A 57671-nucleotide genomic window follows, 5' to 3' on the forward strand; every position below is an offset into this window, starting at 1 on the left:
ATTGTTAAAGAATTAAGCATTAGACGCATTCGCTAGTGCTTGTTGCTTCTGGGCTTGCCCGAAGCAGGATGTGCATTTTACCCATCCCAGATTTGTTGTCAACCGATTAATTTAAAAAACTTCAAATTAATTTGTTGTCGTTTGTCATTGTTAATTCCTAACTCTGACAAACTGCAAATCTAACTTCTACTGGATGCTCGCCGTTTAGCGCATTCCCCTGTGGAAGTGGAGGCGCATTTTAGGGATTTCTGAGCTGAGGTCAACACGTTTTTTAAGTTTTTTTGAAAAAACCGCTCAAGCGGTCAACAAATAGACAAAAGCGTTGTTTTACCGCGCCAAAATGTAACTTTATGTAACCCTTCACAACACTTACGTACAAAAATTGAACGCAGGTGGCTAGCCATACCAGTTAATGATCTTTATAATGGCAGCTATAAGTAAGGAGTTATTCTATATAAAGTTAGAAAACACTATATAGACACTACGGAAGGCATTAAACGTTTTATATTGAAGGATTCATATGACCAGTGCTTTAATAAATATATCTGCGCTTTTAGCGCTAACTATAAGTGTCACAGCGTTTGCTCAAGATGTGACGGTCTATCGCTGGGTAGATGAAAATGGTGTGATCCACTATGGGCAACACGAACCTATCAAAGAAGATTATGAAGAAGTAAAGGTGGCAACATCATACTCGCCGGTTAAATCACCAATGAAAGAAGTGAAAAAAGAAGGCGAAGAACAAACGCCTGACTTAGCGCAAGCATCAAGCATTAATTGTAAAAATGCCCAAGCAAACCTACGTACATTGACTGAATTCGATAAAGTTGAGATGACCGATGCTGATGGTCGCTCCCGATTGCTTACCGATAAAGAACGATTAGATCGTATCGCATTGAGCGAAAAAGAAGTGGAGATTTACTGCCAGTAAACCTCCACCTTTGTTATAACGACAATTGTTAACTTAGCCCTATTCGATGGTCAGATTTCCCGCTTCATCCACATCGAGCACAATGCTACTTTCTGGTACGAACTTACCTGTTAATATTTCCTGAGCTAATGGGTTTTCAATCTGATGTTGAATTGCTCGTTTTAATGGTCTCGCACCAAACACCGGATCAAACCCAGCTTCAGCTACCTTTGCAATAACCTTTTCGCTAATTTGTAAATCGAGTTGTTTGTCTTGCAAACGTTTCGTCAATTGGCGAATTTGAATCTTGGCGATTTGCTGTATTTGCTCGGCATTAAGTGGGTGAAATACCACTGACTCATCGATACGGTTAATAAATTCCGGTTTAAAATGTTGCGCGACCACCGCCATAACCGTCTGACGCAGCTGCTCGTATTGTGCTTCGCTCGCCATTTCCTGAATAATATCGGAGCCCATGTTCGAGGTCATGACGATTACCGTATTTCGAAAATCAACGGTGCGTCCTTGACCATCGGTTAAACGACCATCGTCTAACACCTGCAATAATATGTTGAAGACATCAGGATGTGCTTTTTCAATTTCATCCAAAAGTATCACCGAATAAGGTTTACGACGCACGGCCTCAGTAATATAGCCGCCTTCTTCATAACCAACATAGCCTGGAGGTGCACCGATTAATCTGGCAACCGAGTGTTTCTCCATAAACTCTGACATATCAACACGAATTAACGCATCTTCACTATCAAACAAAAAGTTCGCCAAGGCTTTGGTTAGCTCTGTTTTTCCCACCCCTGTTGGCCCCAAAAACATAAAAGAGCCAATCGGTTGATTAGGATCAGCAAGACCAGCGCGAGAACGACGGATGGCATTAGAGACAGCTTGCAAAGCTTCTTGTTGACCAATAACCCGTTTTTGTAGGTCTTGCTCCATATGCAATAACTTGTCGCGCTCTCCTTCAAGCATCTTAGCTACAGGGATACCAGTGGCCTTGGATAAAACTTCGGCTATTTCAATATCGGTTACACGATTTTTGAGTAAAGTAAGTTCGCTTTGTTCGGTATCAACCGCGCCTTGCAGTTGCCTTTCCAATTCGGGGATTCGACCGTACTGCAACTCTGACATACGGTTTAGATCGCCAGAGCGTTGTGCCATTTCCAAATCAAGACGTGCTTGCTCTAAATCCGCTTTAATGGTTTGCGCACCATAAAGAGAGGCTTTTTCATTTTTCCAAACTTGTTCGAGTTGATCATAATTGCTTTGCAAACTGGCGATTTCGTCTTCCATTAGTTGTAAGCGCTTTTTAGATGCGGCATCGGTTTCCTTTTCGACCGCTTTTTGCTCAAGTTTGAGTTGGATAAGACGGCGCTCCAAACGATCAAGATCTTCTGGTTTGGAGTCCATTTGCATGCGAATACTCGATGCGGCTTCATCAATGAGATCGATGGCTTTGTCCGGCAACTGACGATCACTGATGTAGCGATGCGATAAACTGGCCGCCGACACTATCGCCGGATCGGTAATATCCACACTATGGTGTAATTCATAACGCTCTTTTAGGCCACGCAATATCGCTATGGTATCTTCTACGCTTGGCTCTTCTACTAAGACCTTTTGAAAACGTCGTTCTAACGCTGCGTCTTTTTCAACATATTGACGATATTCATCTAACGTTGTTGCGCCAACACAATGCAATTCACCACGGGCTAACGCCGGTTTTAACATATTACCCGCATCCATGGCACCATCGGCTTTACCAGCGCCGACCATAGTATGTAGCTCATCGATAAATAAGATGATTTGACCTTCTTCTTTGGCCAGTTCATTAAGCACCGCTTTTAAGCGCTCTTCAAATTCGCCCCGAAACTTCGCGCCGGCAATCAACGCGCCCATGTCTAACGATAAGACATGTTTGTTTTTCAACCCTTCCGGCACTTCGCCATTGACAATGCGTTGTGCCAGCCCTTCAACGATGGCGGTTTTACCAACACCTGGCTGACCAATTAACACCGGGTTGTTTTTGGTGCGGCGTTGCAGCACTTGCATGGTACGACGAATTTCTTCATCACGACCAATGACCGGATCTAATTTGCCTTGTTCGGCACACTCGGTCAGATTAACGGTATATTTTTCCAGCGCCTGTCTCGTATCTTCAGCATTCGGATCATTAACGGCTTGACCACCACGGGTTTGCTCAATTGCCGCTTTGATTTGCGCTGGCTTAATATTAACTTGCTTGAGGTAGCTGCCTAATGGTCCTTTATCTTCAATAGCCGCTAATAAAAAGATTTCCGATGAAATGTATTTATCACCCTGCTTCTGCGCTAATTTATCGCACAGATTTAATAATGACGCGAGTTGGTTAGAAACCTGAATTTCACCGCCGACACCGTCGACTTGTACCAATTGCGCCAACATATCATTCAATTTGCCACGTAACGCACTGACATCAACACCAGATTGTTTGAGAATAGGCAAGACGCTGCTGCCGCTTTGATTTAACAGCGCCAACATTAAATGTGCAGGTTCAATAAATTGATGATCTTTACCTAACGCTAAACTTTGTGCGTCAGCTACAGCCTGTTGAAATTTTTGGGTAAGCTTATCTATTCGCATAAATCACTCCTAACAATAACCATAATTTTGCTAAGGTCATGTTACTTAGATAAGAATTAAAACGAAAGATTTCAAGGGTTGGTGGCTAATTTTATTTTTTCGCTTGCTTAACGCATGGCGATAAAGCTGGCCATTCGTCCAGTTTGCTGGTCTCTTCGATAAGAAAAATATTTGTCCGCAAGGGTATATGTACAATCACTATTGCGGCTAATTTGGCTAACACCAAGACGATTTAATTGCTGCTCGGCGATGGCATGCAAGTCGGCTAAATATTTGTTGTGAGAAGTTGCGGTGAAACACTCAGTAAAGTCGGCGGATTGTTGTGCAAATATGCTCAATACATCAGCGCCAACTTCAAAACAACGAGGTCCAATACATGGCCCTAGCCAAGCATAGATTTCATCGTTATCACAGCTAAAGCAAGCCAAAGTATTGGCAATAATGTTAGCAGACAAAGGACGCCAACCACCATGAATTGCCGCAATTTCAGTGCCTTGTTTGTTAATCAATAAAATTGGCAAACAATCGGCGGTCATTATTGCCAATGCGATATTAGCATTGTTAGTAAAGGCGGCGTCAGCGGTTAATGGTTCTATTGATACGGTGTCAACACGAGCGACATCGGCACCATGAACTTGGTTTAACCACTGTATTTGTTTACCGGGCAGTAATGGCACAATCGTTTGCCGATTTTCGGCAACGCGGTTTGCATCATCACCGACATGATAGGCCAAATTCAAACTCGCAAACGGTGCAGTTGAACAACCACCATCACGTTGCGTGGTAAAGGCATAACTTAATGACTTTCCCTGCCAATTAAGGTTAATTGCCACCAAAAAACGCTCCTAGTACTCTTCCTGATGATGCAACTGCGCATCAAGCTTTAACGCATCACATACCGAAATCATGTCGTCAGGTACAGGCGCATGCCAAGTCATTAACTCGCCATTAATCGGGTGATATAGAGATAACATGGTTGCATGCAACGCTTGGCGCTTAAAGCCACGTAACAAATCAAGTAAGTCTTGTGATGCGCCTTTTGGTGGACGCGGTCGTCCACCATACACCGGATCACCAACCAATGGATGAGCTATATGTGACATATGCACACGAATTTGATGGGTGCGTCCTGTTTCCAAGCGCAAACGCAGTCGAGTGTGATTACGATACTTTTCCATCACTCGATAATGCGTTACCGATGGACGACCTGACATCGTCACTGCCATATGGGTTCGTTTTGTCGGGTGACGGCCAATAGGTTCATCAACCAAACCACCAGCAGTCATAACGCCATTAGCGATTGCTTCGTATTCACGAGTAATTTCTCGAGCCTGCAATGCATCAACCAAGGCTGTCTGAGCAGCAATGGTTTTAGCGACAACCATTAAGCCGGTCGTATCTTTATCTAATCGATGAACAATACCAGCACGAGGCAATAACTCTAATTTAGAGCAATGATGCAGTAATGCATTTAACACCGTACCATCAGGGTTACCGGCACCTGGATGCACCACCAAACCTGCTGGTTTGTTGATTACTAGGATATCGTCATCTTCATAAACAATATTTAATTCAATATTTTGTGCTTCATAATGAACTTCAGCTTCAATTTGTGCACTAAGATGTATAGATTCACCGCCCAACATTTTTTCGCGGGCTTTGGTGATTACGTCGCCATTTACCTTAACGTTTCCAGCCAGTACCCATTCTTTTAGTCGTGAACGAGAGTACTCCGGAAATAGCACAGCTAAGGTTTGATCAAGGCGTTTACCCAAACAAGAATCAGGCACAATTTGTTGATGTTCTATAATTTCTGTCATTAATGTCTCTTTAAGTTTGTGAAAATCACAAAAGCTAGGTTAGAATGCCAACATTAGAAAATTAAAGCTATTTTACCCGTATCGGGCATCGCTTTCATAATTATTTTTAAGGTTTTAATCCCAATTACTATGAACAAGTTTACATTAAAAATTGCTGCCTTAGCGCTGTTTCTAGGATTAGCCGGTTGTTCTTCTTCACCTGACGATGTTGAAAAGGTGCCAGATAAATCAGCTCAAGCTTTGTATCAAGACGCTCGTAGCGCCTTAGATAACGGCCTTTACCAAAAAGCTATTCCGATTTTATCGGCTATCGATTCACGTTACCCATTTGGCGCAATTTCGCATCAAGTACAACTGGATCTTCTCTATGCGTATTACAAATCAGGTGATTCTGCCCAAGGCACCGCCTTAGCAGAACGCTTTTTACGCTTAAACCCAAATCACAAAAACGTTGATTACGTCCACTATATTCGTGGTTTGATTAACCAGTCGTTGGAAGAAAACCTATTTCAGGAAATGGCGGGCATTGACCGTTCTGACCGAGATCCACAACACGCACGTGCAGCATTCAATGATTTTAGAACCATTTTAACTCAATATCCTGAAAGTAAATACGCCAAAGATGCACATCAGCGCATGTTAGCGATTAAAAGTCGTTTAGCTGACTATGAGTTATCCGCTGCAAGATTTTTTATGAAACGAAAAGCTTACGCCGCGGCAGCAAATCGTGGTCGTTATATCGTTGAGTATTTTGGCCCTGGTCCACAGGTAGAGTTTGCTCTAGAGATCATGATTGAAGCATACGGTAAACTTGGCCTTACTGACTTACAAACCAACGCACGCCAGGTAATGACATTGAATTACCCTAACAATCCGAATGTAAAAGGCTTGTAAGCGTTGCTCTGAATTTTAATTATTGAAACAAAAAGCCCGCATTAGCGGGCTTTTTTATGTTGATTGATTTAAGCAATTGCCTAAGACATCTGATATGTGACGTGCTTATTTTTTATATTCGATGGTATTGTTGGCATTTATCTCATCAAACCAAAGGTTATGATGCTGTTTCGCCCAATTCTCATCAACATAGCCTGTGGTCATTGCCGACAGTGTGCCAGGTGCGAGTACGGTTGCCATAAAAATATGCACTACCGCAAAGGCTGCAATAACCAGTGCCGAACTGGCATGAACGATGAGCGCTAAAACACTGAGTGTACGACTCACATCCAATTGGGTTGGGAACATTAATACAATACCCGAAGCAACCAACAACACCCCCGCTAATGCCAAACACCAGAACCATATTTTTTCGCCAGCGTTCACAAAGCCCGAATCAGGGTGCTTACCTTTCATTGGCCCAAAGTTTATATAACCACCGCCAGCCTTAAACCAGCTGATATCGTACATTTTTGGCCATTGGTCTTTTAACCAGCTAACGCAAATTAATAGCCAACCAATAACGAAAGGGTAAACCAAAACATCGTGAGATGCCTTAGCGTAATAAATCATCGAAGCCCAAGTACTATTGCCGACATTCGGTTCAATATAATAACGTCCAGCCAATAAGGTCATGCCCGAAAAAATCAATAAAATACAGGGTAAGGCACACAGCCAATGAATAAAGACATCATAGGTTGACCAGCGCTTAATCGATTTGCCGCTCATGCCCCCTTGCACCTTTGAGGCACCATTGATAACCGAAAATAAGGTAAACACAACGATCATGCCAAAAAACGCGACAATAAAACCCGGCGCCAACATGTCGCTGCGCATATTGATTAGTTGTAAATCATAAGGGTTAATCGCTTGTGGATGAAACGTACTTTGCGACAAAGTGAAGCCGGTGGTCGTGCTGCCCAATGCAGACCAATCTTGTACTTCTGTTACCCCAGTACTTTCTAATACCGCACGTATTTCTGGGGAAATTGGCGGGTAGATGGTCTCTAACGCCGTTGAAGTTTGTCCTGACTGTCCTTGGCTAGAGGATTGCTCAGCCGCCAACAACACATAGTTTTCAGGCTGTTGTTGATTACTTTGTGCGTAACCGATATTACCAAAAAGTGAGAGAATACATAACGTCTGTATCAACATCTTACCGACAATGTTGCCTATGTTGTTCATACATCCTCCAATGGGGTGGAATGTGGTTAACCCACATTTTTAGCATTTCGAAAATTTACTCTTTGCTCAAATATGTCGCTTATGATCTTCGCATCGCCAGCTAATAATGCTTTGGTTGCGCAAAATTCAGCACATAATGGCAATTTACCTTCGGCGATACGATTGGCGCCGTATTTCTCTTTCTCGGCCTGACTGTGATCTTCTTCTGGGCCGCCCGCGCAAAATGTGCATTTATCCATTTTGCCGCGGTTGCCAAAATCACCGTCTTGTTCAAACTGAGGAGCACCGTAAGGGCAAGCATACAAGCAATAGCCACAACCAATGCAGCCATCTTTGTCATGTAAGACGATACCGTCATCGGTTTTGTAGATAACTTTAGCCGGGCAGACTTGCATGCACGGCGCATCATCACAATGCATACAGGAAATACTAATCGACGCTTCACCAGGGCCGCCTTCGTTGAGTGTGACCACTCGCCGACGCTGAATACCCCATTGCAATGCCGTATCGTTTTCATTTTTACACGCCGTGACGCAACCGTTACATTCAATGCAACGTTCGGTATCACATAAGAATTTCATTTTCGCCATGTTGTATAGCCTCTTATTTACCTGCTGTTACGCTTTTTCTATTTGGCATAACGAGCATTTGGTTTCTTGCATTTGAGTTACCGGATCATAACCATAAGTTAATGCCGTGTTGGCTGACTCACCGAGCACATAAGGAGCTGTTCCGTCAGGATATTTATCAATAAGATTTTCACCACTCATGATGCCGGCAAAGTGAAATGGCATCCACGCTAAGCCTTCACGAACACGAGGTGTAACCATGGCTTTGATTTTAATGCGGCCACCTTCGGCTCCTTCTAACCAGACATCATCCCAATTATTTATATTGCGAGCGGCAGCATCTGTTGGGTGAATTTCAACAAACATCTCTTGTTGTAGCTCCGCTAACCAAGCATTGGTTCGTGTCTCTTCGCCGCCTCCTTCGTATTCAACCAAGCGACCAGAGCTGAGTTGAAGTGGGTATTTATCGGTAAAGTCCTGCTCTTGAATGGAACGATACAAGGTCGGTAAGCGATGAACACGCATGTCTTCATAGGTTGGATATTTCGCTACCAAATCGCGACGCGGAGCGTAAAGAGGTTCGCGATGAATCGGCACAGGATCAGGGAATGTCCAGACCTTACAACGTGCTTTCGCATTACCATAAGGTGAGCAGCCATGCTCAAGGGCGACACGTATGATGCCGCCGGACAAATCGGTTTTCCAATTACGGCCTTCGGCCTGCTGCTGTTCCTGTTCGGTTAAATCATCCCACCACCCCAATTGTTTGAGCATATCCGCACTAAACTCGGGGTAGCCATCCTTAATCTCTGACCCTTTTGAATAAGTGCCATCGGCTAACAAACTCTTGCCTTGATACTCGACGCCAAAGCGAGCTCTGAAATTTGAACCGCCGTCTTTAACATGTAAATTGGTGTTATAAAGAATGGTTGAGCCTGGATGGCCAATGTCTGGCGTGCCCCAACATGGCCAAGGTAAGCCGTAGACCTCACCTTTTGCTTCACCGCTGCTGGCGACTAAATCGTCATAACTGAACTCCCCCCAATGCATGGTGTGGTATTTTAACCGTTCAGGACTTTGCCCCGACATGCCAATGGTCCACATACCTTTGTTGTATTCTCGGGTTATGTCTTCTATTAGAATGCCGGTATCGGTCTTGGCAATGTTTTTGGTGAACTGTTTGTCAAAACCCAAGTGTTTTGATAATAAATACATGATTTCAGTATCAGGTTTCGATTCAAAAATTGGTTCAATGACTTTTTCCCGCCATTGAATACTGCGACTAGTATTGGTCACACTGCCGTATGATTCATAGCAGGTACAGGCTGGCAATATATAGACCCCGTCTTTACGATTGTGTAATACCGAGGCCATGGTTGGATACGGGTCTACGACCACAATAGTTTCCAGCTTATCGAGTGCCTCTCTGACTTCATTTTGACGGGTTTCGGTATTAACTGACTGTCCCCAAAAGAACGCCAATCGAATGTTATCGGCTTGGGCGATGTTTTTCTTTTCTTCAAGCACACCGTCGTGCCATCGAGAGCAAGGGATCCCTGGGCTGGTCATAGGTTGTCGACCTAGATATTCGCCTTGATCAAAGTTACCTTTGACCCACTCATAGTCTAACCCCCATACGCGACTCCAATGCTGCCACGATCCGGTTGTTAAACCGTAATAACCAGGTAACGTATCAAATAATACGCCCAAATCTGTGGCGCCTTGCACGTTGTCGTGACCACGCAAAATATTGGCACCACCGCCGCTGACACCTAAATTTCCTAATGCCAATTGCAAGATACAATACACTCGAGTATTGGAATTACCGATATGATGCTGCGTGCCGCCCATACACCAAGTGATGCCACCAGGGCGATTTTCAGAAATGGTCTTAGCCGCCTCAAATAACGTTTTTTTATCAACGCCGGTTATATCACTGACCGTATCAGGATCGTAATTTTTAACTTCCTCGCGTATATCTTCCATCGCGAATACACGGGTTTTAATAAATTCATCGTCTTGCCAGTTGTTATCAAAAATATGCCAAAGTAATCCATAAATAAATGGGATATCCGTACCGGGTCTTAATGGGCAATAAAGGTCTGCATGCACTGCGGTGCGGGTAAAGCGCGGATCGGCGACGACGATTTTAGCGCCCCTTTCTTTGGCAATTAAAATATGCTTCATCGCGATAGGATGTGCTTCGGCCGGGTTTGAACCGATAAGCAAAATCGATTTAGCGTTATGCATATCATTTAAAGAATTGGTTTGCGCACCATAGCCCCAAGTATTGGCGACACCGGCAACGGTGGTTGAATGACAAATTCGAGCCGAATGATCGACATTATTGGTCCCCCACATTGCCGCTAGTTTGCGATAAAGGTAGGCACTTTCGTTAGAGAATTTGGCGCTACCCATAAAGTAAATCGAGTCAGGTCCGGATTGCTTGCGAATCAACTTCATTTTGTCGGTAACTTCCGACAAAGCCTGCTCCCATGATAATTTTTGCCATTTACCATCGACTAATTTTAGAGGGTATCTGACTCGTCGCTTGCCTTGACCATGCTCTCGTTCAGCGGCGCCTTTTGCGCAGTGACTGCCTTTTGATATAGGGTGATCAAACGCCGGTTCCTGTCCGGTCCATACGCCATTTTGCACTTCAGCGTAAATACCGCACCCCACCGCGCAAGCGCTACAGATGCTGCGTTTCACTTGTGTAGGAACATCGTGACTTACATATTCGCTCGCTTGACTTTTGCGCATCATTGACGGTGCAAACGCAGCAGCGGTCGCCACACCTGTTGCGGTAATACCGGCTGACTTGAGAAATTGACGTCTACCCATCCCCTCATCATGGTTTTGTGGGTCAACCTTGGTCGCTACCTTTCTGGTTAATTTCATCGGTGACACTCCGAATTAGTGGTCTAGTAACGACCGATAGAATTGTCGTATATGTTCCGTTTCGTGGTATCCGCTTTGTGACGTGTTGTTAAATTTAGGCTGGGGTTCGACAACGGTTGCCGATAATTTTGGTGCGACCACGCTGGTGGCACCGGCGATACCTAAGAGTTTAAGTAAACTGCGACGTTGGGCACGTTCTGACTTTTTCATTCGACCTTCTTAACCTTTACTGTTATGACTTGTATGACAAGCCTACAAATTAAGAAACCTGTAAAATACCGCCAAAATCGTCACTGTATTGGCGTTAGAGGTTTAGTTTATCGACACCTGTATCCTCAGGTGCTCCAACAAGGTTTGCTCTTGTTGCAAAAACACATACGCCAGCTCACCAACACTGGCATAAAATGGACTTAAACGATTTTCGCTCAGCTTGTTACACAGCGGCTCAAACCATGGAGCGATATGTTGTTCAAAGAAGACAATCTGCTGATGCTCCGCTTTGTCCTGTATAAGTATAGCCATGACTTCACAAAGCGCTGAAATATGATCTTCTGGTTCTTTTACCTGTTCTTCACGACTGATACCAAGTTGTTGTAAATGAGCCCGTAGCCTCAATAAGGTATTCGACATCAGTTTGTTTTCACGATACCAACTGCCATAAGGGTTGATCTCCCCTTGTGACAAGCCAATAAACAACTCGAAGAACTGATGTTGCAGTTGCTCTATGTCGGCCATATTGGCTTGCTGCTTCAATCGAGCAAAACAGTTTATTAAAGCAGTGTTGCTCGCTTGCTGTGTTTCTATGTGCAAGTTACCGAGCAATTGCAGCATGCCTGTTTGTGGCTCATTGCGCATTAAGGCTGCGAGCAATTGATACACATCGATTCGAAATTGGCGCTCATTAAGGTATATGGTTGAGTTATCAGGCATGGTATTTATCTTAATTGTTTGTTGGGGTCATCAATGACATCTTTAACCATGTCCCTGACACGGCAGTCACCGCACATTTTCAAACGTTGCGATTGCCCTTTAAAGGCATCATGTTCAGACAACATGGTTAACATGCGCTTGACCATAGACTCGGTAGCAAACGGCTTGTCACAACTAATACAATGAAATGCAGGCTCTTGCTGCAATAATTGCGCTTGCGTGCGCTGCTGATGCTGCAAATTAATTTGCCCCTGTAAGTTAATCACTTTTTCAGGGCAGGATTTCTGGCATAAACCGCACTGCACACAGTTTTGCTCAACAATGCTCAATGATGGTGTGTCATTACCAGCAACCAATGCGGAAGTTGGACAGGCAGATACGCAGGCCATACACAAGGTACAATCGTTATCGACGGTGATGGTGCCAAAACTGCTGTGTTTTACCTCAATGACGCGCTCTAATTGCAAGGTTTGATGATTGATGTGATCCAGTGCCGCAAAAAACAATTGGCGTTTATTATCTGCGACAAAATCAGCGATAGCTAATGCATTAATGACCTTGTCTTGATAGACGTATGTTGCCAAGTTGGCGATGTCATCATTGCACAAAGCGTTAGAGTCGATAAGCTCGATACAGTTGTTTAATGACAGATTTAGCAAAAGCTCGTTTACCAAGTTGACCTGCTGTTGTAGAACTTCGGTTACCGAAACCATTTCGGCTTCGTTATTGACGATTAGCACACGCGCCGCCCCCCAAGCAATGGCAGCAAGACAATGCTCAGTCCCAACGACACCAATCTCTTCAACCGCAATCGGCAATATATGGCTTGGTAATTGTTTTGTCAGCGTTGACGATTGATGTTGCTGGGCATGAAATAGCAACACAGGTTTGATCTTGGTGTGTTGAATGTAGTCAGCAATGACATTCTGGATATAGTTTTGCAATGGGATAGGAGGTGGCAATTCATATTCTATCGCTGAGGTAGGACAGACACTTGCACAACTGCCACTGCCATGACATAGGTATGGGTCAATTTCGATACGAAAATTAACGCTACTGATTGCCTCCGCCGGACACACCTCAAGGCAACGTTGACACCCTATCAAGTCATTATTGGAGTGAGCGCACAGTTGTGGGTTTATTTTGGCATAACGTGGCTTTTCGAAATCACCGATAAAATCTGGTAGATCCTGAACCACTTGCTGCAATGTCGACTGTTGTGCTCCGACATAAAAATAACCAACAGGCAATAGATCTTGTTGCAAAATAGGTTGCTGACTTAAGTCAATTATCAAATCAAAATGCGGTTGCCTAATGGCCACACGAGCAAGCTCGATATCCTGTTGCTGTTGATTTACGCTGACTTGAAACTGACCCAGAAATCCTTTGATGCTATTGAGTTTGCCGTAATAGACCTGACAGTGTTGGCTAACGTCCATGGCCTGTTGCAAGTGCGCTTGATCTTGATTGGTGATGGCTTCGGTAGCTAAAATGGTAACTTTGTCTTGACTACTCAACAATGCGCTTGCCAAACGCGCGCTATCTTCAGGACCAATCAGTAAAATAAATCCTTGGGTTTGGTAAGATACGGTCGCCGGGATTAAATTTTGATAGGGCTGATGCCGTTGAAACACATTTTCTCTTATTTTTTGAAAATCCAATGTCATCTCTACTCCAAGCATGACCTATGTAAATAAACCCCAAGTCCGCTTTAGTTGTAAGTTATTGAAATCTAAGTATAGACAGCTTATGGCAATTCTCTATGGCAATATATTTCTGACAATTCTTTAAGGCAGAGCAATCATTCGCTTAACCTTGTTCGTTGTTATCACTGGGTTTGCCAACATTGGTTAATTTAGATTCATGCGCAGAATTAGCAGTAGCCTCTGATTGTGACTCTGGCGTATCGATAATTGCCAAATGCTGATTCTTTGAGTCATCACTGAGTTGAGCATCGCTTAGCGCCTGGTGCTGCTGTTGAATTTGTTGTTTAGCGAGATGTTGTTGCTGTTGTTCTTGCTTTAGTGCTTGTTGTTGCTTTTGGCTTGGCTCAGGCTCTTCTTCGACCACATAACGATAGACTTGATCCAATAGCTTTTGCTTTTCATTGGACGACAACAGTGGTTGATTTGAAAAGTCTTGGTCGCACTGCTCTAAGCCATCAAGTTGCTGAAACTGCGGTTGTTGCCAAAGTACTTTTAACGCATCAGCTTGTTGTTTGGGATCTATGTCACCTCCCATAAAACAGGCAAAACTGCCACCTTGTTTGATGGATTTTGGATCGGGTAATGGTGTTCGCGCAGACGGTTGTTCAGCAAGCGGTTTATGCTCACTATCAATGCCTTTATCAATATCTGTATCAACGTCAAGCGACGAGTCAGCAAAGCTCGCTTGACCTGCCTTTGCAGCCGGCTTGCTGTTTTTCTTGTCGTTTAGATTGCTGTTTTGACAATTGTTTTCACTAGGTTGGCCAATGTGTTGTTTTTTTTGCAGCCAACGTCGCCAGCGCTGTCGCATCGACGTCATCGACGTCTCCTTACACTGCCATTGCTTTGTTCTTTTTTGCGATTAACGTGTTTGCGTCGATGGGCACAAATTTCAACTTCACCATGCAAGGTAATAAAGGCTTCAATCCAACATGCTATGGCATCAGGCATATCTAATGATAGTACCGGCGTATCGGACTCAAGGCAGGCGGTCGCTATGCTCTGCTCTGCGGTCACCGACATTGGCAACCATTGACCATCCGCTAATTCGTCACAAACGATAAACAATTTCGGTTGGTCGAGATCTAAGTTAAGACGATAACTGGCACGCTCATCTTGAAACAACTCAAGGAAAACTAATTTTGCGCCCTCAGGTTTGGCCTTATCGGCACTGATAAAGGCTTCGATTTGCCAATGAATATTGGCCCAACCTTGAAAAGTCGAGGTTTGCTTTTGCAATGATACATACAACGGCCAAACGTTATTTGTTCTGTGCATTCTATGCCCTTTTTCTAATCCAACAGTGTCGCTGAATCATATGCCTTAGATGTGAGTAGGTTGTTCTGATTATAGTAAATCAGCGATAAACATGATGTTGACTTTATCCCCCTGTTTTACACTTTCGGTTTCAGGTGGTAATACTATGATGCAATTAGCCTGAACCATGGAGGTTAATATGCCAGACCCTTGAGGCCCGGTTAAGGCAACATGCAACTGCCCATCATCACTGAGGCTATAACAGCCTCGTAAATATTCATGACGTCCCAAACGACTGCGCATCGAGCAACTCGCGATAGCCGCAAACAAAGGCTGTTGCCAGTTTTGCTCGCCAGTCATTTTGCGAATCGCCGGCTGTACAAACACCATAAAACAAATCATCGCCGCGACGGGGTTACCCGGTAATCCAAAAAATAATGCGTCATGCAATTTACCGAACGCTAACGGCCGGCCTGGGCGCATCTGCACTCGCCAAAAATCAACATTGCCAACGGCATTAATACTGTCTTTAACAAAGTCGGCATCACCAACAGATACGCCGCCGGAGCTGATAATGATATCGGCTTGTTGACTGGCTTTGACAAGGGTGTCTTGCAGACTCTGTTGGTTATCTTCGATGATACCAAAGTCGATAATGTTACAATTCAACTGTTGCGCCAACGCCATTACGGAATAGCGATTTGCATCATAGATACCGGCCTTTTGCAATTTCTGACCCGGTTGCGATACTTCATTACCGGTAGAAAACAGCGCAATGGTTGGTGCTGATGTCACTTTTAAATTAGCGAAACCCAATGATGCTAACAACCCCAAACGGGCAGCATTCAAACGCTCACCTTCGGCAACTGCCAGCTCACCTTTGGTAATATCTTCGCCAAACTGGCGGATATTTTGACCAAGTTTTCCCATGTCGCTGAATGAGACTTGGACGGTATCCCCGCTGATATCCTCTGTCGCCAGCTCTTTGGCAATAACGCTATTGGCGCCTTCTGGCAGCGGTGCGCCGGTCATAATGCGCACGGCTTGGCCTGGCTGCAATAGGTCTGAAAAAAGCTGACCTGCAAACACCTCACCAACAATGTCATACACGCTTAGTTGTTGGCTATTTTTACTCTGGTGCAATGTTGGCGCATGAATGGCGTATCCATCCATTGCTGAATTAGTATGTTGTGGCACATTGATGGTTGAATAGATATTTTCCGCTAAGACGTAACCTAAGCATCGCTCTAACGCTAACGTTTCAATGTTTTGCAATCGCTTGGTTTGTGCTTCTATCGCTGTTACCGCTTGTTCTACCGATAAAGTACCTGCCGGTAATGCACCACAACTGCTCTTTTCTGCGGCAGTTGATGTGAGCTTGGTATGGGACAGAATAAAGCGGCCGATCTGTTCAATATCATCAAGGGATAACTGAGTTATATTGGTTGCTAGTTGATTGCTATCTAAAGCGCTTTGCTGACAACTCGCAATAGCGACCACATTGTCATCATTAGGATATATCAAAGGGGCGCCAACCGATTGCCGGTACAATTCGATTTTATCAAATGCGACGTGTTTAAAACCTTCCACCAAAATCAAATCGACGCTATCGCAGTCAATTCGAGCAAGCAGGCTTGGCAAATCAGGTGATTCCGTCTGCAGGTTTTCATACATATGGGCATAACGTACCTCAGAGGCAATTAACAATTGCTGAGCACCAGCTTGGCGCAACAAAAAACTGTCTTTACCCGGCTTATCAACATCAAAATTATGATGAGCGTGTTTGATCACCGCCACGCGAATGCCCTGTTTTTTCAACCAGGGTATCAGTGCGGTAAGTAGGGTTGTTTTTCCTGTTCCACTGTACGCACAAATACCCAGTACCGGTACCGCCATTGTATGAATCAACTCACGGCTCATGTTTTACTCTTTAATATTTTATTGTTGTCTAGATTAGAGATTTGATCGGCACTAACGCCTCGCGGTTTTGCACAAATCGTTAATTGTTTATTCGCGAGCAGCCAATGTTGTTTGCACAAGGCGGTTAAACTATTGCTTTGATGGCTTACAATCATCAGCCCCGTCCCTTGTTGCTGCAATTGCTCGACCATGGCCAAGACCAATTGTTGCGATACCAAGTCCATATTTGCTGTCGGTTCATCGAGCATTAACAAGGCGGGTTGCACTAAATATACACGCGCTAATGCCAGTCGTTGCTTCTCTCCACCAGAAAGTTCAGCAGCATCTGCTGCAAGTAAGTGACCTAATTGCGCCATCTCAATTGCCATTGCTAATCGCGCTTTTGCCGACGCTGAAAACCGCCAAAATAATGGCGTTGCCATTTTTAAATTCCCCAGCACAGTACCACTATAAACGTACGGTGACTGATGTAAATACGTGGCCGTGCCAATCAGCTTTTGACGACCTGTAAAACGTGTATTGCCTGCTCTTCGACACTGTAGGTTGCCAAATTCTGGTTTAAGTAAGCCTGCTAACACTTTCATCAAACTGGTTTTACCGGCACCATTGGCGCCTTGCAGTAAAATGCTATCGCCTTGTCTAAAGCTAAGCGCTTTAATATTAAAAATAATATGTTGTTTAAAGCTGACAATAAGGTTTTGACCATCAATGCGTGCCACATTGTCCTCAGGTGATGAGCTTGGTTCAATATGAATGGTAGGCGAATCAGTCATATCAATAACTCCTCACCAAGGCTTTACCGCGCAAAGATGCCAGCGACAAGTTCAACAAAAAGCTTAAGATCAATAACACCATGCCTAAGGCTATGGCTTGTGCGAACTCGCCCTTACTGGTTTCAAGAGCGATAGCGGTTGGAATATTCCGTGTTGCGTTAAGAATGTTGCCACCGACCATCATAGAGCACCCTACTTCGGTGATGATTCGACTGAATGCAGTGATGACTGTTAGCAGTAACGGCACTTTTAGCTCTCGACAGCATAGCAACATGGTCGACAGCACATTACGCCCCAAAGTCCGAGAGGTTTCCCATACGCGTTTGTCAATGTGGGTAAATGCCGCTTGTGATAGAGAAATTAAAATAGGTATGCAAATTAACATTTGCCCTATGATCATCGCTTTTTGTGTAAACAGCCAATGCAAATCTCCAAAAGGGCCTTGTCGCGTTAATAAAATATAGACCAACAAACCAATAACCACAGTTGGTATTGATTGCATAGTGTGAATCAAAGACGTAATTAACCAGCGTCCTTTAAAACGACTGAACGCCAAAATAAAACCAGCGATAACCGATGGAATAAGGGTTAATAATAACGCCATCAAAGACACACTGAATGAGACAAAGATAATCGACCACAGAGTTTTATCGAACGATAACAGTAACGTAAACGCTTGGGTAAACAATGTCAGCCAACCTTCATTCATTCGCTGTAATTTGCCTTAAATAATTGCTGACCTTTAACCGTATAGTTATTGATTAACTGTTGGCCGGCTTCACCAATTAGCCAATCGCTAAGACGCTTGGCGCCTTGGTGGTTTAACTCGGGGTACTTTTGTTGATTAAGGAGAATGATTTGATACGGATTGGCAAGACTTATCCCACCTTGATAAATAATCGACAAGCTCAATTTATCGCGATAGGTGATAAAGGTACCGCGGTCACTCAGGGCATAAGCCTGCATTGAGTCGGCCATCATTAAGGTTTTGCCCATCCCTTGACCAACGGCTTTGTAGTTTTCAAATTGATTTGAGACACCGGAGCGTTGCCATATTTGTAACTCTTTTTGCTCTGTTCCAGAGTCATCACCTCGAGAAATAAATAGGGCATTTTGCTTAGCAATCCATTGAAAAGCCTGCTCTGGGCTGGCGACATTAGCAATACCCGCAGGATCATCAACGGGGCCGACAATAATAAAATCATTCTCCATGAAGCGCCGAGCCGAAATGCCATACCCTTGGGCAAGAAATTTCTTTTCGGCTTCTGGCGCATGGGTCATCACCACATCGACGTCACCAGCGCGCGCCAAACGCAAGGCATTACCTGAGCCGGTGGCGATGACATGAACCTTGTAACCACTTTGCTGTTCAAAAATAGGCAATATATACGACAGTAAACCGGAGTTTTCAGTACTGGTGGTGGTGGCCATTTTAATAATTTGTTGTGCCGTCACAGGCGTTGCAAGTAAGCAACCAAGCCATACAAGTGCCAAAACTTTAGTCAAAGCCATGCCCCTTTTCTGTTATTTTCCAACCACCTAATGATGATTTTGGGTAAGAAGTTAATGGCTTAAGTATGATAGGCAGCGATTAAATTGCAAAAACCATGACGTTTTTCTGTGTCGCAACAAAATAACCAAGGTGAAAGGGATGCAAAGATGCTGTTAGTTGCGAAAACAGCAGCGGTTAAAGCACCTAGCCAATAACTGAATAACGATGCTGGCGATGTGTTTTTGATGTGACTAAATATGACTGAGGTTTAATGTGGCTGAGGTTTGCTATGAACGACAATATTACACGCCTTTGAGGCGCCATCCACCATGATAGACATTAAAGCCTTTGCCCGAAACAAAACCGATCAAGGTGATATTAAAGCGTTGAGCCACGGATATCGCCAGAGATGATGGTGCACCAACAGCGACAATCACCGGGAAACTCGCCATAAGGGCTTTTTGCACCAATTCAAAACTGATACGCCCGCTTAATACCACCACACGTTTACTTGATTGTTGCGTGTCGGGCAGATACAAGGACGCGCCAATCAATTTATCCATGGCGTTATGGCGGCCGACATCTTCTTTTAGCAATACCAATTCGCCATCTTCACTAAATAAGCCAACGGCATGAACCCCGCCTGTTTTTTGAAACTGCACTTGTTGTTTGCGCATGCTATCGCTTAATGCCAATACGGTATTAATATCAAGCCACGCAGGATCGGCATCTAATTTAGGTGGGCTTTTCAGCTCCAATGATTGCAACGAGGTTTTGCCGCAGATACCGCAACTTGATTGCATGGTTAGGTGGCGTTGATACTGCCCCCAATCCGGTACGATACCAGCAGCGAGTTCAACATCAATTTGGTTGGCGCTTTGCTGTTCGCCATTATCTTGATGTGTGGCACTGACGATATGCTCGGCGCGGCGAATAATCCCTTCACTGTTTAACAAGCCTATTGCCAATTGCGGATCATTACCTGGGGTGCGCATGGTAATGGTAAATTCCTTCTCTTGGCTTTCATTGTCACTATCTTGCCAAATTAGGTTTATTTGCAAAGGTTCTTCGACGCTGACAATGTCTCTATTGGCGGTTTTGCTGGCTTGTTGCTCGCCAATACTAATGCGAAACTTATTGACTTCACTGACACCGTTATGGGTATCGACCACGAAATCAGGCTCGGTTGGGGTGGTAATATCCTCAGCTGAGTGTTTGTTATTCATTGTCTTACTCCAAAACCAATATCAACACCTTAATCATAGCCAACAGAAGCCATAAGCAGATGCTCTACCATTCTGATATTAATACAAAAATTACTAAAAGACAGGTTCGGCAAAGGAAATTAGTCTATTGCATGGAAAGATTTATTGTTGGCGATCAAAAAAGGCCCCTTAGTGGATCCTTTTTTTAAATTATAAAACATCACAGAAATTCTATATTGCCGCTTCGTCTTCTTCGCCAGTACGAATACGGATAACACGTTCAACTTCAGTGATAAAAATTTTACCGTCGCCAATCTTACCCGTTTGTGCGGTTTCAACGATGGTGTTGACACAACGTTCAACGTCAGCATCGCTAACCACAATTTCCAATTTCACCTTAGGTAAAAAATCGACCATATACTCGGCACCACGATACAACTCAGTGTGGCCCTTTTGACGACCAAATCCTTTCACTTCTGAGACGGTCATACCGGTAATATTAACCTCTGCCAACGCCTCACGAACATCATCCATTTTAAACGGTTTGATTATCGCTTCGATTTTTTTCATTGCCATACACCTATTCGTTGTTAATAACGTTGTTTTTATCTGAGTGAGTAAGTTAATTTTACCCGCAAAAGGCAAACTAGCGCCAGTTATTTTCAATAAAGCGCGCATAAATGAAAAAATTTAAACTGTATTCATTCGCAAATTTAAAAGCGTGTTGTTAAACTAGCTTTTTTTCTTCGGGATTGAGGTTGCGTATGAACCGCCAGGCAATTATCAACGAAATGAAAGTGTTGCCAACAATTGATGCGAAAATGGAAATTACTCGTCGCGTCAATTTCATTAAAGAACAATTAGTCGCATCAGGATTAAACCATCTTATTTTGGGGATTAGTGGCGGCGTAGACTCATCGACCTGTGGTCGCCTTGCACAACTTGCCATAAATGAACTTAATGCGGAGCATGGTGGTGGCTACAAGTTTATCGCTGTGCGCCTGCCTTATGACGTGCAAGCCGATGAAGATGATGCGCAAATGGCGTTGAAATTCATTGAACCTAGCGTGCAAGTTTCTACCAATATCATGGCTGGCGCAGACGGTATTCATCAAGAAGCCGTTAGCGTGCTAGAGCAAGAAGGGTTGCTGCAAGCAGATAACCATCGCCTCGATTTTTCTAAAGGTAATGTTAAAGCCCGCTCTCGCATGGTGATGCAATATCACTTAGCTGGTATTTTAGGTGGCTTAGTGATTGGCACCGATCACAGTGCGGAAAACATCACTGGCTTTTACACCAAATGGGGTGACGGGGCTTGTGATATGGTACCTCTGTTTGGCTTAAGCAAGCGCCAAGTTCGTCAACTTGCTAGTGCACTTGGGGCGCCAGAAAAATTAATCACCAAAGCGCCTACGGCGGATTTGGAAGAATTAGAGCCTGGTAAACCAGATGAAACCGCATTAGGTCTTAGCTATGATCAAATTGACGATTTCTTAGAGGGCAAAGATGTGGCAGACAATGTTGAACAAACACTGATCAACATCTACTTAAAAACCCAACATAAACGTCAGCCGATCCCAACCATTTACGATTAAGGTTGCCTAACTCGCTAAACACTCTATTGAGCCATAAAAAAACGCCCTGCTGGGCGTTTTTTATTATCCGATTTGGATAAGCTTATGGTTTAGCGTGTTACTCAGTATCTTGCGCAGCTTGTTGCTTAACTTTGGCAAAATCACCGGCAGTAAATACGTTGTAATCTAACTTACCAATATATTTAATAAAGGCTTGCTGCACGTCTTCTTTGCTTAACGCGTTAACTTGCGCGATCTGCTCATCATAAAACGCAAGATCAACCTTTGCTTTACTCGCGTTGTTAATCACACCAGCGATGGCTGCATCACTTGCCCAAGAACGTGTACGGTTACTGATAAACCCTTTCACAGCGCGTTCAAGCTCTTCATCGGTGAATCCATCGGCAACCACTTTTTGAACTTCTTCATTAAAGGCGGCGATTACCGCTTCCATGTTTTCTGGTGCTGAAATAGCCACAGCATAGAAGATACCGGTTTGGTCCAACATGTTAGCTTGCAGACCTGCACCAACAGAATAGCTATAACCTTCTTTAACACGAATGCGAGCACCAATACGTGAGGTGAATGGGTCACCACCAAAAATGCTATTAGCGATACTCAAGGCAATGTAATCCTCATCTTTAACATTCATCTGAACCGGGTTGATGATGTAAAGCTGAGCATTGGCTTTATCTGGCGTTTCTGTTTTAACTTCAGCACCTTCAATATCTTTTAAGTCTGTCGCCATATGTTCGTATGGTGTGTCATTGGTGTACGGCGCTAATACTTGATGCAGCTCGGCAGAGATCTGCTCGGCATCGACGTCGCCAACCACTGTGATATGACCGTTATTGATATTAAAATGTGACTTATACAGGGCTTTTAATTGAGCTGAATTCACTTCTTTGAATTTAGCGATTTGCTCATCTAATTCCATATAGGCTTTCGGATGGCCTTTCGGGTAGTTATATAAGGTTTTACGGAAGCTGTTCGAGGCGATAGCCTGCGGATCGTTACGTTGCGCTTCGATACCGGCGATGCTTGAACGACGAATAACCTCAAGTTCTTTATCAGGGAACGTCGGCGCCGCTAATAGTTCACCTAAAAAGGTGACGGTTTGTTGTAAATTGGTTTTATCGGTTTTGATATTGATGTTGGTTGAACCAGCACCGGTACCGATAGAGATAGAGCTTTTTAACTCATCCAGTTTGGTGGCTATTTGCTCTTTGCTGTAATTGCTATTGCCTAATTTAATCAGCGCGCCAACAAAGCCGATGGCTTGACTTTGGTTAGCCAAGGTTTGCGCTGTACCAGATGGCAAGTGCATGGTAATGATAACTTCTTCACCACGTAACTGCTTCGGATACACGTTAACCTTGGTACCTTCTTGCCATTCCATGGTTTGTAAGCGTTGCTTAATATTTGTCACGGTGTTGTCAAACACTTCACCGGCAGCAACAACCGCTTTGCCTTTATAATCTTTTAGCACGTTATCCATATTTGGCGCGACAGGTATTTCAGCACGCACTGGCTTTTCGGTTGGAATAAAACGCCCCGTGGTACGGTTTGAGGTGACAAAGTATTTCTCTGCCGCAGCTTGTACTTGCTCGACCGTGACTTTTTCGACTTGATCTCGGAAATAGAATGTTTGGCGATAATCACCTTTGGCGATATATTCAGACAACTCCATACCAACACCAGTCACATCACGCATCGATTGTTCAGCTTGTTTGGCTAGCTTTAATTTGGCCAGTTTCACTTCATCCGCACTAATCGGATTGCTTTCGATGTCTTCAACAAGGCTGATCAGTTGCTGTTCCATTTCCTTGGTATCTTTGCCTTTTTCGCCTTGGGCGAATAAGAAATATTGCGAACTGTCTTTAAGCATGAAGCTCATATTAAACGCTTGCGTAGCAACACCAGGTTCTACCAACTTCTTCTGCAAACGGCCACGAGTATAATCGCCAAAGATTTCTTGTAATACGCGCAATGGAGCTGCATCAGGGTGCAAGCCACTTGGCGTATGATAAGCCAAACCAACGTAAGGGATATCCCCCACACGACGCAGGTTTACTTCACGTTCACCATCTTGTGTCGGCTCTACCGTATACAATGGTTGAATTGGTGTTTTTGGCTTCTTAATGGCACCAAATTTTTCTTCTATATGTTTAATGGTTGCTTCTTTGTCAAAGCGACCTGCGATGGTTAACACCGCATTATCTGGACGATAGTGTTTTTTATAGAATTCACGCAAACGCTGAAATGGAAAGTTTTCTACATCTGAACGAGCACCTATGGTTGAGTTACCGTAGTTGTGCCATAAGAACGCCGTTGATGACATACGCGCCAATAACATACGAATAGAATCGTTTTCGTTACGCTCCATTTCATTGCGAACAACGGTCATTTCACTTTTCAATTGCTCTTCGGTAAACGTGGCATTGACCATACGGTCTGCTTCCATACCGATTGCCCATTGCAATGTATCAACATTGGCATCGAAAACTTCGAAATAGTTGGTGCGATCCAACCAGGTCGTTGCGTTCGTAGACATACCACGCTTTTTAAATTCCGTATCAATCTTCGGGTAGTTTTCAGAACCTTTAAATAGCATGTGCTCAAGTAAGTGCGCCATGCCAGTTTCACCATAATATTCGTGTACCGAACCGACTCGATAGGTCACATTGACCAAGGTTTTTGGTTGTGATGCATCGGCAAAAAGCAGTACTTTCAGGCCATTTTCTAGAGCGTATTCTTCTATACCTTCAACGGTACGAACATACGTCAATTTTTTTGGTTGAGCCGCTTGAGCCTGTTGAGCATAGGCTTCAGATTGAGTTGTATCAGTTAATGTACAACCTGACAGGCCCAGTGCCAACGACACTGACAGACCAAGAATAGTAGGCTTTAAAGATTTCATTGATTAACCTTTTCGTTTTCTTCGATACGACAGTTCTGGTCTAAAACAAGATAACTTTAGAGTGAAAACTGCTGTGATACCGGTGAGTCCAAATGCACGTTATCGATAACCGCGCTTGGATCATTGTTATTTTTAAGTGTCGCGAACATTAACGCAGTTAAAGGTTTGCTGACAACGTATTAATTGTTAAAAACTATTAAATTCAGCGCAAATAGTTTTTGATAATAGATAAAAACCCATCATAACTATAATTAGCCACTGATTTCTATACAAAACATTTTTACTCAGAGATTATTTAGGCGACTCAATGATAGTCTAAATATGAGTTTTTTGCGTATCAATAAATTGCTACAATTTATCTCTCGATTAGGAAATAACAGATAATTATGACGCTACTGGAAAAAATACGTTGCCTCTTTACCTTTGGCCAAGGTGTGGCATTGCCATTACCGGCAATACCTGAAGATAAGAACCCATTGGAACTGTTTTCACAATGGTTTGAAGACGCCAACAAATCGGGGATTTTACTGCCTGAATCAATGTCAGTATCAAGCTGTGATAGTGAAGGACAACCCTCTTCTCGGATGGTTTTATTAAAATCGTTCGATCAGGACGGCTTTGTTTTTTATACCAACTATGGCAGTAGAAAGTCGCAAGAACTGCAACAAAATCAAAAAGTAGCTTTGTTATTTCATTGGGGCGTATTGCAGCGTCAAGTGCGTATTGAAGGGGTTGTTGAAAAAACCTCACAACAACAATCACAACAATATTTTCATAGTCGTGGACGCGGCAGCCAGATTGGTGCCTGGGCGTCAAAACAAAGCCAACGCCTGCAACACGCCGATGAATTGACGCAACGTGAAGCGCGTTATGAAGAAAAATTTAAAGGCCAACAAGTGCCGTTACCAGAATTTTGGGGCGGTTACAGAGTCAAACCCCACGCCATTGAGTTTTGGCAAGGCCGGGCCAACCGCTTACACGATAGATTATGCTTTGAACAAAGCGAAAACGGCTGGCAAACATTCCAATTGCATCCGTAATACTGGGTAACGGTAGCCGTTAAGATATTGGCGAGCTTTGTTCGCATTGCTCGCGATATTTTGTGTACAGCGTTTGAAATTCCATTTCTTCTTCTGATGTCACGGTGCCATCGATAATTTTGGTGGCCAAATCATTCAATCGTGTTTTATTTAACTCAGACATAATTTAAAAAAATGTTGTTATCTCAATATTGCTTATAGCAAACCATGACCTTAGAACAAACAACTAAATTGCGATTTAACAAACAATTAAACAATTGTTAAGTTTGATTTAACGGCGGCCACATCTGGTTAATAAACCGTTGACCTGCTGACCTATACAAAGTGACTGATAAATAAAAAGCACCCTTGCGGGTGCTTTCTTATTAAGATGTTTTGTATCTAGCAGCTTTATATAGCTGCTTAGGCGTCGTAAACGACAACCCAGGCTTGTCCGCTACATATTAGGGTAGTTCGGGCCGCCAGTACCTTCTGGTGTAACCCAGGTAATATTTTGACTTGGGTCTTTAATATCACAGGTTTTACAGTGCACACAGTTTTGTGAATTAATCACAAATTGTTTTTCTCCAGCTTCATCTTCGGAAATCTCATAGACACCGGCTGGACAATAACGCTGCGCAGGTTCGTCATACTTACCCAAGTTGACTTTAATTGGGATATCTTTATCTGCCAACTTCAAGTGGCAAGGCTGCTCTTCTTCGTGGTTGGTATTAGATAAGAACACGCTGCTAAGCTTATCAAAACTCAACACACCATCTGGTTTTGGATAATCAATTTTTTGGCTTTCACTGGCCAGCTTTAATTGCTCGTGATCAAAACTGTCATCTTTAAATTCAAATGGTAATTTACCACCGAAGATATTTTGATCTAGGGTATTGTAAGCACCACCCCAGAACGTGCCGAGTTTATGCATCACCGCACCAAAGTTACGAGTATTAAATAACTCATCATACAACCAAGAGTTTTTAAACTTATCAGTAAAGGCTGTTAAGTCATTACCGCCTGGATCGTCTGCTGCTAGTGCTTCAAATATCGTTTCCGCCGCCAGCATACCTGACTTCATTGCGGTGTGATTGCCTTTGATCTTAGCGAAGTTAATCGTACCTGCATCACAACCTACCAATAAGCCACCAGGCATGGTCATTTTCGGTAATGAGTTAAAGCCACCTTTGGCAATAGCACGAGCACCATAAGAAACACGTTTGCCGCCTTCAAGATATTGGGCATATTTCGGATGGTGTTTTAAGCGTTGAAATTCATCAAACGGACTAAGATGTGGATTTGAATAATTAAGGTCAATAATCAAACCAACAAACACTTGATTGTTTTCTGCGTGATATAAGTAACCACCGCCGGTCGTGTCACTTTCTAGCGGCCAACCTGCCGAATGCACAACCAAACCTTCTTGATGTTTTTCAGGATCGATATCCCAAATTTCTTTAAAACCGATACCATAATGTTGTGGTGATTTATCGGCATCAAGATTAAATTCTTTAATAAGTTGCTTTCCTAAGTGACCACGACAGCCTTCAGCAAACACCGTGTATTTAGCGCGAAGTTCCATACCAGGCATATAAGAGTCTTTCTGGTTACCTTCGCTATCTAATCCCATGTCACCAGTAACAACACCAGCAACCTTGCCATCTTCAATGATCAGGTCTTGGGCTGGGAAGCCAGGGAAGATCTCAACGCCCATGCTTTCCGCTTGCTCTGCCAACCAACGACATACATTACCCATAGAGACAATATAATTGCCTTCATTGTGCATTGTTTTTGGTACCGCAATACCCGGTAACTTTGTACCTTTATTGGCATCGTTAAGTAAATAAATATCATCACCGGTGACCTTGGTATTTAATGGAGCACCAAGTTCTTGCCAGTTAGGGAACAATTCATTCATAGAGCGAGGTTCGAAAACCGCACCAGAAAGAATATGAGCGCCCACTTCGGAGCCTTTTTCGACGACACAAACCATTAATTCTTGGTCTTTTTCTTGTGCCATTTGCATTAATTTACATGCTGTTGATAATCCTGATGGGCCTGCGCCAACTATCACAACATCAAATTCCATAGATTCACGTTCCACGCTAATCCCCTTAAGCTTTTATTTCTGTTACCTTTTTAACAAGGCTTATCAAATTTTAATGCATTATTTATAGCACTTATGCGGTGTAAAACCTATGCATAATGGGCATTAATATTGCCATTTATCATAGAAAGGTCAATTTGCCATTGACCTTTGAACGGCCAGTTAGTAGTCTTTCCGGCAACTTTTACATACGTTTGAACAATCACTTTAAACAGTAAATTCAAACAAGCGTTTGACTATTATCTACAAATAAGTTTATAAATAAAGCTCTCAAGCGTAATTAACGATAAAAAAATATATATACAACAGGAATTCCCGTAACGGGAATCTTACAAGAGGTTGCTATGAAAGTACTTGTTCCTATCAAGCGCGTAATCGACTATAACGTCAAAGTACGTGTTAAGCCTGATAATTCAAATGTTGATCTGACCAACGTAAAAATGGCGATCAACCCATTCTGTGAAATCGCTGTTGAAGAAGCGGTTCGATTGAAAGAAGCAGGCGTTGCTACTGAAGTTGTTGCTGTCTCTATCGGCGACAAATCTTGCCAAGAGCAACTTCGTACCGCATTGGCTCTTGGTGCCGATCGTGCGATTCAAATCGACACAGATCAAAACTTAGATTCACTAAACGTTGCTAAGCTTCTACAAAAAGTTGTTGAAGAAGAGCAGCCGAAAATTGTATTGCTAGGTAAGCAATCTATCGATTCAGACAACAACCAAACCGGTCAAATGCTAGGTGCATTGACGGGTATGCCACAAGGCACATTCGCATCTGAAGTGAAAGTTGACGGCGACAAAGTGTCGGTAACTCGTGAAGTTGATGGCGGTTTGCAAACCGTTGCGTTAAACCTTCCAGCGATCGTAACAACGGACCTTCGTTTGAACGAACCTCGTTATGCGTCATTACCAAACATTATGAAAGCAAAGCGTAAACCGCTTGATGTTAAGAGTGCCGCAGACTTCGGTATTGACCTTAGCTCACGTACAAACCTTATTAAGGTAACACCACCAGCCGAGCGTCAAGCGGGCATCGTGGTTGAGACTGTTGGTGAATTAGTAGAAAAATTAAAGAATGAAGCGAAGGTGATCTAATGTCTATTCTAGTTATTGCAGAACATGATAATTCAAGCCTAAAGGCTGAAACTTTAAAAACAATTGCAGCCGCTGCTGCTATTGGTGGCGATATTGACGTACTAGTTGCTGGTAGTAACTGTCATGCGGTTGTTGAAGAAGCGGCAAAAGCCACTGGTGTAGCTAAAGTATTGGTTGCCGATGATGCTGCTTACGAATTTCAGTTAGCGGAGAATATTTCTTTACTCGTGACTGAACTTGCCGGTGATTACTCTCACATTCTAGCGTCCGCTTCGACAACGGGTAAAAACTTTATGCCTCGCGTTGCAGCCTTGTTAGATGTTGCGCAAATTTCTGACATCATTGCCGTTGAAAGTGCCGATACATTTGTTCGTCCAATCTATGCTGGTAACGCTATCGCGACGGTTCAGTCTCTAGATAGCACTAAGGTTATTACGGTACGTGCGACAGGCTTCGATGCAGTTGAAACAACAGGCTCAGCTGAGATTGTTAGCTTGTCTATGGTGACTGATGCGGGTACCTCAAGCTACGTTGGTGCTGAATTGACTGTGTCTGAGCGTCCAGATCTTGGTGCTGCAAGCGTGGTAATCTCTGGTGGTCGTGGTATGCAAAACGGCGAAAACTTCCAATTACTCGATGGTATCGCTGATAAACTTGGTGCTGCTATTGGTGCATCTCGTGCCGCTGTTGATGCGGGCTTTGTACCTAACGACATGCAAGTTGGTCAAACCGGTAAAATCGTTGCTCCAGATTTGTACATCGCTGTTGGTATTTCTGGTGCTATCCAGCATTTGGCTGGTATGAAAGATTCTAAAGTCATTGTTGCTATCAACAAAGACCCTGAAGCACCTATCTTCCAGGTTGCCGATTACGGTTTAGTTGCCGATTTATTTGACGCCCTACCTGAGCTAGAGCAAGCGTTATAATTCAACGCTCGTTATAGCACGTAAAAGGCCAGCATTTATCGCTGGCTTTTTTGTATCTCAAATTCAAGACATTTGTTAAAATGGCTTATATAGATTGAATTAGTCAGGCAAAATTATTATGTCGTCATTACAGGATCAACTGTCACAACTGGTGTACTCAACCGATAAAGGTCGCATCAAGGAAGAGAAAAGCGAAGCGGATGTTACCCCAAGCGATGGTTTTGCTTACGTCCGACGTGAAACTAAAGGTCGTAAAGGCAAAGGCGTCGTCACCATTACAGGTCTTGGATTAGAGCCAAAAGAGCTAAAAGCGCTAGCGAAAAAGCTCAAACAAACCTGTGGCACTGGTGGCACCGTGGTGGGTGAAACCATAGAAATCCAAGGTGATAAACGCGATGTAATTAAGACCGTATTAGAAAAGCACAATTATAAAGTTAAGTTTATTGGTGGCTAAACCTGCTAAGCGATGTGCGTCAGGACAGTGTTAAGACGCTGTCCATTGTGCACAAACCAACTCTTTATCTTGTTCAAAAATACACCCTGTAAAACATGCCCCCGGCATAACCTTACCAACACCTTTTGGCGTTCCTGTCATCACAATATCACCATCTTGTAATGGTAAGAATGTTTGTAGTTCGATAAGAATATCATGCGGTTTATACATCATCAAAGACACCCCACCCTGTTGTATTAGTTGCTCATTGATGGTGAGCGATAACGATAACTGCTCAAGGTTATCAAATGGTACAAAATCGCTAAACAACGCCGATCCTACGAACGCTTTAGCTCGCTCCCACGGCAGACCTTTTTGTTTCAAATTTGATTGCAACTGACGCTTAGTCAAATCCAATCCAAACGCTACCGCGGTAAACCGACCTTGTTGGTATAAAAAACACAGCTCGCCCTCGTAATGCAAAGGCTCTTGATGCTGACTTTGTAATGTTTCGGTTAAGCTCGAGTTAGGCTTAATAAACACCACCATATCGTCAGGAATGTCATTGCCTAGTTCTTTAATGTGTTCAACGTAATTGCGACCGATGCAAATAATTTTCGACGGCGCTATGGTTTGCTCGGCATACTTTATGGTGTTTATCATAAAACTGTTGTGACCTATTTATTGGCTTGTAAAACGAGTTGACTGTAGTCATCGCCGCTCAGCTTCGCTTCAACGATAACCGGTTGATTCATTGTAAACGCTTGACGTAACGTATCAGCAAAGTCTTGCTGATTATCGACGCTTAACACAGGCACAGCAAACAATCTGGCTTGTGTGGTTGGCAAATTAACGCCTTGTTCAATGCCATAATTTGGCAGCTGTTGTTTATCTTGCTTAATACGTATTAACGCCAATTCATCATCACTGAACAAAACAAAAACAATGGCTAAGTTTAAACGTTTGGCAACGGATAATTCATTGGCTGTCATTAAAAATCCACCATCCCCCAACACTGCACATACGAGTTTATCTGGGCAAGCAAGCTTTGCGGCGATAGCACTCGGTATGCCGTAGCCCATTGAAGACCAGCCATTACTCATCAGCTGCAACATAGGCTCGTTTACCGACCATAATTGACCAATAAGATGAGTATGAGCACCAACATCGCAGGTCATAATGCCATCGCTGGGCAATATTGAACGCAAGGTTTGCAAAGCACTCACCGGACCAAAATGATCATTATATTGCTCAAACTTAAGGCTCATTGCCCGCTTCAAATCCGTTATTTGTTGAGGTTGCCAATGGTACTCTGGTAATTGCTTGTTGATGCGCGCGACAAGCCTATTGAGCACAGCTGCTATGGGCTGTTGATATTGCGCAATCTCAGTATCGCTAAGGCCATCAATGGTTGTTGATACGCTATCGATGCTGATAAGTTTGGCGGCGCTAAGCCATTGAGAATAATTAAATTCAACTTCGTCATAGCCGATGGCAACGACCACATCCGCTTGTCGATAGATGTCGGCTACGCGATCGCTTAAGGCGTGAAACAGCACACCGGCGTAACTGCTATGCTGTTCGTTTATAGCCCCTTTCGCCATAGGCGTAACCACCACAGGAATCGCCAAGATTGTCGCTAATTGTTCGATTGCTTGTCTCGACTGTTGGTCGAGTGCGCGCAAACCTATCGCCAAAAGAGGCTTCTTCGCCGCCATTAAATGCCGATGTATTTCAATGGCATCTGCGCTTATGGTTGCCTCATCGTGAGGGTTGCAATCAACATCATCAAGGAGATTATTCGCTGGCGTTTTTGCTCTAGCATTTTGAGTATTTTCTGCGACGACAATTTGTTTGCTGATATTGACCGGTAAGCCTATATGAACTGGGCCGGCAATACCTTGAGTTGCGATAGCAAATGCGCGTTCTATCTGATCAGCAATATTGGCAGCACGCAATCGCCAACTGGCTTTGGTTAGCGGCCCAAACAAGGCTTGATGGTCAATGTTCATCTGCATTGTCCGGCCGATATTATCATCGGCAACTTCATCGGTAAGGGCGATAACAGCTGAACGGTCAAGGAGTGCACTGCCGACGCCGGTACTTAGATTGGTGGCGCCTGGGCCAAAGGTAGCAAAGCACACCCCAGGAGTCGCCGTCAATTTGCCCATCGTTGCCGCCATAAACGCCGCCCCTCCCTCGTGTGCCGTTAATACAAACTCAATGTTGTCAATATCATTGATGGCTTGCAAGTAGGGTAAGAAACCGCCACTAGGAACACCGAATATATAGCGTACGCCACGTTGCTGTAACGATTGGATTAACTGATAAGCAACACTGTGTTTTTCGATCATGGTATTTATTCGCTTGTTTTGATGCCGTATGCGCGAAGTTTCATCGCAATTTTATTATGAGATACCTGTAATCGCTCTGCCAATTTACGCGTGCTTGGATACAGGGGATATAAACGCGACAACAATTGGCGCTCAAAGTCTTGTTGTGCACACAGCCATGATTCTTGCTGTTCAATATTGCTAAATAGTGCGTCGTTTGCCTGTGACTTATTTTGCGAACTCTTTTTGTCTTGTAAAAAGTGCGCTGGAGCATCAATGATATCGCTATCGGTTTGTGCCGCTAAGCGAAAAATGGTGTTTTGCAATTGTCTGACGTTCCCGGGCCAATGGTAGGCAACGAGTTGCGCTTTGGTTTGTTGCGACATTGCCAATTCAGGTTGATTAACCTGCATCGCCGCATTTTTAAGAAAATGTTCAACCAACAGCTCGATGTCACCATGACGGTCTCGAATCGGTGGCAGGTCAATTTGCAACACATTGAGACGATAATATAAGTCCTCACGAAATGTTTTTTGCTCAACCATCTCATCAAGGTTGCGGTGACTCGCACTGACAATACGCACGTCCACTTGCCGGTCTTTGACACCGCCAAGTCGGCGTATTTTCAAATCTTGCAGAAATCGCAATAATTTTGCCTGCAGAGCGGTGTCCATTTCACCAATTTCATCGAGAAATACCGTACCGCCATCGGCCAATTCCAACAAGCCGGGTTTGCCACCGCTTTTGGCGCCAGTAAATGCGCCAGCGGCGTAGCCAAATAATTCAGCTTCTAGCATATGTTCTGGCATCGCTGCACAGTTTATGGCTAACATCGGCTTACTGGCGCGTTGTCCATTATCATGCAGCGCCTTGGCAAGTAGTTCTTTACCTGTACCGGTTTCGCCGCTGATCAGTACTGGCAAATCATTGCTGGCGTACTTGCGGGTTAGCTCTTTGATTTCCAGCATCACCTGAGACTGGCCGATGATGCTATCAAAACCACTGTACACCCCTTGTTGATATTGACTTAAGTGGCGACCGACATTGAGCAAGCTGCGCAATACGATAACGGCACCACTGACTTCCTGCTCTGAGCGCACTGGCGTGATATCAGCATAATACGGGTTACCAGCAAAGTTGATTTCTTGTGTGGTGGATTGGCCACTCAAATAAATACGCAGTTTTTGCTGAATAAATGATTGTAATGGTTGACCGACAAATTGTTCTATCGGCAATGCGACTTGGATTAACGCCGCTCGATTGGCATTGATAATAAAACCTTTATTATCGATATCAATGATTGGCTCAGGGATATTGGCAAACAAGGCTTGCAATTGTTGTGCTGTTTTTTCACCTGGCAACAATGTAACTGGGTCGATTTTATGAACACCCTCAATGGTTAATATTTGCTTGCTGAGTTGTGTATACGCTACGCCATTATCTTTGATGTGCACATAGGTGTGGTTATGTGCGACTTCCATAGCAATGATGTCACATTTCGCCTCGGCAATGACCGTTAATATTTGCTGAGTGATCCCCAACCTGTTGGTCGATATAACATTTAGACGCATTAGATCAATTCCTAATCACGGTTAACTGGCTCGCCGTATTACGCTGCCAACAACAAAAACAACAAACACGCGTAATAAAAACATTACACGTAATAAATTTATTACAACCACTAAAAAAGTCAAGTAAAGATGCAATAAACAGGCGATAAAACAGTCTAAGTAAGCAAGTAAAGGTAAACGATATACATCACCAAGCCGATTTAATCGACTGACAACAAATTCAGTGTAATAAAAATATTACAAAATAATAACCAACCACTTCTAAAACAAACAACACAAACGATTAAGTCATTGAAATTAATAACAATTAAATAATCGGCAAGCATCTTGCAGTAATCACGTCAATAAGCAACGCACACACATGTATTGGCTACTCAGGCCGTTTGATAACAACGACAACAAAAAACAACACAACCGGCTAGCTTGGAAATGTTCGGTCAATACCAGAAGCCCGTGCAAACAATTGCAACAAATAATGGGGATGATGATGAAGAAACAAATGAATATGGCAACCCGCGCCATTCACGCGGGTAAGCAACACTCTGATCAATACGGAAGTCTAGCAACACCTTTGTACCAAACCTCGACCTTCGTATTCGATTCAGCAGCGCAAGGCGCAGAGCGATTCGCCGGTGAATCAAAAGGGTATATATACACACGCTTAGGTAACCCAACAACCCGTGAGCTCGAACTCAAAGTCGCCGCACTTGAAGATATGGATGACGCTGCAGCTACGGCAACAGGTATGGCGGCGGTATCTGCAGCGCTGTTAGCGAATGTAAGCGCCGGTGACCATTTAATCGCCAGCAAGGCTCTGTACGGCTGCAGCTATGCCTTTATTAGCCATCAGCTTACCCGTTTTGGCGTAGAGGTCAGCCTCGTTGATATGAGTTGTGCAGAGAACATCAAACAAGCGATTCAGGACAATACCAAAGCGATATTTTTGGAAACTCCTATTAATCCCAATATGGCGGTCATCGATTTGCAAATGATTGCCGATATTGCCAAGCAACATAACCTAGTCTCTATCGTCGATAACACCTTTTTAACGCCAATGTTGCAACAACCAAAACAGTTTGGCATTGATGTCGTGATTCACAGTGCGACTAAATACCTTAACGGCCATGGTGATGTCGTTGCCGGCATAGTGTGCGGTAGCAACGAGATGATTGAACATATTAAATTGACCATTTTAAAGGACTTTGGTGGCACCATTAGCCCGCACGATGCATGGCTGATCATTCGCGGTTTAAAAACTCTTAACGTGCGTATGGAAAGACATTGTCAAAACGCACAAACGGTTGCCGAGTTTCTGCAACGCCAACCTCAAGTTCGCAGCGTTTATTACCCCGGCTTGGCTAGTCATCCAGATCATAAATACATCGGCACGCAAATGCAGGCTGCCGGTGGTGTGATAGCGTTTGAGCTAGAAGGCAGCATTATCGATGGTGAATGCTTTATTAATAGCATGCAGCTGTTTTCAATTGCGGTAAGTTTGGGCGATGCGGAGTCATTAATTCAACATCCAGCATCGATGACCCACTCTCCATACAGTGAAGAAGAGCGTCGCGATGCCGGTATTAGCGATACATTAATCCGAATATCAGTGGGGTTAGAGTCAGTTGACGACATTATTGACGATCTAAAACAAGCATTGACCAAAATTGCCCAACCAACACCACCAAATGTTGTGAACTTTTAGTCGTATTCACCATCATAAGTAGTGGTGCCTCGAATGCATTGTCTCCCCCGCGTTCAGGCACCAAACTTTTTCTACCATTCTTGTTGCTAGCTATTAACATTTACCATTAGAAGCTAATTGGCTCGCCACTTACTACTTGCATAAGGAATGGTGTTAAGCCAACGACACCAATTATCATTAATATAGTTAATATAAACAGCAACGCAGCAGCGACGATTTTTAGATTGGCATTAGGACGAGTAGACGCATAAAAGTAAAGTTGCGCAGCCGCCAGTGGTAAAAGAAAACAAGCAAAGGTCCAAATAGTAAAAAATGGATCGCCAAATGCAGGTTTGGCTCCTAAAACAGTACCTGTGATCATATAACTGAACACGCCTACGCGCAGAAACCACTGTGCATTGGAGACAAGAAATAATCGTATAGCCCATTGCCTATGAGTGGCGATGTCTCTATTTATGGCATGTTTAACGGCAAGGCAGGCAAAGCCCAAAATAAAAAAACCATTTATGCTTGTTCCTATCGCCGACAGCGTATCGGGACTCGCGCCGCGAATCCAAGATAAATAGAAGCCTGACATGGCCAAGCAAAACACGGTCGCTAGATAGATATAACCATTTATCTTGTGAAACCTTGGCGCAACCGCCCGCACTTTGGGAATCAATTGCAACGCTCCGCCAAAGGCAACAATGCCAGCGCCAATAGTATGCGCTGCAAAAATCAGATTTCCGGTACTGTCACCAGCTTTATATGGGCTACTGCCTAATGCCTCCCAGCGATTCCAGATTTCCATATTATCGTTGATCACTGAAAAGCCGTAGAAGGATAAAACATAATAAAAGAATAACCATTGGCCTGCCATTATCGCCAAAAACCAAAATATTGCGGAGTACTTTAATAGATTATTGGCTAAGGCTAATGTCGATTTTTTCGTTAGCTGGTCGCTCGAAACGCTTTTTTGTTGTTCGCTTGATAACGAAATATTTTTTGATGTTGTTTGCAAATCAAGTTTCTCTATTACATGAAAAGTGTCTGCAAAGTTTCTAAAAAAAGGCCATTAATGTCGTCCGAATGGGCACATTCGGTCTAATTAGTCCGTTAACCGTCTATTATTTCGCCTACCTTTAGATTTGTGGTGCTTTTTTAAACGCGGTCGGCGTGGTGCCTACTATTTTTTTAAAAGCCGAATTAAAGGTCGATTTTGATTTAAACCCCACTTCATAGGCTATCGTTGAAACCAACATGTCGCTATCCATTAGTAGCTTTTTCGCTTCTTCAACTCGGTAGCTATTCACGAATTGAAAAAAATTGGTATTGAGAAATTGTGACAGTGTTTCTGAAATATAATTCTCACTTACTGCAATTGACGTAGATAAGCTATTTAATGATAACTCATCGTCTCTATAGAGTTGCTTTTCAGCCATGGTAGCCGATAACTTCTCAGCGATTTGATGCATTTTTTCCGGCGGAATCACCGTTGTTCTTTGTTGGGTTTGCTGAGTAATGCCCTTTTCCGACTCTCTCAGCTCCGATTGATTAAGAGCAAGGTGCGTAAATGCGATTAAGATTAACAATTCAAATAACGGCAACAGCGTAGCGACAGCAAACCATCTAACCCCAATAAACGTTGCTGCGTAATTAGTAGCGTAAACAAGCCAAGCTAGCCCCCACAAAATCAACACAACTCGAAACCAATCCATTGAACGTTTTTCAATGGCAGAGTATTTATCCATTAACTGCTTGCGATGTTGTGCGTGCAATTTTAACGCTGCAAACAAGTATGCAAAGGTGAAGAAAATAAAAGCCACTGCAGAAAACAAGCAGGTATAGATGGCTATCTGCCATAGCTCGGGGTCACGGGTTGCAGGATCCGCCAAGGCGAGTTTTTGCTCGGCAGTCATGGCGAAAACAAACGGTAACATAGCAACAATAACCACAAGCGGCCCGAGTAGCGCGGTTAAATAACTTCGCACAGAACGTTTGCAGTCTGCTGACATTGCCGCATAGGCATAAAAATAAAGAGCCGGCCCCAATAGCATTCGAATAGGTAACTGAAAGCCTGCTAACCCAGGTGCAAATCGGTAAGCACCAGAATATATATAGAGTTCTCCTAAAATATGAATGATCAACAGTACTAACAGCCCTGACAAATACATTGTCTGTTTATGCTTAGGTTTGCTAGTGGCTTGAACAAGTGCCGATATAACGACCCCCAACATGCCTGAGTAAAGCACCGTTGGTACTACATCAATTGCCATATTAAATTCCGAATGCCTATTTTCGTGTCGATTAAGTTAACACATCAAGATGATAAACATAATTGTGAGCATAGTTGCGAGCATTGATTTGGGATTGGCTTGCAACGTTTTAATACGCAAATTATGCCATTAATAATCGTCGCGTTACAGTGACAAATATTGCTGTTCTGGTAATTGATAACGGTAACGTTGATTTTGAAAATCAAACGCCAATGCAACGGCTCTTAACTGCAAATCGCAAGCAAAGGTTGTTGCATCGCCATATAAACGATCACCAAGAATGGCCATGTTTAGCGACGCAAGGTGTTTGCGTATTTGATGTTTACGGCCGGTATCAATTTTAACCGAGACTAAGGCTTTATTATTGATTACATCGTTTTGCAAAAGCGTAATGTGACTGACTGCATGTTTGCCATCGACATCCAAGTCGACGGTCACCTTATCGTCAGATAATTGCCATGCGGTTGAAACCACCGCTTGATACGTCTTTGCCGTTAAGCGTTGTTCAAACGCTGTCGACAACTCTCTCGCCGCAGATTTACTATGAGCCATGACCATGATGCCGGTCGTTGCTTTATCAAGGCGATGAACAATAAATGCCGGGCGTTGCGGCTTAAGGTGGGTTTCGGCAAAACGATTGATGGTCGTGTGGTCGCCCCACTTAGACCCTTGGCACACCATGCCATAAGGCTTAAGCCAAACACTGAATGCAAGCTGATCATCAATCAATATGGCGTCATCAACCTCTTGGTTGAGCACTTGTGAGTTATAATAAAAGTGTATTTCATCACCAACTTGCAAGGCTTTTTTACTGCGCCTCAGACGCTGAGTATGCTTATTGCGCGTATACCAAACGCAACCTTTTTGCATTGCTTGCTTAACCCATTGCGCCGACAAGCCACTGGCATTGGCCAGTAAATTTACCGCGTTATGATCAGCGCTGCTGACTGTGACGTGCCACTGCTCAGGCGTATCCATATCATTTTATTTACAATTATTGATAGAAGTGTAAGTGTACCTTGTTGTTAGGTTTTACGCGACAACAAGCGAGCAAAGGACAGGCTTTTTAGTGCTTTAAGCCAAGGCTTAAACTTGCGCTGGCGAAACGATAGCAACACCAATAACACTAAAATATAGATAGAAGGTTCAATCAGTTCGGATTTGACTGACCAATAAAAGTGGATAGTCACCAACGCCGTTAACAGGTAGTTATAATTATGCAGCTTTTGCCAACTGCGGCCCATTTTACGACGAATTCGACTCCATGAGGTAATTGCCAATGCCGCTATCAACACAAACGCAACCATACCGACGGTGATATACGGCCGCTCAATAACTTCACCAATGAATAAGCCAAAGTCCAACTGTAATTCAAATAGAAAAAAGTTCGCCACATGAAGCAAGGCGTAAAACGCGGCATAAAGGCCTAACAGGCGCCTAACATTAAGCAGCCACGGCTGTATGAAATATCTAGCAACAGGCGAGACGGCTAAGGTAATCAATAATAAATTCAATGCGCCAATGCCGGTAAAATGAATGATCGCCTCAACCGGATCTGCGCCAAATTGATCACTAATCGCGAGATAATAATAGTACACCGCCACAGGTAAAGCGGCGATGTGAATCAGCGCTTTAAGCAACCATATTTTCGTTCTATGCATCGCCATAGTTAATCGAATACCGTATTAATAATACTTAGCCAAATCCATGCTTTGGTACATCTGCGCTACCTGTTCGCCATAGCCATTAAACATTTGAGTGTCGATTCGATTGCGACTAAACAGTCCCCCAGAGGTGATTCGGCGCTCGCTTTTTTGTGACCAGCGAGGGTGATCAACATTAGGGTTAACATTCGCATAAAAGCCATACTCTTTAGGTGCCAATTTACTCCAGGTTGTCGCGGGTTGTTGCTCGGTAAATTCTATTTCAACAATCGACTTAATGCTTTTAAACCCATACTTCCACGGTAACACCAAGCGAATCGGCGCGCCATTTTGTGGTGGTAAGGTTTTACCATAAAGCCCCACAGCCATAATAGTTAGTGGGTTCATGGCTTCATCCATGCGCAAACCTTCTTGATACGGGTATTTTATACCGCCACCTAAATAGTGATTGGCTTGTCCTGGCATTTGTTTCGGATCGTACAGGGTTTTAAATTTTACGTATTTTGCCTTGCTGGTTGGCTGTGCCAGTTTAATCAAATCGCTTAATTGGAACCCTAACCAAGGCACAACCATCGACCACGCTTCAACGCAACGTAAGCGGTAAATACGCTCTTCTATGTCAAAGCGACTGAATAAGTCGTCATAACCTAAGGTCAATTGTCTTTCTACTTCACCGCTAATTTTTAATTGCCATGGATTGACCTTAAACTTTTGGGCGAGCTCGGCAGGTTGGTGTTTTTGCGCACCAAATTCGTAAAAATTATTGTGCGTCGTCACTTTTGACTCAGGGGTGAGTTTTTCACTAATCGACGCTTTGTTGGTTTTAGAGAACGCTAATTCACGCAAACTGAATTCGTTTGATTCTTTGCCATTGGCCATGCTTAGGCCTGCATAAGGGGCTAATAGTCCGGCAGCGCCAACATAGCCTAACTTCTTCAACAACTGGCGACGTTGCTGATAAATTTTTTCATCGGTAACTTGGCTTTCTTTGCAGTTAAACTGCTGCTTCGATAATTTTGCCATAACGGTACTGTGCCCCAACTATACGTTAACTTTAAACTAGGACAGATGATACGAACATAAAATTTCCTCAGTTCATCATATTCAACAACAAATATTTGTGTAAATCATGCTATGGCTGCAGAAATACTATTAGACAATGATATGTCGAGAAGCCACGCACTCGTTGCATAAAATTGCTGACAGTTCAGTTCATTTACGCTTGCCAATCAATTTTTTTACCAAACCACAGACACAAAAAAGGCCGCAGAACCGGCCTTTTGCTGACGATATAACTAACGTTGCGCGGATTTAACTTACGCGGCTTTAGCTGCCACATCATCAAGATACTTGATGATCGCAGATGACTCGTACATCCACTGACTGCTGCCATCTTTATTATCTATACGCAGACACGGTACAGTGCGCTTGCCACCTCTTTCAATCAAGTGTTGTAAATTATCATCTTGTTTAATGTCGACCAATTTAATGTTTAAGCCCTGACGTTTCATTGTACGACGTACTTTGACACAAAATGGGCAGGCATTAAGCTGGTACAAACTAAAACTATCGGTTGTTTGATCTAATTTTTGCTGACTGTCACTGTCACGCTGCACCGACTTTGGTGAAAAAATAAAATTAAACAATAAAATCAAACGGCCCAAAATAAAACGAATTAACGCCATTTACTACTCCTCAAAAAAATATTTAAAACTTGGCTTACCACATCAAATCATCTGGGATTTGATAATCGGCATATGGATCATCTTCATCGACCATATCATCTGCTTTGTCGTGACGAAGCAGAACCACTGACTCATCAATCTGCGCCAGTTTCGCTGCCGTCTCCGCGGTCACCACAAAGCTATTACCATTCATCGCACAAATCGCCAAACGGCCATTAATTAACGCCTTTTGCGTTTGCGCATTAATGTACAACTTTTTCACCTTGCCGTGCTCGGTATAGTTGTACTCAAGTTCACCATCAATGTCTTTGATATGGTGATGTTCTAATATCTGCAACATACGATGTTGCTGCTCTTTCTCGGCAAGCTGTTGCTGCTTTTGCTGATTCAGTGCTTTGTCTTTCTCAGCTTTGTCAGATTTCGCTTTGGCAAGATCTTGCTGCACTTGCTCTTGCAACGTGGCTTCAACTTTAACACCACTGTTTTTTTGTTTTTTCTTTTTACGCCTATCGGTATTGGCTTGACGCGCTTTTTGCTTAGTCGTCAACCCAGCCTTTAGCAATTGATCTTGTAAAGAAGACATCGTTCACACCCAGTTAGTAAGTTCAATAGCATATAAATGGCGCTATCTTAACAGATTTCAAGTTTTTCGTTGACAGTTTTCCTTAAGGTTAATAGAGTAAAACCATGAATAAATTCACCAGCCGCTTCTTTTTTATCTTTTTTACCGACTGACGTTGGGGATTTTTCGTAAATAATTTTCACGAAACCTCCCCAAGCGGAGGTTTCTTTGTTTTTGCCTTTGGACAATTTAAGGTGTTGTCATGACCGACAGTTTGGATTTAAACGTAATTAGAGAACAGATCACCGATCTTGATCAGCAACTGCTTGAGCTATTTGCCGAGCGTCGAGCTTTAACCTTAAATGTGGCGAAAAGTAAGGCTCATCAGGTACGCCCAGTGCGTGACCAACAACGCGAACAAGAACTATTAGTTCGCCTCATTCAAATAGGTAAAGAAAAAGGCCTTGATGCGCACTATGTGACCAGTGTTTTCCAAACCATTATTGAAGACTCGGTATTAAACCAGCAAGCATTTTTGCAGCAACTTAAAAACCCAAATATTAAAACACCTAGAGTTAGCGTTGCTTTCCTAGGAGATAAAGGCTCGTATAGCTATTTGGCATCCTATCGTTATTTCTCTCGCCGTGCTGAAGAAATCACTGAGTATGGTTGTGACAGCTTTGCCGAAATCCTCAATCAAGTGGAGTCTGGAAACGTTGATTACGGTGTATTGCCAATTGAAAATACCAGTTCAGGGTCGATAAATGAGGTTTATGATTTACTGCAACACACCAACCTTTCCATCGTCGGCGAGCTATCACAGCCAATCGATCACTGTTTACTGACCTCGGTTAACAGTAAGCTGGAGGATATCAAGGTTATCTACGCCCATGCGCAACCTGCGGTACAATGCAGCAACTTCTTGCATAAGCAAGATGGCATCCGCATTGAGTATTGCGACTCCAGTGCGCAAGCAATGCAAAAGGTGGCACAAACCAAAGACCAAAACATTGCGGTTATTGGTTCTGAGGAAGGTGGTAAGTTATACGATCTATTGCCATTGGTAAAATCCATTGCCAATCAACAAGAAAACCATAGCCGTTTTATTTTAGTGGCAAGAAAGCCGGTTGATGTGGCAGAACAAATTCCAGCGAAAACCACGTTTATTATGGCAACGGATCAAAATCCTGGGGCGTTGGTGGACTGTTTGATTGTCCTAAAAGAATACGGCGTCAACATGACCAAACTTGAATCGAGACCGATTCAAGGGCGACCTTGGGAAGAGATGTTCTATATTGACGTTGAAGCCAATTTACAAACGGCAGCGATGCAAGAAGTGTTGAATAAGCTGACCAAGCTGACCCGTTTCATCAAAGTACTGGGTTGTTATGCCAGTGAACAAATCAAACCGACGCAAGTTCCCGTAGAGGCCTTGAAAAAATAGTCGAGAGGACTCTTGGTTAATTCGATTTGCCGTTAGCCAAGAGTGTATAACCTTGTTAGATAATAAACAGTTAAGCTAAACCAAGACTGGTGAGCTAACTGTTTTTTAAGGCCTGATTTTCGACTCGAATTGATTTGTTGCCTTTAAAGTCGTCATACAGCTGCTGGTGCGCACGGTGTGAGAATGTATCATCACGACGTGTATAGGCTGAAATCCAATCTATCAACATCGCTAAATTTTCATCTTGCGCTTGTTTTGATGGGTATTTATGAGGTTCCCATGGGCGACGTTTGGCGTTTTCAATACAGGCGTGAATAGGTAAGTTTAAGAAAATCACCTCGTCAGCGTCAGCCATCACCATGTGTAATAAATCAGCGTAACAGCCTTCAATCACCCAATCTTGATTACGCGCTAAAAATTCGTCAATCAATTGCCGAGACTGACTAAGCGGTTTGCGTTGTGGCGGCACCACAGCTTGCCAAGCGATGGTATCTAAGTCTAAGTGTGCACAAGCACAGCTATCGCGTAGCTGTTTTGCCAGCGTTGATTTGCCAGAGCCTGAATTGCCAAAAACCACGACTTTAGTCATTAACGACCCTTTTTATTTTAAATTAGCGAATTAGTAAGTTAGCGCACCAAACCGCGACAGCCCCATATTACTTGTATGATGATGCTCACTTACGACTTTTTAACGAACTTAGCGGTCACCATCATTTCGCCGGCACCATCGACCTTACAGTCGAGTTGATGATCTTTGCTGTCTTGAATACGTCTAATCAATACTTTTGTACCAATCTTAATAACGTGTGAACTGCCTTTAATTTTTAAATCTTTGACGACCGTTGCTTTGTCACCCTCATTAAGCTGTGCTCCATTGGCATCTTTAACGATGACCGCATCGTCATCAATGACCGCCTGTTCAGGGTTCCATTCGTGGCCACATTCAGGACAAATTAATTGATTTTGATCTTGGTAAACGTATTCGGATTTGCATTCAGGGCAAGGAGGAAAAGACATAATATTGGCTTCTTTTGACGGCTAAAATATAAACATTTGGCATCCATCTCAGTCTAGTTTAAAGGCTGCAATGCCGTTGTCATTATATGGAAAAATAATGACAGCTCAAATAAAAACGCCTAACACGCAGATAAAAAAGCCGCACCTATTAACAGTGCGGCTCATTCGTTATGCAACAGAGATTAACGGTTAGCTTTGCTCATCGATTTGTTTGGCGATAAACTCTGGTGATTTGGTATTACGACATAACCAGTAGTACGCGCCCGGAACAACAAACAAGGTAAAGATAGTGGCAATACTAACCCCAGCAAAAATAACCACACCGAGTACCATGCGGCTTTCCGCACCAGGGCCTATGGCAATAACCAAAGGAATGGCACTCATTACCGTGGTAAACGATGTCATCACAATAGGTCGTAATCGTTGCTGCGACGCTTGTACTATGGCGTCGCTAAACTCGATACCTTTATCACGTAATTGATTGGCAAATTCAACAATTAAGATACCGTTTTTCGCCGCCAAACCAATCAACATCACAATACCAATTTGACTGTAAATGTTAAGACTCATGCCCATGAGGTATAAGCCTAATAGACCACCAACCAAAGCAAGAGGTACGGTCAGCATGATCACAAATGGGTGCACAAAGCTTTCAAACTGTGCAGCTAGAACCAAATAGGTAATCAACAATGCCAAAGCAAAAATGAAGGTCATCGAACTGGCGCCTTCTTTTAGCTTCAATGATTGTCCAGTGTAATCAACAGAGGCTTCAACAGGTAGCTCTTCCTTAACCACATTATTTAAAAAGTCTAATGCTTCACCTAAGGTATAGCCTTCAGCTAAATTACCTTCAAGGGTAATACTGCGCAGTCGGTTATGGCGGTTCAGTTGTTTGGAGCGGGCATTTTCAGAAAAGCTGATCAAGTTAGACATTGGGATAAGCTGCTCTGTTGCTTTTGAACGCACATAAATATTATCAATGGCGCTAGGGCTACGATAATCACTTTCGTCACCTTCTAATATGACATCGTATTCCTCACCGCGATCAATGTATGTTGTAACTCGACGATTACCCAACATGGTTTCCAGGGTTTTACCGATATCGCCAACAGAAACACCTAGATCGGATGCGCGCGTGCGATCGATGTTCACCAATAGCTGTGGCGAGGTTTCTTTATAGTCACTTTCTAAGCCGATGATACCTGGGTTTTGTTGGGCACGAGTCATAATGATGTCGCGCCAGCGCGCCAACTCTTCATAACTATTACCTTGCAGAACAAAACCGATTGGACGACCACCGCCACCACGACCACCTAAACCACCACGACTCATCACAAAGGCACGTACATCGGTTACCGTCGATAGCTCACGGTTGAAATCACTGATAAACTCTTGAGTAGAGATGTCACGTTGATCCCAAGCCGGCAGACCAATAATGGCGATACCACCGGTATCACGAAAACCGGGAACACGGACAATAACGCGTTCTAATGTGCCTTCTTGATAATGACGTAATAGCTTCTGCTCAATTTGACGCATATTACTGACATTACTTTCGTAACTTGCCCCTTCAGCACCACTCATAATCAAAAAGGCGCCGCCACGATCTTCTTTTGGCGCGTATTCATTCGGTAACTTATTGAAAATAGTCACCAATAACGCAAATGCTAAGATCATAATAAAGGTCAACATAACCGGCTGCTTAATGGTCGAATGCAATAAATTGGCATAGCCCACTTCAAGCTTGGTAAAGCCTTTATCTAACAGTTGCCCAAATGACGAGCTACGTTGGCGATGTTTCAATAATTTCGAGCACATCATTGGTGTTAATGACAGTGCAGTGAGGCTGGAAAAGATAACCGCTGCAGCAATGGCAAGGGCAAACTCGGTAAATAAGCGGCCGATATCGCCAGACATAAACACCAATGGCACAAATACCGACACCAATACCAAGGTTGTTGCAATAACCGCAAACGCCACTTCACGGCCACCATTGTAGGCCGCCAGCAATGGCGCTTCACCGTTTTCAATTCGACGGTAAATATTTTCCAGCACAACAATCGCATCATCAACCACCAAACCTATGGCAAGCACCAACGCCAGTAAGGTTAACAAGTTAATGGAAAAGCCAAAGGCACTGAGCACCATCATTGAGCCAATCAAGGCAACTGGAACCGTAACCGCCGGGATCAAGGTTGCCCGAATATTACCGAGGAAGATAAAGATAACTAGCACCACCATAAACATGGCAATACCTAAGGTGTTATATACTTCGTCGATAGACTCTTTGATAAAAATAGACGAATCATAGCTTGGTACGATAGTGGTACCGGAAGGCAGATTGTCTTTGATGATATCCATTTCCTTGCGCGCCGCATCAACCACAGAAATGGTGTTCGCGGTAGATTGCTTGATAATACCAAGACCAACCATGTTTCGGCCATTGCCTTTAAACATGGTTTCATCGTCTTCGGCCATGACCTTAACCTGAGCTACATCAATAAGACGTACCAATGAATTATTATCACCACGGGCAATAACCATATTGGCAAAGTCTTGTTCGTTCTTATAGCTACGTGCAACACGGACGCTAAAATCTCGGTCGACCGATTCAATTTCACCGGCAGGTAATTCAACGTTTTCTGCTCTTAAGGTATCTTCTACGTCAGTTACGGTGATGTTACGTGCCGCCATGGCCTTACGGTTAAGTAATATTTTCATCGCATAGGTTCGGCCACCACCGACCATCACTTCGGCGACACCATTTACCGTGGCGAAACGATCGGTAATATAACGATTGGCGTAATCGGTTAATTCAAGTGTGTTAAACACATCACTTTGCAAGGTAAACCAGGCGATAACATCGCCATCATCATTGGCTTTTAGCACCTCTGGCGGATCGGCTTGATCAGGTAAGCGTCGTACTTCCGCTGAAATCTTGTCACGCACATCATTGGCAGCACCATCAATATCGCGACCTAGTTCAAATTCAATGGTAATACGCGAACGACCATCAGTTGATGTCGAGGTGATTGATTTAACCCCTTCGATACCGCTGATTTTGTCTTCCAACAATTGCGTTATCTTGGTTTCGACAATAGCTGCGGAAGCGCCAGGGTATGACGTCTGTACCGTTACCACTGGTTTGTCGGTATCTGGGTATTCACGTAATGGTAAAGTTAAGAAAGCAACGATACCAAACGTAACGATCAATAGGTTAAGTACGGTTGCAAAAACCGGACGTTTAACTGATAAATCCGATAAAATCACCCGTCGTTACTCCGTATCCAGCTGCGTTTTGATCATCGCGCCATCGCGCAATTTCAACGCACCTTCAATAACAATTTGCTCACCTTCAGCAATACCCGAGATAATTTCAACGGAACCCGGCTTACGACGACCAATAACCACGTCAATTCTTTTAGCCACACCGTCACGGGCGACAAATACAAAGTGCTTATCTTCAAAAGGAATAATGCCACTTTCAGGTATTTGCAATAACTGCTCAACATCACGCTGTAAAATGATGCTCATCAACATGCCCGGTCTTAGCTGTTTTTGTGCATTTGGAATTTCAGCGCGAATTTGTACAGTACGAGTTACCGCATCAACACGCGGTGAAATACCGGTCACTTTACCGACGAACAATTTGTCAGAGAAAGCGATATTACTGGCACTGATTGACTGACCTATTTCAATGGTATTGATAAAACGCTCTGGAATATTAAAATCGACTTTGATTGTGCTTATATCGTCAAGGGAAGTGATTTCTTCGCCTTGTGAGACCAAGGCACCCGCCGAGACTTGACGAAAACCTAGTTGCCCGTCGAAAGGCGCTTTAATGGTTAAATTTGATAGTATCGCTCGCGCACTTTTTAATTGTGCTTCTAATGCTTTAACCTTGGCTTTTTGCTCGTCACGTTGTGATACCGAACCAACGCCCTTATTTAATAGTTCGCGGTAACGCAATAATTGCGCTTCAGCAATTTCTAAGTTGGCTTGCAACTCAGCAATTTTTGCCTCTTCTTCATCTTTAGACAGTTCGACCAATATCTGGCCTTTTTTAACTTCATCACCGTCATTAAAATGCACCGACTTAATAATGTCAGTGTACTGTGCGGTTAATACCACTTCCTCGTTGGCTTTGGCGGTACCCAATGCTTCAAATTCGTCACTGAAATCGGCCATCACAACCGGTGTGGTGATGACATTAATAATACGCGCACCACGAGATGCCTTGTTTTGCTCCTGTGGCCAATTAATGTAGGCTAGTAAGGCAATCAAAACGAGCGCTAGAAATATAATAGGCCAACGCGAAATTTTATTATTTTCCATGAAAATCAGATATCCAAAGTTACAGCTAGGTTAAATTAGCGGCACTATATACGAATTTACATCCCTATACGATTTCTAAACGTTGAATTACACATTTTTCAGGTTAAATAAAACGCAAGCATGTCTATAATAAAAACATAGATATTAAATGTGTTAACTAAGCTTAGGAAAATTATGAATAAACTTGCAATTGTAGCTGCCACCTTGTTATTGATCTTTGGTGGTGTGTTGTGGTTTCTCGCCTCTGTCGACTGGAATGGTTTTATTCGCAGTCAAATTGAAATCGTCGGCAGCAAACTGACCGAAAATACCGTTACTGTTGATAAGGTCGATTTAAAACTTACCGAAGGTTTTGGCGGCATTTACGGTATCGCCTTTAATAACCCAAGTAAGTATCAACAAAAAAATGCCTTTTATCTTGGCGAAGTGTCGTTAGATATCGACCTAAAAACCATCACCAAGCAACCTATCGTATTGGAGTCGGTTAAATTAATTGACCCGCAAGTGTTTGTTGAATTTGAAAAAGATGGCAGTAACAACATCAGTGACTTGATGAAAATTATCAACAGTAAGTTTGATAAAAATGGCCAGCCTAATGAAGATGTACAAACTGATCGCCCTGCCAAGCAGGGCGAAGAAAAGCGCATTGCCATCTCTAACTTGGAATTGGCAGGTATCGCCTTAACGCTCGATTTAACCAAAGTTAACGGTAAAACCATGGACGTTGAAATTCCGGCGTCTAAGCTCGGTAATATTGGCGGTAGCGAAGGTTTGCCGGCGAGTCAAATTGGCGCAGTGGTTGCCAAAGAAGTGTTTAGTCAAATCAGCAAAGAAACGAAAAAGCAGTTCGAAAAGGCTGCAAAGCAGCAATTAAAAGACAAAGTTGAAAAAGAAACCAAGGGCTTCTTCGATAAGTTACGCGGTAAGAGCAAAGATGAAGAACCGGAAAAGCAAGGCAGTTAAGCCGTTATTCTGGCAACTTTTATGACTTCTAATAACCAACCACAAAGTGTTGGCCAACAAATTAAACAGCACATGATAGCAATAATCTCCATGATTATTGCTATCACCTCTTTGTCTTATAATACTTGGCGTAATGAAGTTACCGAACATAACCGTAATGTCAGAACCTCGTCGTTTGAAATACTTAAATCACTGGCCGAACTGCAACTCTTAGTCGATAGTACCTATTACGATAAAGCCCCACTGGATAACATTCGCGGCTGGCGCTTTGTTCTGTATATCAATGACTTATCAAAAACTGTCAATCTCGCCGTAGAAAGCGACGCGGCACAGTTGCACAATCTATGGGGTGATCATTGGCAGCATTTAGAAACCAAGTCAGACAGTAACGAACAGGTTAATAAAGCGATAGAAGAGGTGCGCTCAGAAGTTCTGAGCACACTGAATGAGTTGGATTAGCTATTTTGCTTGGGCAAAAATAGCAAGAATATCTTCACCATTGGTAGTCTTTGGTTTTTCCACAACACGGCCAATTTCCTGACCATCTTTGATAACCACAAAAGTCGGCGTAAACTTTATGTTAGCCGCTTTAGCTTCACCGTTAGCATCAGACTTTTTGGTATCCAATGCGATTAAACGAATCTTTGCCGATGAATCGACAAATGCTTTTAAAAACCTTGGTACTTCACGTTGGCTGTCATGGCACCATGAACCAAAGTAAACATCAATACTGACATTATCAGCAATCTCGGCAACAGCCGTTAATTCTGTTTCTAACGGTGTATAGTTTTGATAGTTTTCAGCAAACTCAGGCTGTTGTTCTAGCAACACCTTGGCTGAAATTGGCCCGGTTGATTCATGCTCGCCAGCAAAAGATTCATCCATATACAAGGCCGCGGCGAATACAATCCAAGCGATGATGGCAAGTGCCATAATCTGCTTTTTGTATTTGCTTAAAAAACCAATTTTATTATCTTCTTGCTCGCTCATTATTCACGCTCTTTTGCTTTATCTAACATTATCGATGACTCTTCAAGAAACGCTTGGGCATCGTCTCCAAACCAATTCGCCACTTGATTAAACTTTTCAATAAAGCCTTGTTTATCATTAGCTTTAACATCAACAAGCATATCACGAAAACGGTCAATAAAACGTTCCATCATGGCGACATTATCTGTATTGGAAAATATGATATCAGCGTAAAGCTGGGGATCTTGAGCAAACAAGCGCCCTACCATTGCAAGCTCTAAACGATAGATTGGTGAACTCATCGCCAACAACTTTTCCAAGTCAGCCTGCTCATGCATTAAATGATAACCGTAACAGGCCGTAGAGAAATGTCGCATTACCTGAACCATGGCCATGGCATTGTCATGCTCTGCGGCCTCAACCTGATAATTATTCGCACCCCAAACCTGAAACTGCTGCAATAGCCATTGGTATTTATCGGCCATACGACCATGACAAATAATAATGGTTTGCTTGATAAAACCAGTCACACCTGGACCAAACATCGGGTGCAAGCCCAATACAGGCCCTTTGTGCACAGCAAGCATGGCCGCTAAAGGTTGCTCTTTGATACTGGTTATATCCGCTAAAACACATTGCTCAGGCAAATAAGATAATTGTTTAATGATTTCGTCGGTGATGTTGATTGGCACCGCAACGATAACCAAGTCGGCATCCATCACTATCGCTTTCGCCTGCTGCCATTGGTGTTTTTCAATAATGTGCACGGGATAGCCAGTGCGGGTAAATAAATCAACAAATACCGAGCCTAATTGGCCGCCACCACCGATGACGACGACCTTATTGATGTCGGGATTTACACAGCGGTAACCTTGTTCATCTTGCGATTTATAAGAATCACGCATAATGCGACGAAACACGTCTTCAACCAATTGCGGGTTTATTGCTTTGGCGTCGGCTCTTTGTTTTAAACTGTCTAACAGCTGCTGCTCACGCTCTGGGGCAAAAATTGGCATACCCACTTGGCTTTTCAATTCGCCAACACGCTTGGTCACCTGACGACGTTTGACCAATAGTTCAAGCAATTGCTTGTCTATTTGGTCTATTTGGTCGCGACATTGCCCTAGTCGCTGTTCAAAATCCTTCATATTTGCAGATTACTCGTAGTCTATTCGCCACTAATTCGCTCAGGTAATACCGAGCGCAGTTTATGGTATGTATTGTCCATCAAGGTTGCAGTTGTTTGCCAGTCAATACATGCATCGGTTACCGATACACCATATTTTAATTGGTGCTTAGGCAGGTTAGTACTCTGATTGCCTTCATGCAAGTGACTTTCCAACATCAAGCCTATGATAGAAAGATTACCTTCACAAATTTGATTAATCACATTATCCGCCACCAAAGGTTGGCGATTATGATCTTTGCTTGAATTAGCGTGCGAGCAATCGACCACTAAAGCTTGAGGTAAATTGGCCTTTTGCAATTGCTGCTCGCATAACGAGACATTAACAGAATCGTAATTTGGTTGCTTACCGCCACGCAAAATTACGTGACCATCTGGATTACCCGAGGTTTTAATTAAGGCCACCTGACCTTCGCGGTTTATGCCCATAAAACGGTGTGATGAAGCCGCTGATTGCATAGCATTAATTGCCACATCTAACGAGCCATTGGTACCATTTTTAAAGCCGATTGGCATCGACAAACCACTGGCCATTTCACGATGCGTTTGCGATTCTGTGGTTCGCGCCCCTATGGCCGACCAACTGAATAACTCAGCCATATATTGTGGTGAAATTGGATCCAACGCTTCGGTTGCCAAAGGCAAGCCAAGTTCGGTTAAGTAAATCAGCAATTCACGAGCGGTTTCAAGACCATTGGTGACATCAAAGCTGCCATCCATATTTGGATCGTTAATAAGGCCTTTCCATCCAACAGTGGTTCTTGGCTTCTCAAAATATACACGCATAACGATATACAAACTGTCTTGATACTTGTCATGTAATTCTTTTAACTTGCGACCGTATTCTTTTGCCGCATCCACGTCGTGCACTGAACACGGACCAGAGATAACCAATAAGCGATGGTCCTGCTTGTGAATGATGTTGGCGATGTTTTGTCTTGCTTGCAAAATGAATTCACGGTTCGCGTCAGTAAGCGGTAACTTCGCCTTTAGCGCATTAGGTGTAATCAGTACTTCTTCGGAGTTAACGTGAATATCGCTTAGCTTAATCGTTTGCGTCGTCATAATAAAATGATCCCAGTTTCTTTTTAATGTGTGTTTGTTAGGTGTTGCGAGTGTGTTTTTTATCTGCCGGGCAAGGCAAGGGTTACCAGATGTTTCTAGTAATAAAGATAGGTATAGCGATAATATCGAAAAGAAGTTGTTAGTAGTGTCATGCTTCTGTCGCAAAAAGAAAAAATAATGCAGAGCCTTGTCGGTGTTAACAATGAGCATCTGCTGCCCTATGCGTTTATTTGTAACAATAAATCCCCGACCTTGGCAAGAACTAATTTTCAACAAATTGTTATCTTTTATAACAAAAGCGATAAATAGCTCGAAAAGTACGATTAATTCCCGAAAAAAGCCCAGCGATGATACGTGTTATCAGCTGGGCTGCAAATTTGGGCCAACTTAAAAATAATGGCGTACGCCTATCAAAGCTTCTGTTTGCCACTCGCTCGATAAACTGCTGTTAAACACATCTACCTCTGTTTTACTTACGTCGTAACGGGTATTGAGCCACCAGGTACGGCTGTCATTTAATGGTACATTTAATGATGTTTTTACCGATAAGCTGTGCATATCGATATCATCACCATTAAGATCCTGCCATTCTGGGACAACCGATACATAAGCACCATTTTGGCCAATGTATTTGGCGCTGATTACTCCCAAAGAGTAACCAATCAAGTCATCGTAGCCATCGGATACGCCTTTGACTTTCATGGTTCCTGTAGTAACGCCAAAACGTGGGTACACCAGCAAGCCGCCGGTATGCTCAGGGTTTATGGCAAATACACCACCAATCGATAACAAGTCGTTTTTAACCTCGGTATTGGTTTTGATGTAATCGACCGACAAGCCTATTTTCGGGATATCGTCACTTTGTCCAGAGAATACGTGAAAATACTGCAAGCGACCATGACTAAAACTTGTGCCAAATTTATTATCATCACGTTCTGCGACATTATTCTCATCGGTTAAGGTGATTTCGCCGAGTAAGGCAAACTGTCTGCCATTATCAAGGCCACCGGAAAACTGGCCTTGCAGTTGAATATCGGAGCTGCCGTTTAGCATCAGCGCACCTTGAGTATAGACATTGGTGACATCTGCCGGATCAATTTCTTTGCCTTGTTCAGCAAGAACTGGCGCAGCGAAAGCCAGTGCCAAAGGCACAATTAAAGTATTGTATTTCATAATAATTTAAGCTTAAGAAGGGCTTCATCCTTGAAGCGATTTAATAGGAGCCAGAGACAAATCTCTGGCTATAATGGGTTACTCCGCGGCGAGCTTTTTGGCAGCTGCGCGCATGTATGCTGGTGCTTTACTTTCACCAAAGCCTGAATGGTAAGGGTTGGTAGAGAACACAACGCCGACAAAGTCACGGTCTGAATCAATGTATAGGAACTGTCCCAGGTTACCGCTCTTACCAATGGCACCGTCATCAAAAATCAAGTCAAATTGGTATGACTGTGTCGAAGTCATCTCGTTAAAGATACCTACTGAACTTTTCTGTTTTGACGAGCCGACATGAGTTTTTGGATCACCACTGTTCTTCAAGGTATCAAGTACCTCAGCTGACACCACTTGCTCAGTGGCTACGGCAGGCCAACTTGGCGTGAACAGTGTGCCGTATCGCCCCATATCCTCCAGGGGGGTCGACATCAAACCAACAGGCAGTGCCATGCCATCGGGCGTAAGATTAAATAGCGCAGGTTGGCGAGCCATCATTTTGCTCCATACTCGATCTTCGAACACTTTTGTCCAACTCTTGTTCTCTAAATTCTCAACCATCTTCGTCAATATGGTGGTATTTAAAGAGGCATAACGAAAGTGCTCTCCAGCTTTTTCACCGGCCAATTTTTCCGTATCTTTGGCAACATCCATCCAGGTTTCCACTTCACCCGTTGTATGTCTTGGTGAACCAAACCCTGAAGCAAAGAATCTAACCACAGGAGAGTCAGGCTCCAAGATAGATTCAATGGTCTCTTCGTTATCAAGGCCGGTTGTATGATTCAGCAAGTCCAATACGCGGACTTCATCCCACACCGTACCTTGCAGCTCTGGTACATAGTCTGACATTGGCTTTTGCGGATCGACCTTGCCTTCTGCAACCAGTTGCGCAACCACCAAACCTACCGAGGTCTTCGCCGCAGATGTCCAAATATGACGATCGGTCGGCTTCATGCCCGGATAGCTTTCATAAACAATTTCGCCTTTGTGGATTAACATGAACCCCTGAGTACGAAATTGCGGGTCGGCCAAATAGTCATTCAGTGTCATCTCACCTTTTGCCGCGGTTTCAACTTTAATATTACCGAGTTCAGGGGTGATGTTTTTTGGCAACGGTTTGTAATCCTGATGCGGTGAAGCGATGGCCGTTGGCATAAACTCATTCATGTGCATGTTGTAATACAGCGCATGGTCGCCGCCCATTTGCCAGTGGAAATTACTGAAGTTAGCGCGTGCCGAGTCAATAAACTCAGGACTATACGAATGTTTTGCCGCTTCTACCGATAAAATCACTTGTGCGCCTTCATTTTGCAATGCCAGTTGCATTGGGTTTGACTCATTGTCTGCCAAAGCTTTAACTACAAAAACTGAGCTTGATGCCAAGGCAATAGAGGTTAATAACGTTAATCGTTTAATGTTCATAATGGTCTCCTTTAAATAAGATGAGCGCATTATAAAGAGCCTGAATTTTACCATTAGGTCATTTGACGACATTTGAATTTACGCAAATACTTTGCCTTAACACGACTTGCAAAAGGCAGCCAATAGACAATGAAATCAACCGCCGACACCACGCAATTATTGGTATCAGCCACCATTAATATTGCCCCCTTTATCGACTATTGCGAAAATCATCGATTGGATTGGCGTACCGCCGCTAACGAATGCGACCTACCTACGGATATCATGACCAGTGAAGGTTGGTTACCAAGCCAGGATTTGCTTAAGTTTCTCGCCGCAATTAACAAACACTTTGGCTACGATGTAGCAATTCAGGTGGGCCGCCTGGTAACCGTGCGTCAGTTATCGGTAGCGTTAGATGATGCGCTCAAACACTGCGATAATTTAGCCGAAGGTATTGCAGTATTGATTGATGAGATGCCAACCTTGAATAACCATGTCACTTTCTGGGTAGAGAAAGATGAACAGCACTGGTGGTTGTGTCATCGGGGCTCAGCCCGCCCGCATTTGCCAGGTTTTGAAGAGTCTGAATGGTTTCGCACATTGGCACTAATCAACTTTTGCCGGCTATTCCTTGGTCAGAGCTGGAGACCAAGCAAAGCCAAGCTGGTGTCATCAAATAAAAATGAAGACAAACTGCCGCCTCATTTTAAGCTGTCTAATATTGAATTTAGCCAAGTTTTTGGCGCCATCAATGTGCCTCTTGCTGACGATTATCAATTACTCAATTACGCTAAAAACACACCTCAATGGCATCAATCCATCGTTAAACTGATCAACACCTATGCAATTTTGCCCTGGTTTAACATCGAATGGTTTGCCGCTTTGTTAGGGATGACGTCCCGCACTCTGCAACGCAACCTAAAACAAAAACAAATCATTTTTAGTGAGGTAAGAGATTCTGCTCGGAAAAAGATGGCTGTGGAGCTGCTTAAAGATAAGCGGGTCAGTATTGAAGATGTTGCCTGGCAGTTGGGATACAACGATTTGAGTAACTTTAATCGCGCCTTTAAAAAATGGTACAGAATGACAGCGCCAACCTACCGACGCAATATAACTACACAATAAAAAAGCCAACGCATAGCGTTGGCTTTTTAGAGATAGATGTTCGAACTTTATCGAATCAATCGTTGCTCGATTAGATTTTCCACCACAGTTGGGTCGGCCAGGGTTGTGGTATCACCCAAATTAGTTAATTCATTCTCCGCAATTTTACGCAGAATACGTCTCATAATTTTACCAGAACGTGTTTTTGGTAAACCTGGTGCGTATTGAATTAAGTCAGGTTTAGAAAAACTGCCCAATTCTTGCGCCACTAGCCCTTTCAAATCAGTAATGAGCTGTTCGCTTTCTGACTCGCCCTGCATCAAGGTGACATAAGCATAAACGCCCTGCCCTTTGATATCATGCGGGTAACCAACAACAGCCGCTTCAGAAACGGCCGGATGCAATACCAAGGCACTTTCAATTTCGGCTGTGCCCAAACGATGACCCGATACATTGAGTACGTCATCGAGACGTCCCAAAATCCAGTAATAACCATCGGCATCGCGTTGCGCGCCATCACCGGTAAAATAGTAGCCATCAAACTGGCTAAAATAGGTTTGATGGAAACGATCATGATCGCCATATACGGTGCGCATCTGTCCCGGCCAGCTGCCAGACATGACTAGACCGCCGCGAGCTTCACCTTGTTGAATTTCACCTTCTTTATTGATGATGGCCGGTTTCACACCGAAGAATGGCAAGCCTGCGGCACCCGGTTTACTGCCTGCAGAGCCAGGCAAAGAGGTGATCAGTACACCACCGGTTTCAGTTTGCCACCAGGTATCAACGATTGGACAGTTCTCTTTACCAACCACTTCATAATACCAGTGCCAGGCTTCAGGGTTAATTGGCTCACCTACGGTACCTAATAACCGAATTGATGATAGGTCGT

General features: G+C 43.4%; 53 protein-coding genes (1 of these 53 running past the window's edge). 12 read left to right on the forward strand and 41 right to left on the reverse strand.

The window, feature by feature from the left end; all coding sequences use genetic code 11:
- Nucleotides 1-520: 520 nt before the first annotated feature.
- Nucleotides 521-931, forward strand: coding sequence for a DUF4124 domain-containing protein (locus tag HII16_RS12990; RefSeq protein WP_169130721.1), 411 nt, complete (start codon nucleotides 521-523; stop codon nucleotides 929-931).
- Between the two features lie 39 nt (nucleotides 932-970).
- Here HII16_RS12990 and clpB read toward each other — a convergent pair whose 3' ends face one another.
- The 3 genes from clpB to rluD all read right to left on the reverse strand — a co-directional run bounded on the left by clpB (nucleotide 971) and on the right by rluD (nucleotide 5364).
- Entirely contained in the window at nucleotides 971-3544 is a 2574-nt protein-coding gene (clpB, locus tag HII16_RS12995; RefSeq protein WP_169130723.1) for an ATP-dependent chaperone ClpB, read from the reverse strand.
- Between the two features lie 107 nt (nucleotides 3545-3651).
- Nucleotides 3652-4377 carry a peptidoglycan editing factor PgeF gene (gene pgeF / locus HII16_RS13000; RefSeq protein ID WP_348981422.1) on the reverse strand — a complete coding sequence of 242 codons (726 nt, stop codon included), beginning with the start codon at nucleotides 4375-4377 and terminating at the stop codon, nucleotides 3652-3654.
- A 12-nt stretch (nucleotides 4378-4389) separates the two neighbouring features.
- Nucleotides 4390-5364: a 23S rRNA pseudouridine(1911/1915/1917) synthase RluD gene (gene rluD, locus HII16_RS13005; RefSeq protein ID WP_135439545.1), complete on the reverse strand. Its 975-nt coding sequence runs from the start codon at nucleotides 5362-5364 to the stop codon at nucleotides 4390-4392.
- Nucleotides 5365-5493: 129 nt separating this feature from the next.
- Here rluD and HII16_RS13010 point away from each other — a divergent pair, with 129 nt between their 5' ends.
- Nucleotides 5494-6258 carry an outer membrane protein assembly factor BamD gene (locus tag HII16_RS13010; RefSeq protein WP_135439544.1) on the forward strand — a complete coding sequence of 255 codons (765 nt, stop codon included), beginning with the start codon at nucleotides 5494-5496 and terminating at the stop codon, nucleotides 6256-6258.
- A 105-nt stretch (nucleotides 6259-6363) separates the two neighbouring features.
- Here HII16_RS13010 and HII16_RS13015 read toward each other — a convergent pair whose 3' ends face one another.
- The 14 genes from HII16_RS13015 to glnB all read right to left on the reverse strand — a co-directional run bounded on the left by HII16_RS13015 (nucleotide 6364) and on the right by glnB (nucleotide 20805).
- Nucleotides 6364-7482, reverse strand: a complete 1119-nt coding sequence (locus HII16_RS13015; protein WP_169130727.1) for a formate dehydrogenase subunit gamma — start codon at nucleotides 7480-7482, stop codon at nucleotides 6364-6366.
- 26 nt (nucleotides 7483-7508) lie between these two features.
- The gene (gene fdh3B / locus HII16_RS13020; protein WP_169130729.1) at nucleotides 7509-8072 is read right to left on the reverse strand and encodes a formate dehydrogenase FDH3 subunit beta; all 564 of its coding nucleotides are present in this window, start codon (nucleotides 8070-8072) and stop codon (nucleotides 7509-7511) included.
- Nucleotides 8073-8099: 27 nt separating this feature from the next.
- Nucleotides 8100-10952 (reverse strand): formate dehydrogenase subunit alpha, encoded by a 2853-nt coding sequence (locus HII16_RS13025; protein ID WP_169130731.1) that lies wholly within the window; start codon nucleotides 10950-10952, stop codon nucleotides 8100-8102.
- Nucleotides 10953-10967: 15 nt separating this feature from the next.
- Nucleotides 10968-11162, reverse strand: a complete 195-nt coding sequence (locus HII16_RS13030; protein ID WP_169130733.1) for a formate dehydrogenase — start codon at nucleotides 11160-11162, stop codon at nucleotides 10968-10970.
- Nucleotides 11163-11264: 102 nt separating this feature from the next.
- Nucleotides 11265-11882 carry a molecular chaperone TorD family protein gene (locus tag HII16_RS13035; RefSeq protein WP_169130735.1) on the reverse strand — a complete coding sequence of 206 codons (618 nt, stop codon included), beginning with the start codon at nucleotides 11880-11882 and terminating at the stop codon, nucleotides 11265-11267.
- A 5-nt stretch (nucleotides 11883-11887) separates the two neighbouring features.
- Nucleotides 11888-13549, reverse strand: a complete 1662-nt coding sequence (locus HII16_RS13040) for a 4Fe-4S binding protein (protein WP_169130737.1) — start codon at nucleotides 13547-13549, stop codon at nucleotides 11888-11890.
- A 142-nt stretch (nucleotides 13550-13691) separates the two neighbouring features.
- On the reverse strand, nucleotides 13692-14408 hold the full coding sequence (locus HII16_RS13045; RefSeq protein ID WP_169130739.1) for a DUF3306 domain-containing protein: 717 nt from the start codon (nucleotides 14406-14408) through the stop codon (nucleotides 13692-13694).
- Complete coding sequence (locus HII16_RS13050; protein ID WP_169130741.1) at nucleotides 14405-14866, reverse strand: DUF3305 domain-containing protein; 462 nt, start codon at nucleotides 14864-14866, stop codon at nucleotides 14405-14407. The genes HII16_RS13045 and HII16_RS13050 overlap by 4 nt, the downstream gene beginning before the upstream one ends.
- Nucleotides 14867-14935: 69 nt before the next feature.
- The gene (locus HII16_RS13055) at nucleotides 14936-16765 is read right to left on the reverse strand and encodes a bifunctional molybdopterin-guanine dinucleotide biosynthesis adaptor protein MobB/molybdopterin molybdotransferase MoeA (RefSeq protein ID WP_169130743.1); all 1830 of its coding nucleotides are present in this window, start codon (nucleotides 16763-16765) and stop codon (nucleotides 14936-14938) included.
- Complete coding sequence (locus tag HII16_RS13060) at nucleotides 16762-17538, reverse strand: energy-coupling factor ABC transporter ATP-binding protein (RefSeq protein ID WP_169130745.1); 777 nt, start codon at nucleotides 17536-17538, stop codon at nucleotides 16762-16764. The genes HII16_RS13055 and HII16_RS13060 overlap by 4 nt, the downstream gene beginning before the upstream one ends.
- 1 nt (nucleotide 17539) lies before the next feature.
- A complete protein-coding gene (locus HII16_RS13065) occupies nucleotides 17540-18247 on the reverse strand; it encodes an ABC transporter permease (RefSeq protein ID WP_169130747.1) in 708 nt (235 codons plus the stop codon).
- Nucleotides 18244-19050 (reverse strand): substrate-binding domain-containing protein, encoded by an 807-nt coding sequence (locus HII16_RS13070; protein WP_169130749.1) that lies wholly within the window; start codon nucleotides 19048-19050, stop codon nucleotides 18244-18246. The genes HII16_RS13065 and HII16_RS13070 overlap by 4 nt, the downstream gene beginning before the upstream one ends.
- A gap of 282 nt (nucleotides 19051-19332) precedes the next feature.
- Complete coding sequence (fdhD, locus tag HII16_RS13075) at nucleotides 19333-20256, reverse strand: formate dehydrogenase accessory sulfurtransferase FdhD (protein WP_169130751.1); 924 nt, start codon at nucleotides 20254-20256, stop codon at nucleotides 19333-19335.
- 210 nt (nucleotides 20257-20466) lie between these two features.
- Nucleotides 20467-20805, reverse strand: a complete 339-nt coding sequence (glnB, locus tag HII16_RS13080) for a nitrogen regulatory protein P-II (protein ID WP_135439531.1) — start codon at nucleotides 20803-20805, stop codon at nucleotides 20467-20469.
- Nucleotides 20806-20999: 194 nt separating this feature from the next.
- Here glnB and nadE point away from each other — a divergent pair, with 194 nt between their 5' ends.
- Nucleotides 21000-21830, forward strand: a complete 831-nt coding sequence (nadE, locus tag HII16_RS13085; RefSeq protein ID WP_169130753.1) for an ammonia-dependent NAD(+) synthetase — start codon at nucleotides 21000-21002, stop codon at nucleotides 21828-21830.
- 97 nt (nucleotides 21831-21927) lie between these two features.
- Here the strand turns inward: nadE and HII16_RS13090 are convergent, their stop codons facing one another.
- The gene (locus HII16_RS13090; protein WP_169130755.1) at nucleotides 21928-24729 is read right to left on the reverse strand and encodes a pitrilysin family protein; all 2802 of its coding nucleotides are present in this window, start codon (nucleotides 24727-24729) and stop codon (nucleotides 21928-21930) included.
- Between the two features lie 386 nt (nucleotides 24730-25115).
- Between HII16_RS13090 and pdxH the strand changes: the two genes are divergently transcribed.
- Nucleotides 25116-25769, forward strand: a complete 654-nt coding sequence (pdxH, locus tag HII16_RS13095) for a pyridoxamine 5'-phosphate oxidase (protein WP_169130757.1) — start codon at nucleotides 25116-25118, stop codon at nucleotides 25767-25769.
- Between the two features lie 19 nt (nucleotides 25770-25788).
- On the opposite strand, the gene HII16_RS13100 is transcribed toward pdxH, so the two are convergent.
- Complete coding sequence (locus HII16_RS13100) at nucleotides 25789-25932, reverse strand: hypothetical protein (RefSeq protein WP_169130759.1); 144 nt, start codon at nucleotides 25930-25932, stop codon at nucleotides 25789-25791.
- A 273-nt stretch (nucleotides 25933-26205) separates the two neighbouring features.
- Complete coding sequence (locus HII16_RS13105) at nucleotides 26206-27840, reverse strand: electron transfer flavoprotein-ubiquinone oxidoreductase (RefSeq protein ID WP_211183520.1); 1635 nt, start codon at nucleotides 27838-27840, stop codon at nucleotides 26206-26208.
- A gap of 362 nt (nucleotides 27841-28202) precedes the next feature.
- On the opposite strand from HII16_RS13105, the gene HII16_RS13110 reads away from it, so the two are divergent.
- The 3 genes from HII16_RS13110 to HII16_RS13120 all read left to right on the forward strand — a co-directional run bounded on the left by HII16_RS13110 (nucleotide 28203) and on the right by HII16_RS13120 (nucleotide 30332).
- Nucleotides 28203-28952: an electron transfer flavoprotein subunit beta/FixA family protein gene (locus HII16_RS13110; protein WP_169130763.1), complete on the forward strand. Its 750-nt coding sequence runs from the start codon at nucleotides 28203-28205 to the stop codon at nucleotides 28950-28952.
- Nucleotides 28952-29878, forward strand: a complete 927-nt coding sequence (locus HII16_RS13115; protein ID WP_169130765.1) for an FAD-binding protein — start codon at nucleotides 28952-28954, stop codon at nucleotides 29876-29878. Before HII16_RS13110 ends, HII16_RS13115 begins: the two co-directional genes overlap by 1 nt.
- A gap of 118 nt (nucleotides 29879-29996) precedes the next feature.
- Entirely contained in the window at nucleotides 29997-30332 is a 336-nt protein-coding gene (locus HII16_RS13120) for a stress response translation initiation inhibitor YciH (protein WP_169130767.1), read from the forward strand.
- A 30-nt stretch (nucleotides 30333-30362) separates the two neighbouring features.
- On the opposite strand, the gene HII16_RS13125 is transcribed toward HII16_RS13120, so the two are convergent.
- Genes HII16_RS13125 through HII16_RS13135 form a run of 3 tightly spaced genes read right to left on the reverse strand, consistent with a single transcriptional unit; the run spans nucleotide 30363 to nucleotide 34215 of the window.
- A complete protein-coding gene (locus HII16_RS13125; protein ID WP_169130769.1) occupies nucleotides 30363-30974 on the reverse strand; it encodes a fumarylacetoacetate hydrolase family protein in 612 nt (203 codons plus the stop codon).
- Between the two features lie 14 nt (nucleotides 30975-30988).
- The gene (locus HII16_RS13130; RefSeq protein ID WP_169130771.1) at nucleotides 30989-32665 is read right to left on the reverse strand and encodes a thiamine pyrophosphate-binding protein; all 1677 of its coding nucleotides are present in this window, start codon (nucleotides 32663-32665) and stop codon (nucleotides 30989-30991) included.
- A 5-nt stretch (nucleotides 32666-32670) separates the two neighbouring features.
- Nucleotides 32671-34215 carry a sigma 54-interacting transcriptional regulator gene (locus HII16_RS13135; protein WP_169130773.1) on the reverse strand — a complete coding sequence of 515 codons (1545 nt, stop codon included), beginning with the start codon at nucleotides 34213-34215 and terminating at the stop codon, nucleotides 32671-32673.
- Nucleotides 34216-34699: 484 nt separating this feature from the next.
- Between HII16_RS13135 and megL the strand changes: the two genes are divergently transcribed.
- Nucleotides 34700-35917, forward strand: a complete 1218-nt coding sequence (gene megL / locus HII16_RS13140) for a methionine gamma-lyase (protein ID WP_169130946.1) — start codon at nucleotides 34700-34702, stop codon at nucleotides 35915-35917.
- Nucleotides 35918-36023: 106 nt separating this feature from the next.
- Here the strand turns inward: megL and HII16_RS13145 are convergent, their stop codons facing one another.
- From HII16_RS13145 to HII16_RS17085, 8 genes are all read right to left on the reverse strand, one after another.
- Complete coding sequence (locus HII16_RS13145) at nucleotides 36024-36917, reverse strand: DUF2306 domain-containing protein (protein WP_248289628.1); 894 nt, start codon at nucleotides 36915-36917, stop codon at nucleotides 36024-36026.
- A gap of 121 nt (nucleotides 36918-37038) precedes the next feature.
- Entirely contained in the window at nucleotides 37039-38172 is a 1134-nt protein-coding gene (locus HII16_RS13150; RefSeq protein WP_169130775.1) for a helix-turn-helix transcriptional regulator, read from the reverse strand.
- Nucleotides 38173-38316: 144 nt separating this feature from the next.
- Complete coding sequence (locus HII16_RS13155; protein ID WP_169130777.1) at nucleotides 38317-39150, reverse strand: RluA family pseudouridine synthase; 834 nt, start codon at nucleotides 39148-39150, stop codon at nucleotides 38317-38319.
- A gap of 47 nt (nucleotides 39151-39197) precedes the next feature.
- Nucleotides 39198-39839 carry a protein-methionine-sulfoxide reductase heme-binding subunit MsrQ gene (gene msrQ / locus HII16_RS13160; RefSeq protein WP_169130779.1) on the reverse strand — a complete coding sequence of 214 codons (642 nt, stop codon included), beginning with the start codon at nucleotides 39837-39839 and terminating at the stop codon, nucleotides 39198-39200.
- A gap of 18 nt (nucleotides 39840-39857) precedes the next feature.
- A complete protein-coding gene (gene msrP, locus HII16_RS13165) occupies nucleotides 39858-40859 on the reverse strand; it encodes a protein-methionine-sulfoxide reductase catalytic subunit MsrP (RefSeq protein WP_169130781.1) in 1002 nt (333 codons plus the stop codon).
- A 293-nt stretch (nucleotides 40860-41152) separates the two neighbouring features.
- Nucleotides 41153-41521: a glutaredoxin gene (locus HII16_RS13170; protein WP_169130783.1), complete on the reverse strand. Its 369-nt coding sequence runs from the start codon at nucleotides 41519-41521 to the stop codon at nucleotides 41153-41155.
- A 34-nt stretch (nucleotides 41522-41555) separates the two neighbouring features.
- The gene (locus HII16_RS13175; protein ID WP_169130785.1) at nucleotides 41556-42104 is read right to left on the reverse strand and encodes a DUF2058 domain-containing protein; all 549 of its coding nucleotides are present in this window, start codon (nucleotides 42102-42104) and stop codon (nucleotides 41556-41558) included.
- A 47-nt stretch (nucleotides 42105-42151) separates the two neighbouring features.
- Nucleotides 42152-42286, reverse strand: a complete 135-nt coding sequence (locus tag HII16_RS17085) for a hypothetical protein (RefSeq protein WP_267128074.1) — start codon at nucleotides 42284-42286, stop codon at nucleotides 42152-42154.
- A gap of 59 nt (nucleotides 42287-42345) precedes the next feature.
- Between HII16_RS17085 and pheA the strand changes: the two genes are divergently transcribed.
- Nucleotides 42346-43527, forward strand: coding sequence for a prephenate dehydratase (gene pheA, locus HII16_RS13180; protein WP_135439515.1), 1182 nt, complete (start codon nucleotides 42346-42348; stop codon nucleotides 43525-43527).
- Nucleotides 43528-43621: 94 nt separating this feature from the next.
- On the opposite strand, the gene HII16_RS13185 is transcribed toward pheA, so the two are convergent.
- From HII16_RS13185 to HII16_RS13200, 4 genes are all read right to left on the reverse strand, one after another.
- Nucleotides 43622-44116 carry an AAA family ATPase gene (locus HII16_RS13185; RefSeq protein WP_169130787.1) on the reverse strand — a complete coding sequence of 165 codons (495 nt, stop codon included), beginning with the start codon at nucleotides 44114-44116 and terminating at the stop codon, nucleotides 43622-43624.
- Between the two features lie 89 nt (nucleotides 44117-44205).
- Nucleotides 44206-44544 carry a zinc ribbon domain-containing protein YjdM gene (locus HII16_RS13190; protein ID WP_169130789.1) on the reverse strand — a complete coding sequence of 113 codons (339 nt, stop codon included), beginning with the start codon at nucleotides 44542-44544 and terminating at the stop codon, nucleotides 44206-44208.
- Between the two features lie 189 nt (nucleotides 44545-44733).
- Complete coding sequence (locus HII16_RS13195; RefSeq protein WP_169130791.1) at nucleotides 44734-47814, reverse strand: efflux RND transporter permease subunit; 3081 nt, start codon at nucleotides 47812-47814, stop codon at nucleotides 44734-44736.
- Nucleotides 47815-47820: 6 nt separating this feature from the next.
- Nucleotides 47821-48879: an efflux RND transporter periplasmic adaptor subunit gene (locus HII16_RS13200; protein WP_169130793.1), complete on the reverse strand. Its 1059-nt coding sequence runs from the start codon at nucleotides 48877-48879 to the stop codon at nucleotides 47821-47823.
- 174 nt (nucleotides 48880-49053) lie between these two features.
- On the opposite strand from HII16_RS13200, the gene HII16_RS13205 reads away from it, so the two are divergent.
- Nucleotides 49054-49842: a hypothetical protein gene (locus HII16_RS13205; RefSeq protein ID WP_169130795.1), complete on the forward strand. Its 789-nt coding sequence runs from the start codon at nucleotides 49054-49056 to the stop codon at nucleotides 49840-49842.
- 21 nt (nucleotides 49843-49863) lie between these two features.
- Nucleotides 49864-50301 (forward strand): hypothetical protein, encoded by a 438-nt coding sequence (locus HII16_RS13210; RefSeq protein WP_169130797.1) that lies wholly within the window; start codon nucleotides 49864-49866, stop codon nucleotides 50299-50301.
- Here the strand turns inward: HII16_RS13210 and HII16_RS13215 are convergent, their stop codons facing one another.
- The 5 genes from HII16_RS13215 to HII16_RS13235 form a co-directional block, all read right to left on the reverse strand.
- Complete coding sequence (locus HII16_RS13215) at nucleotides 50302-50832, reverse strand: thioredoxin family protein (RefSeq protein WP_169130799.1); 531 nt, start codon at nucleotides 50830-50832, stop codon at nucleotides 50302-50304.
- Nucleotides 50832-51959, reverse strand: a complete 1128-nt coding sequence (gene tyrA / locus HII16_RS13220) for a bifunctional chorismate mutase/prephenate dehydrogenase (RefSeq protein ID WP_169130801.1) — start codon at nucleotides 51957-51959, stop codon at nucleotides 50832-50834. The genes HII16_RS13215 and tyrA overlap by 1 nt, the downstream gene beginning before the upstream one ends.
- 20 nt (nucleotides 51960-51979) lie before the next feature.
- Nucleotides 51980-53062 carry a 3-deoxy-7-phosphoheptulonate synthase gene (locus HII16_RS13225; protein ID WP_169130802.1) on the reverse strand — a complete coding sequence of 361 codons (1083 nt, stop codon included), beginning with the start codon at nucleotides 53060-53062 and terminating at the stop codon, nucleotides 51980-51982.
- Nucleotides 53063-53449: 387 nt separating this feature from the next.
- A complete protein-coding gene (locus tag HII16_RS13230; RefSeq protein ID WP_169130803.1) occupies nucleotides 53450-54235 on the reverse strand; it encodes a hypothetical protein in 786 nt (261 codons plus the stop codon).
- A gap of 78 nt (nucleotides 54236-54313) precedes the next feature.
- Nucleotides 54314-55693 carry a serine hydrolase domain-containing protein gene (locus HII16_RS13235; protein WP_169130804.1) on the reverse strand — a complete coding sequence of 460 codons (1380 nt, stop codon included), beginning with the start codon at nucleotides 55691-55693 and terminating at the stop codon, nucleotides 54314-54316.
- 129 nt (nucleotides 55694-55822) lie between these two features.
- On the opposite strand from HII16_RS13235, the gene HII16_RS13240 reads away from it, so the two are divergent.
- Entirely contained in the window at nucleotides 55823-56800 is a 978-nt protein-coding gene (locus tag HII16_RS13240) for an AraC family transcriptional regulator (protein WP_169130805.1), read from the forward strand.
- A 47-nt stretch (nucleotides 56801-56847) separates the two neighbouring features.
- On the opposite strand, the gene acs is transcribed toward HII16_RS13240, so the two are convergent.
- A protein-coding gene (gene acs / locus HII16_RS13245) for an acetate--CoA ligase (protein ID WP_169130806.1) crosses the window boundary here: on the reverse strand, nucleotides 56848-57671 show its 3' end. 1117 nt of this gene lie beyond the right edge of the window; the window shows 824 of its 1941 coding nt (coding positions 1118-1941); its start codon lies off the right edge, out of view; the stop codon is at nucleotides 56848-56850.

The organism is Thalassotalea sp. Y01 (assembly GCF_012932945.1).
Lineage (GTDB): Bacteria > Pseudomonadota > Gammaproteobacteria > Enterobacterales > Alteromonadaceae > Thalassotalea_A.

Coding starts and splice junctions, on each gene's coding strand:
- HII16_RS13045 (WP_169130739.1), bottom strand. CDS start 14,408: ATGACGTCGATGCGACAGCGCTGGCGACGTTGGCTGCAAAAAAAACAA.
- HII16_RS13235 (WP_169130804.1), bottom strand. CDS start 55,693: ATGAACATTAAACGATTAACGTTATTAACCTCTATTGCCTTGGCATCA.
- HII16_RS13225 (WP_169130802.1), bottom strand. CDS start 53,062: ATGACGACGCAAACGATTAAGCTAAGCGATATTCACGTTAACTCCGAA.
- HII16_RS13175 (WP_169130785.1), bottom strand. CDS start 42,104: ATGTCTTCTTTACAAGATCAATTGCTAAAGGCTGGGTTGACGACTAAG.
- HII16_RS13105 (WP_211183520.1), bottom strand. CDS start 27,840: ATGGAATTTGATGTTGTGATAGTTGGCGCAGGCCCATCAGGATTATCA.
- HII16_RS13115 (WP_169130765.1), top strand. CDS start 28,952: ATGTCTATTCTAGTTATTGCAGAACATGATAATTCAAGCCTAAAGGCT.
- HII16_RS13155 (WP_169130777.1), bottom strand. CDS start 39,150: ATGGATACGCCTGAGCAGTGGCACGTCACAGTCAGCAGCGCTGATCAT.
- msrQ (WP_169130779.1), bottom strand. CDS start 39,839: ATGGCGATGCATAGAACGAAAATATGGTTGCTTAAAGCGCTGATTCAC.
- HII16_RS13010 (WP_135439544.1), top strand. CDS start 5,494: ATGAACAAGTTTACATTAAAAATTGCTGCCTTAGCGCTGTTTCTAGGA.
- HII16_RS13050 (WP_169130741.1), bottom strand. CDS start 14,866: ATGCACAGAACAAATAACGTTTGGCCGTTGTATGTATCATTGCAAAAG.
- tyrA (WP_169130801.1), bottom strand. CDS start 51,959: ATGAAGGATTTTGAACAGCGACTAGGGCAATGTCGCGACCAAATAGAC.
- HII16_RS13070 (WP_169130749.1), bottom strand. CDS start 19,050: ATGGCTTTGACTAAAGTTTTGGCACTTGTATGGCTTGGTTGCTTACTT.
- HII16_RS13125 (WP_169130769.1), bottom strand. CDS start 30,974: ATGATAAACACCATAAAGTATGCCGAGCAAACCATAGCGCCGTCGAAA.
- HII16_RS13170 (WP_169130783.1), bottom strand. CDS start 41,521: ATGGCGTTAATTCGTTTTATTTTGGGCCGTTTGATTTTATTGTTTAAT.
- HII16_RS13210 (WP_169130797.1), top strand. CDS start 49,864: ATGACTTCTAATAACCAACCACAAAGTGTTGGCCAACAAATTAAACAG.
- HII16_RS13230 (WP_169130803.1), bottom strand. CDS start 54,235: ATGAAATACAATACTTTAATTGTGCCTTTGGCACTGGCTTTCGCTGCG.
- HII16_RS13040 (WP_169130737.1), bottom strand. CDS start 13,549: ATGACATTGGATTTTCAAAAAATAAGAGAAAATGTGTTTCAACGGCAT.
- HII16_RS13205 (WP_169130795.1), top strand. CDS start 49,054: ATGAATAAACTTGCAATTGTAGCTGCCACCTTGTTATTGATCTTTGGT.
- HII16_RS13135 (WP_169130773.1), bottom strand. CDS start 34,215: ATGCGTCTAAATGTTATATCGACCAACAGGTTGGGGATCACTCAGCAA.
- HII16_RS13060 (WP_169130745.1), bottom strand. CDS start 17,538: ATGACTGATTCGCCTACCATTCATATTGAACCAAGCTCATCACCTGAG.
- HII16_RS13035 (WP_169130735.1), bottom strand. CDS start 11,882: ATGCCTGATAACTCAACCATATACCTTAATGAGCGCCAATTTCGAATC.
- HII16_RS13055 (WP_169130743.1), bottom strand. CDS start 16,765: ATGAGCCGTGAGTTGATTCATACAATGGCGGTACCGGTACTGGGTATT.
- megL (WP_169130946.1), top strand. CDS start 34,700: ATGATGAAGAAACAAATGAATATGGCAACCCGCGCCATTCACGCGGGT.
- HII16_RS13065 (WP_169130747.1), bottom strand. CDS start 18,247: ATGAATGAAGGTTGGCTGACATTGTTTACCCAAGCGTTTACGTTACTG.
- HII16_RS13215 (WP_169130799.1), bottom strand. CDS start 50,832: ATGAGCGAGCAAGAAGATAATAAAATTGGTTTTTTAAGCAAATACAAA.
- glnB (WP_135439531.1), bottom strand. CDS start 20,805: ATGAAAAAAATCGAAGCGATAATCAAACCGTTTAAAATGGATGATGTT.
- HII16_RS13240 (WP_169130805.1), top strand. CDS start 55,823: ATGAAATCAACCGCCGACACCACGCAATTATTGGTATCAGCCACCATT.
- HII16_RS13150 (WP_169130775.1), bottom strand. CDS start 38,172: ATGGCAATTGATGTAGTACCAACGGTGCTTTACTCAGGCATGTTGGGG.
- HII16_RS13120 (WP_169130767.1), top strand. CDS start 29,997: ATGTCGTCATTACAGGATCAACTGTCACAACTGGTGTACTCAACCGAT.
- fdh3B (WP_169130729.1), bottom strand. CDS start 8,072: ATGGCGAAAATGAAATTCTTATGTGATACCGAACGTTGCATTGAATGT.
- msrP (WP_169130781.1), bottom strand. CDS start 40,859: ATGGCAAAATTATCGAAGCAGCAGTTTAACTGCAAAGAAAGCCAAGTT.
- HII16_RS13110 (WP_169130763.1), top strand. CDS start 28,203: ATGAAAGTACTTGTTCCTATCAAGCGCGTAATCGACTATAACGTCAAA.
- HII16_RS13130 (WP_169130771.1), bottom strand. CDS start 32,665: ATGATCGAAAAACACAGTGTTGCTTATCAGTTAATCCAATCGTTACAG.
- HII16_RS13185 (WP_169130787.1), bottom strand. CDS start 44,116: ATGACTAAAGTCGTGGTTTTTGGCAATTCAGGCTCTGGCAAATCAACG.
- pheA (WP_135439515.1), top strand. CDS start 42,346: ATGACCGACAGTTTGGATTTAAACGTAATTAGAGAACAGATCACCGAT.
- rluD (WP_135439545.1), bottom strand. CDS start 5,364: ATGACAGAAATTATAGAACATCAACAAATTGTGCCTGATTCTTGTTTG.
- HII16_RS13190 (WP_169130789.1), bottom strand. CDS start 44,544: ATGTCTTTTCCTCCTTGCCCTGAATGCAAATCCGAATACGTTTACCAA.
- nadE (WP_169130753.1), top strand. CDS start 21,000: ATGAACCGCCAGGCAATTATCAACGAAATGAAAGTGTTGCCAACAATT.
- HII16_RS12990 (WP_169130721.1), top strand. CDS start 521: ATGACCAGTGCTTTAATAAATATATCTGCGCTTTTAGCGCTAACTATA.
- fdhD (WP_169130751.1), bottom strand. CDS start 20,256: ATGAATAACAAACACTCAGCTGAGGATATTACCACCCCAACCGAGCCT.
- HII16_RS13025 (WP_169130731.1), bottom strand. CDS start 10,952: ATGAAATTAACCAGAAAGGTAGCGACCAAGGTTGACCCACAAAACCAT.
- HII16_RS13200 (WP_169130793.1), bottom strand. CDS start 48,879: ATGGAAAATAATAAAATTTCGCGTTGGCCTATTATATTTCTAGCGCTC.
- HII16_RS13100 (WP_169130759.1), bottom strand. CDS start 25,932: ATGTCTGAGTTAAATAAAACACGATTGAATGATTTGGCCACCAAAATT.
- HII16_RS13090 (WP_169130755.1), bottom strand. CDS start 24,729: ATGAAATCTTTAAAGCCTACTATTCTTGGTCTGTCAGTGTCGTTGGCA.
- HII16_RS13015 (WP_169130727.1), bottom strand. CDS start 7,482: ATGAACAACATAGGCAACATTGTCGGTAAGATGTTGATACAGACGTTA.
- clpB (WP_169130723.1), bottom strand. CDS start 3,544: ATGCGAATAGATAAGCTTACCCAAAAATTTCAACAGGCTGTAGCTGAC.
- pdxH (WP_169130757.1), top strand. CDS start 25,116: ATGACGCTACTGGAAAAAATACGTTGCCTCTTTACCTTTGGCCAAGGT.
- HII16_RS13030 (WP_169130733.1), bottom strand. CDS start 11,162: ATGAAAAAGTCAGAACGTGCCCAACGTCGCAGTTTACTTAAACTCTTA.